Here is a 56,073-nt window from a genome sequence, read left to right as displayed (position 1 = left end):
TTCACCATTGGGGATTGTCGATGTCGCAGGGCACCAAATCGCGCTGAACTTTAGTTCATTGATGTTCGTGCTACCAATGTCGCTGGCCGCAGCAGTAACCATCCGCGTTGGCTATCGCCTTGGACAAGGCTCCACGCCCGATGCGCAGGTTTCCGCACGTACCGGCCTTGGCGTTGGGATTTGCATGGCGATGTGCACCGCCATTTTCACTACCGTGATGCGTACGCACATTGCTCTGCTGTATAACGATAATCCTGAAGTCGTCACGCTGGCCGCTCAGCTAATGTTACTGGCGGCGCTGTACCAGATTTCCGATTCGGTGCAGGTTATCGGCAGCGGTATTCTGCGTGGTTATAAAGATACGCGTTCGATCTTCTTTATTACCTTTATCGCTTACTGGGTGCTGGGGCTGCCGTGCGGTTATGTTCTGGCGCTGACCGATCTGGTCGTGGAGAGAATGGGTCCTGCGGGCTTCTGGTGGGGCTTTATTATTGGCCTGACGTCGGCAGCGATACTGATGATGCTGCGTATGCGCTTCCTGCAGCGCCAACCGGCGGCCGTTATTTTGCAACGCGCTGCGCGTTAATCTCTGCAAAGCCCGGTGTGGCAACGCGTCACCGGGCTTATACCACCACATCTTAGTGATGCAGCATCTCATCAACCACCTGCTGCTTGGTCAACTGGTACGGATAGTAGGTTGGCCAGTTATCCATTTCCGCCAGCAGTGCTTCCTGTGACTCGTTGCCCATAAAAATATGGAAATGCGCAGATTTACGCGGCGCAATAATATGGTCGCTAAATTGCACGTACTTTGGCGCCCCGGTGTTAGCCTGCTGGCACTCAAACAGATAGCGGACGCCTTGCTTTCCCGATACATACGTCAGCACTTTATGCCCACTGTATCGATACTCACAGGTGCTCACCTTGTCACCCACGTGAAACTCCATCACGCCGTTTTCGATGCCAATCATATTGACGTCTGTGGCATAGCCTTTGCGGTAGTACTCCTTGATTTCGGCGAACGTTTTCCCCGGTTGTTTTTCCGCTTTCTGGCGGAATACCGGGTCCAAATCTCCGGACAGCAAATAGCCATTGACCGATTCCCAAACGCCTTCCCAATCGGCGAGTGGGCGATCTTTGACATCCTTGAGAGTGAAAATACCCTCTGCCGCTTTTTGTTCAACCTCCGTCAATGGCGTTCCGTGATCGTGGTGCCCATGCGCTAACGCCTGACCGCAGCCCAGTAATGCCATTATCACAACCGCCATTTTGCTTGAATATTTCACCCGCGTTTTATCCTTATCCGATACATTAGGTGTAAAATGTTATAACATAACATTTCATACTGCAACAATGGACGCCAAAATGTCTTCGGTATGGATTATGGCAAAACGACATGCATAGCGAGGTAGGTAAAAGCGAGAGAGATCAATGAAATCCCCCTCATTGTAGGAAAAGACGGCAGAGATGGGCAAAAGTTCTCCAGTCGCGTGAAATCAAACATTTTCCGCTTGCCACAACCGGTGTCTGCCGCTAATATTCGTCCCCGTTGCCGCAAGCAACAATGCGTTCGTAGCTCAGTTGGTTAGAGCACCACCTTGACATGGTGGGGGTCGTTGGTTCGAGTCCAATCGAACGCACCATTATGCGTTTATAGCTCAGTTGGTTAGAGCACCACCTTGACATGGTGGGGGTCGTTGGTTCGAGTCCAATTAAACGCACCATTATGCGTCCGTAGCTCAGTTGGTTAGAGCACCACCTTGACATGGTGGGGGTCGGTGGTTCGAGTCCACTCGGACGCACCATATCTTTTCAGGTATGGTGCTATCTCTTCCCTTCTCGCTTAAATCCCCTGCATTCTTACAGTTTCGTCAAGCGTTGAACGCTAATACCTTCAAGTTTGCCATCCAGCGTTGCCAGAAAATCGTCGTGATATGACATCGCAACGTGCTTCACCAGATCCTGTTCCGATTTCCAGCGCTCAATAAACACAAATGAGACGGCACCTTCGTTCGCCAGCTCGCGAACATCGGGGATCGCCCGGCTTTCATGCAGATCGTATTGCAGACATCCCGCTTCCTGGTGCGTCAATGGCACCATGGCCTGCGCCGCTTTGCGGATAGTATCGATATGTTCAGGAAATGGCGTTAATGTGGCAACAATCTTCACTTCACTCATTGGAAATCCTTGCGGTATTGATGATGCCCTGAGACAAAAAATCCAGAGCCTGAATGATTCAGGCTAGCAGCGTGCGGGCGTTTGTGCCAACCGCTGCCAACCTGTCTGAGACTCTGGGGTTTAGCGTGAAAAGTGTATTGATACGTGCGGGGGCAAACTAATTAACTAACGTGGTTTTCTTTTCAACGTCTTTTAAGCCGCCTTCGTTGACCGCATTTTTATAGCCCATTTTCTGTAGCAGCGTTTCAGCCTTGCCCGACTGGTTACCGGTATTGCAGTACAGATATAACGTGTCGTTTTTATCCTGGGTGACTTCGCCAATACGCTGTGACAAGTCCTTCAACGGAATATTCACCGCGCCCTGCACGTGTGATTGCTGAAACTGCTCGGGAGTACGCACATCAATCCAGTGCTCAGCGGCCCACACCGCTGTTGATGTCATAAACACTGCGCCAGCAAAGACGGCATTTTTGAGTAATTGAACCGGGGTTAACATCGTTTTCCTCTCCTGTGGATACATTACGCATTATAGGCGTATTTATCGTAGGGTTACGGCGATGCAAAACACAAAAGCATGACTTGGGGCGTAGACGATAGCGAACGTTACGGCAGCTGCTGATACTCTTCGTCGCTCACCGCTTCCAGCCACTCATTTGATGCCCCTGGCGCCGGGACCTCTACCGCAATATGGGCAAACCAGCTATCGTGCGCCGCGCCATGCCAATGCTTGGTTCCAGGCGGGATATTCACCACGTCGCCGGTTTTCAGCTCACGCGCCGGTTCGCCCCAGGCTTGATACCAACCGCGGCCGCCGGTCACCAGCAGAATCTGACCACCTTGATGATGGATATGCCAAAAATTCCGACAGCCCGGCTCAAACGCAACATTACCTATTGTCACGCCTTCGCGCGATAGCATGGTCAGATAGCTCGTGCCGGTGAAATATTTCGCGTAGGCTTCATTTTTCTCCCCACGCGGGAAAATGCTGTTACCGTCAAATGTCTCGTTCATTACTGCTCCGTTGCCGTTGATTGTTGAGGAGTTTCATCGAGGAATAGCGCCAGTACCGCCTGGGCATTGGCCGCAATCTCGCCGGGGCATTTCGCGGCCAGCACCGCGACAAAAGCGTGAAGCTGTTCGGCGGTAAGACCATTATTCATCGCGATTGCATAATGACTTTTAAGCTGGCTCTCCGCCCCGGGTATAGCTGCCAGCGCAGATACCGTGGCCAGCTCGCGTGCCGACCAGTCCAGCACGTCACGCTGGAAAATATCGCCGAACAAGTGTGCTTTGAGATAAACATCAATCGCCGGAGCAAAGTCAAAAAGCGCCCCGCTTACCGGTTTGCCCACCAGCGCGGTCTGGGTTAGCGTTCCAGCAGTCAGGCTGTCCCAACCGACCGGAGGCCTGTTTGCTACCGGGCCCTCATTATCGTCAATGCCGCCAGCTTTACGCGTATTCACCACCGTCATAAAACAGCCCAACGCATTCAGGCTGCGCGGAAAGCCGCAGTAGGCATAAAGCTGGATCAATATTTCTTTAATCTCATTCACGGTGAGCCCCGCATCGAGACCATCATTGAGAGCGAGCGTGAGTTTTTCCATCTCGCCGCGCGCCGACAGGGCGGCAATCGGGATCATTGCCTGCTGACGTTGATGAAGTGCGTGTTGCATCAGATTATCTCCAGGAGTCCGGCGTATCCCACGCCTGGTTGCATGAATGAGAAAATTATAATGAGCGCAGATGAGTTTGATTAGATAGATAAATCAGAACTGACCTATGAAATCATTTCATTAATCAGCGAGAAAGCAGGCCGAAAGCAAACCCACAAGGGTGCGTTAGCTGCGTACCGTAAGCGGTGAAAAGATGATCGGGTAGACATAATAACGGGCACCTATCTGTGCCCGCTGTTGTTGAGAACGAACCGAACGGCCCGTTAATGATTAACACACTTCTAGCGTTTGCTCTTTCGCCCTGGCGGCCTGCTTTCGGTAATGTTCATAGCGTGCCCGAAACCAGGCGCCCTGCTGCTCGCTCATATTTCCCGTTATTGCGCGGATATCGACAGGCTGGCCCAATGCCTGCATATGAGCAAAACTGCGGGCCAGAAAATCAAAATTAGTTAAAGCCTGTGGGTCCTGTATCTGCATTGCATATCCCTCCAAACGGTGTTTTTCAAGGTTATATGCTTTCCTGTTTCCAGTATTCGCCTGTTATCGACTGTTTTTTGTACTCAACGTGCGCTTTTGCAGCGCGCCACATCACACTTCAGAATTTCCACTCGCAATCGACGCGCGCTTTGTGCTGCAATCGCATCTGATGTCATTCGCGGCTACATCAATCAACATTTTTGCAATATACTGTGACGAGTGTAGAACAATCTGAATACAGGTGACGAATGGAAATAGATCTCGATAATCTGGTCTTTGATGGACTGGAAGAAGCACAAGAGCGAAATGCAGAACGTCTGGACGATGCAGACAAGAAAGCACAGGCAATTGTCGCTGACGATGACTGCGGCGACGCCTGCAAAATTTAAGCTAAAAACCGGCGCTCGATGCCGGTTTTTTATTTGTTGAGATGCATTTCCATTTTTTCACGATTACCGCCCAGCCCTGACCCGCCTCATTGCACAATGATATGCCCCATTGCGCACCGATCGCCGCAGCACCGCGGCGATGGCATGTACGCCAGCGTGTACCATTTTTTGCTCAAGTGGACTCAACCGCAAATCCAACATCTCTTGTGCCCAGGGAGGCAGCAGATCGATACCGGCTTTCATTAAAATCGTTCCCGCAGGCTGCGCTAGCCTACCCGGCAGCCGGGTGGTCATCAGTACCCGTGCCACTTCCCGCGTGCGTTCATCGCAGCGAAGCTGCGGGCGCATCAACTCCAGATACTCGGCCACCGCTTGCGGTGTCTTAGGGACATTACGCGCCCCAAGACGCTCAGCAATGCTCGCCGATTCAATGAAATACTGCGCCTGACGTGACGGTGTCACTACGGTACGCCGATAGCGGAGATGGGACGCCATAAACGAACTGCACTCCGCAATATGTACCCACGTCAAGAGATGCGGATCGCTTGCTGCATACGGCGTACCGTCAATATCGGTGCCGTTCACCCGCAGATGAATCGCTTTCACTTTGTCGATTAACCGCTCGGCATCGGCGGCGGTGGCAAAGGTGGTTGCGGAGATAAACTGGCTGGTACGCCGCAGGCGACCAAAGATATCATCGCGAAATGAAGAGTGATCCCAAACCCCCGCCAACGCCAGCGGGTGCAGCATCTGCAACAATAATGCGCTGATGCCGCCACAGAGCATGGAAGTAAAATCGCCGTGCACCGGCCAGATAGCCGACTGCGGGCCAAAAAGCCCTGGGTCGCCGTGTGGATGTTCGAAATCAATCTCGTTGAGCGCCATGCCGGTCAGCCCCAGCACCTGACGCTCAATACGCTGACGTAGCCATTCCATTGCCACCCCCGATGATGATTAAGCCCGCGAAGCGTTATCAAGCCAGGCGTAAACGGCGGCCAAATCCTGCTCTCCCAGGCCACCTGTTGCCGCCTGCGCCCACAAATGGGTGATATTGTCCATCATGGGCATTGTGCCTTCCGCCGCGTTAGCCAACGCCAAACGCGCATCTTTTAAAGCGTGCTGAAGCTGCATCTGCGGCGCATAATCATCCCGGCGGATCATCTCCAGTTTGCCCTTGACGTAAGGCGCCGCCAGCGGGCCGCCTTCCAGGGTTTCCCACAGCTGATCCGGCGTAAAGCCAAACTGTTTTGCAAGCTGCATACTTTCGGCAACGCCCTGCATCATGGCGATAAGCCAGGCGTTAATCACCAGCTTCATCTTCTGGCTGTTCCCCGCCTCACCGTACCACTGCGTGCCGCGCGAGATGGCGTCAAACACCTGCTGCGCGGCGTGGGCACGTTCGCGATCGCCGCTGGCCATCACCAGAATCTGCGCATTTTCCGCCGGTGCTTTGGTGCCGGAAACCGGCGCGTCGAGATACAGCATATCCGGACGCAGGCTTGCCAACAGGGCTATCGCGTCCGCCGTTTCCTGGATACCGATGGTCCCCATCTGACAGAAAGTCGCCCCTTGCGGGCAAGACGGCGCAATCGCACGAATAATGGCTTGCGTGGCTTCGCCATCGGTCAGCATGGCGATAATCACCTGCGCATCTTCCACCGCTAGCGCCGCATCGTTACACAACTGTAAGCCCTGATTCTGAAGGTCTTCGCCGCGCCCCGGCGTGCGATTCCAGCCGTAAACCGTGAAACCTTTCTTCAGCAGATTGGCGGCAAATGCGTGCCCCATTGCGCCTAATCCCAGAACCGCTACCGCGGGTGATGCTTTCATTTTACTTTCCTCATCGAGTCGGTCGTTTTTGCTAGCCTGATGATTATTCGGACAAAATGCAAACGGATAATCGAGTCAGCACATTAGGATTCGACTCAGGAGGTGTGGCGGCGTTTATCCTTTACGCCCACCCGATTTACCAATCGCCTTATGCAGATCGTTAATGCGCTTCATCGAACGAATCGTCCGCTGCGAGGCCGTCGATGCGACCGACAGCACCAGCATCTCCAGACACACCATCACCGTGCCATGCAGCGGTACGCGTCCGTTTTCACCGCGCGGAACATGAATTACCACCTGCGACATTTCGCTAAATCGCGAATCGGTCGCTTGCGTCAGTAAAATGGTAGGGATCCCTAAACGCGCGGCTTCGCGCAGCGTGGTCAACCCTTCACGGTGCGGCGATTTCTGCGCCATCATAATCAGCACATCACCGCGCTGCAGGGAGACAATTTGCTCGGCCAGACTAAACCCCGTGCGGTTTAAAACATACGACGGCAGGCCGATGCGGCTAAACAGCCGCGCCGTGTATTCCGTGAGGATCCCTGAAGCTCCAATCCCAAACAGCGCCACCTGGCGGGCATCAGTCAACAGCGCAACGGCCTGCGCGATGGCCGACCGGTTGGTCGCGTTCGCGAGCATTTCACAGGCGCGAAGATGGCCTTCAAGGACAAAATCGATACTGGAGTTCACGTCGCTGGTCAAGGCACTCACCGTTGACGCCATCTTCTCCGACGAGGTGATCGTCGGGCCAAACCAGTGCTGAAGCGTCTGTTTCAAATCGCGCAGCCCGGCAAAACCCAGCGCCTGGATCGCGCGCACCACCGTGGCATCTGACGTCTGCGTGGCGGCGGCAATCTCCATTGCCGTATGATCGAGCACCGCTTCCCGGTTGTCGTCAATCCAGTTCACCACCGCCAATAAACGGGGCGATAGCTGCGTTGCGCGACTGCGCAGACGCTCACCCAACAGATCCACCCGGCGTTTTTCTTTACGCACTGCTGTGGGAATCATTTGCCCTCCTTAGGAATCGGACGCCCGGCAATTTGCGACTGCACCTCCGCCACCAGCAGGCTAAGCGCCGCGTAGGAGTTAGAAATGACCTCCTCGCGCGGCAGCAAAATGTAGTGCCCGCTGCGGCAGGCCTGCATAAAATCACACCAGCCTGGCATCACTTTTTCCATGTTGTTAAGTTCATCCTGCGGTTTTCCACCGGTATCGGAGCGCCAGGTCGCAAACACAAAATCGGCATCGAGCTCGGGCAATTGCTCGGCACTCACGTCAATTCTCTCGCCGTCCGGTATGCGGTCGATAAGCGGTGGGAAGCGGAATCCGGCATCGCGTAGCACCCGACCAAGCGCATGATAAGAATGATGGACGGTAACTTTGCCATTGTTCGCCTGAATCACCGAAACGCTGATCTTCGCCGTGTCGATGGTCTGTTTGAGCTGCTGGATTTGCGCCTGATAACGATGATTCAGTACCGCCAGACGTGCTTCGGTACCGGTTAACTGCGCCAGTTTGGCGTAAATGCGCGGCGCGCTGCCGAGCAGATGATCGATGCTGACCGTGGGCGCGATTTTTGCCAACTGTTCAATGGGCACATTGCGATTGGGTTCGGTAATGATGAGATCCGGTTTTGCCGCCGCTACCGCCTCGAGGTCGATATCTGCCGTGCCGATAAATTGGATATCGCTGTTAGCAAAATCAATGCCGGTCAACTGGGCGCTGGAACGCAGAAAGTGGCTGCCGTCGGGACGGGTACGCCCGTGGCTAGCCACCGGCGGTACGCCCAGTTCAATCAGTGGAATGGTAATATCGAGATCGTGCAGCGAAACGATACGCTGCGGGTGTACCGGCACCTGGACTACGCGTCCGAGATCATCGGTGAACGCCTGGGTTTGCGCCAGCGCCGACGCGCTAAACAGCCAGAAAACAGCCAAAAGGCCACGCATAGTCATCCCTACTCCTCACAGCGCGTCGCGACGACGCCACAACAGTAAAATAAAGAACGGGCAGCCAATCAGCGAAATGATAATCCCTGCCGGAATTTGCAATGGCGCAAAAGCCAGCCGCCCAATGGTATCGGTCAAGAGCACCAATAGCGCGCCAACCAACGCGCTACCGGTGAGCAACGCCACCTGGCCACCGCGGAGCAGAAATCGCGCCATGTGCGGTGCCATAAGCCCAACAAAACCAAGGCTGCCCACGCAGGAGACGCTCGCTGCGGTTAACAGCACCGGGGCAAAAAACCGCAGCAACGTCAGACGCGACAACCGCACCCCTAGCCCGCTGGCAACCTGATTGCCCATTAGCGCCACGTCTGCAGCGCGCGCCGTCAAATACAGTATCAGCACCGCCGGCAGTGCCCAGACCACGGCCACCGCCAGAAGTGGCCACGTTGCCGCATGCAGACTGCCTGCAAGCCAGGTCATTGCCGTTTGGACATCGCGAATATCCGCGGTAGTAACAAACAGCCCCATCGCCGCCGACAGCGCCCAGGCAACACCGATCCCAATCAAAATAAAGCGCGGTCGGGAGAGATCGCGCGCCAGGACCACCACTAACAGAGCGACTGCAACCCCACCAAGCATGCCAGCCAATGGACGCCAGGTCAGGCTCAGCGACGGGAACAGGAGGATCAACGTCAACACCACTACGCTGGTGCCCTCCTTTACGCCAATGAGTCCCGGATCGGCGAGACCATTGCGGGTAATCGACTGCATCGCCGCGCCGGCAAGTCCCAGCATGGCCCCACAGAAAATGGCCATCAGCAGGCGCGGCAGGCGAATATCACGCACGATGAAAACCTGCTGAGCGCTGAGCGCATCCGGATAAAAAAGCGCCCGTCCTATCGCACTGGACGGGATCGGCAGCGTACCGTGCGTCATGCCGTAAACCAGCAGCAGCGCAATAAACACCGCCAGGACGCCTGCGATTTTGATGAAACGTGGGCGCAGCAGTACGCGCAGCGGCCCGATAGTGAACGGTAGAAATCCCGCTTTAACCACTGCGCGCGTCATTTAAAGTACCTCACGGCAATGGCGATAAACACCGGAGCCCCCACCAGCGCGGTCATCACGCCGGTCGCCAGCTCTTGCGGAGCCAGCAGCCAACGGGCAAGAATATCGGCCAGCAACAACAGTAGTGCGCCGCTGGGGAGCGCTAACAGCAAGCCGCTACGGATATCCTGGCCGGCCCAGCGCCGCGTTGCATGCGGCACCACCAGCCCAATAAAACCGACTGGGCCGGCGACCGATACCGCCGCGCCACAGAGTAGTGCAATCGCGATAACACCAAGCACGCGAGTTCGCGTCACTGCCACGCCCAGCCCGCTGGCCACGCGATCGCCAAGCGCGAGAATATTCAGGCGCGGTGAAATTAACGCCGCCAACAGCACTCCAGCGAGCGCCGGAATGCTGGCAATTTGCAGCGTCGACAGCGAAACGCCGGCCAGATCCCCGGCAAGCCAGGTGCGCATGGCCTGTAGCGTCTGCTCATCAAGAATCAATATGGCGGCAGTGACCGCCGAGGCAAACGCCGACAGCGAGACACCGCATAGGGTAATTTTCATCGCCGTCGCCCCCGCGCGTCCGGCGCTTGCCAGCAGCATCACCAACCCAAACAGGAGAGCGGCGCCACAGGCCGCCGTCAGCGGGCGAGTTATCCCCCAGTCACCCAATGAGACACCCGCTGCCGAACAGGCGACCACCGCCAGCGTTGCCCCGGCGTTAAGACCGAGAATATGCGGCTCACCCAGCGGATTACGGACCACGGTTTGTAGCAATAACCCTGCCGCCCCCAGCGCCGCGCCGGTCAACAACGCGGCCAGCAGGCGAGTGAGACGCAGGCTCACCACGATGCGATGCTCAAAATTACGTGGGTCGTTGTGCAGCAATGCCTCAATCACCACCCGCGGTGCAATGGCACGAGCCCCAAGGCCAAGATGAATCACCGCGGCTGCGCACAGCAAAACGGTCACCGCCAGCAGCGCCCACAGCGGGCGCATCGCGCGGCGACGCGGCAATAGAATGTGTGCGACCATCAGCCCGGCTCCTGGCGCGCGCGCAATGGCATGAACAACGGTTTGCCCGTTTGTGGGTTGTGCAGCATCTGCACATCAACATCAAACACCTGTTTGATGATTTCCGGGGTGCACGGCACCGATTCATCAACAATGCTGGCCACCTGTCCCTGCTTCATAAATACCAGCGTATCGGCGTAGTTCACCGCAAAGTTAAGATCGTGCAGTACGGTAATCACGGTGCGCCCGTGTTCGCGGGTTAGCTGCTGCAGGAGTTCGAGAATTTCCACCTGATAGCGCAGATCAAGCCAGGTGGTGGGCTCATCCAGCAAAATGGTGGCGGTCTGCTGGGCCAGCGCCATCGCTATCCAACAGCGCTGACGCTGGCCGCCGGACAGACTGTCGACCGGGAGATGCGCGTATTCTAACGTGCCGGTCAAACGTAATGCCTCTTCTACCGCCTGTTCATCTTCCGACGACCACTGCCGGATAAGTCCCTGCCACGGATAGCGACCGCGGGAAACCAGCTCAAAGGCGGTAAGCCCCTCTGGTGTCAACGGCGACTGAGGCAGCAAGCCAAGCTGGCGCGCCACCTGTTTAGTGGGCTGCTGATGAATATCGCGCCCGTCCAGACGCACGCAGCCGCCCAGCGGTTTAAGCATCCGCGCGATAGTGTTAAGTAAGGTTGATTTGCCCGATCCGTTAGCCCCTGCCAGAACGGTCATTTTGCCCACGGGAAGGGTTAGGCTGATATTGTCGACAATGCGCAGATTGCCGTATCCCGCGCTGAGGGACTCCAGCACAATTCCGCGTTCTAACGGGGCATCTTGCCGCTGTGGCATGTTTCTCTCTCTCCGGCCGCAACGACGTGGTATCGTTCTGCACTTTAAATAAATCTCATTCTCTTTTGATCATGCAGCGTAGGAATGTAGTAGTCAATAGCGCTACATTACCGTTTCATTTCATAGGGTTTTTGCTCTTTTTGCGCCATCAACACGCTAACGAAAATAAATTAAACCAATTAAAATCAAATGCTAAATAACACTGTCTTGGTTCTTTTTCCTCAAAATAACCTACGCTTTCGCTGTGAAATAAATTTATTGCCCGCTGCATTTACTACTACATTTTGGCATGTTTGAATGATTCTCAATTACACATCCTGAACGCCAGAGAGTGGCGTGAACGGATTTTTTTCGCGATTCAGGGCAATGACTTTTATCACTTTTTACTGCCGCAATAAGGCAGTTTTTTCATGGGAAACAGACAGATGACACAGCTCTCCCCGACGTTCACGGGAAAAACCGGGCGCGCACTTTTTTCACTGTTATTTGTGGGGGCGGTCAGTTCCCCTTCGCTGATGGCGGCGGAAACGGCCTCAAACGGTGACGAGACCAAAAAAGAAGAAGCGATGACGGTCGTCGGTACTTCTCAGGCCGACCAGACCGTAACCGACGGCTATCAGCCGCTCAGCAGCGCAACGGCTACGCTCACCAATATGCCGCTGTTGGATATTCCGCAGGTGGTGAATACCGTCAGCGATAAAGTGCTGGAAGATCAGCACGCCACCTCGCTCGATGAAGCGCTCTATAACGTGGCCAACGTAGTACAAACCAATACCCTCGGCGGCACCCAGGATGCCTTTACCCGTCGTGGTTTTGGTGCGAACCGCGATGGTTCTATCATGACCAACGGCCTGCGTACCGTGTTACCGCGCAGCTTTAATGCCGCAACATCACGCGTTGAAGTCCTCAAGGGACCGGCGTCAACGCTGTACGGGATTCTCGATCCGGGCGGCCTTATCAACGTGGTGACCAAACGCCCTGAGCGCGCGTTCTCCGGCGACATCTCCGCAACCTCCAGCAGCTTTGGCGGCGGCACCGGCCAGTTGGATGTGACCGGTCCGATTGAAGGCACCCAATTGGCCTACCGCCTGGTGGGGGAATATCAGAACGAAGATTACTGGCGTAATTTTGGTAAGGAACGCAGCACCTTTATTGCCCCCTCCTTAACCTGGTTTGGCGATGATGCCACGGTGAACGTCTCCTGGTCACATCGCAGCTACCATACGCCGTTCGACCGCGGCACAATTTTTGATTTGAATACCGGGCATGCGGTTGACGTGCCGCGCAACGAGCGCTTTGACGAACCTTTTAACGTCACTAATGGTGATTCCGACCTGGCGCAGGTGAACGCGGAATACCGCCTGAACAGCGAATGGACCGCGCGTTTTGACTACGGTTTTAGTCAGGATAAATACAGCGATAACCAGGCGCGCGTGATGGCCTATGATGCGAAGACCGGCAATCTGACCCGTCGCGTAGATGCGACTCAGGGCTCCACGCAGCGGATGCACTCAACCCGCGCCGATTTACAGGGCAACGTGGTGATTGGCGGCTTCTACAACGAAATCCTCGGGGGTATCGCTTACGAAAATTACGATCTGCTGCGTACCGATATGATCCGCTGTAAGAACGTGAAAGGTTTTAATATCTATAACCCGGTGTACGGTACGTTAGACAAGTGCACCAGTGTTTCCGCTTCTGACAGCGACCAGCGTATTCAACAGGAAACCTACGCCACCTATCTGCAGGACGCGCTCTATTTGACCGACAAATGGATTGCCGTCGCCGGCGTACGCTACCAGTACTACACCCAATACGCGGGGAAAGGCCGTCCGTTTAACGTCAATACCGACAGCCAGGATGAAAAGCTGACGCCGAAATTCGGCATGGTCTATAAGCTGACGCCAAGCGTCTCGTTGTTCGGCAACGTCGCGCAGTCGTTTATGCCACAATCGTCAATTGCCAGCTACATTGGCGATCTGCCGCCGGAAGAATCGACCGCCTATGAAGTTGGCGCCAAGTTCGATCTGTTTAACGGCGTGACTTCGAACATTACTTTCTTCGACATTCATAAGCGTAATGTTCTGTACACCGAAACCATCGGCGATGAAACCTATGCTAAAACGGCGGGTAAAGTACGATCACAGGGCGTAGAAGTGGATGTCGCGGGGTCGCTGACCGATAATCTGAACATCATTGCCAGCTATGGCTACACCAACGCGAAGGTCATTGACGATCCTGACTATGCGGGCAAGCCACTGCCCAACGTACCGCGTCATACCGGTTCGCTGTTCCTGACCTATGACTTTAATAACGTCTACGACAGCAACACCCTGACCATCGGTGGCGGTGGCCACGCGCTGAGCCGTCGTTCCGGCACCAATGGCGCGGACTACTATCTGCCGGGCTATGCGGTTGCTGACGTCTTTGCCGCGTATAAAATGAAGCTTCAGTATCCGGTCACCCTGCAGGTTAACGTCAAAAACCTGTTTGATAAGACCTATTACACCTCATCTATTGCCAGCAACAATCTGGGCAACCAAATTGGCGATCCGCGCGAAGTACAGTTCACGGTAAAAATGGCCTTCTGACGGGCCTGCGGCCCCGCTTTGGGGCCGCCTTTACATACTCTTTCAATCGCCCTTCACTTCCCTACAGTTCCCTTCCGCATAATAGTCGCTTTAACTTTTAAGCAACATTTTTTCGACCTTGAGGGATACGAGTGAAACGACAGACTCTGCAATTTTCTCGCTGGCTGATGGGGTTTATCCTTGTCGCCAGCGTCGCGCTGCCCGCCAGCGCTAACACCTGGCCGTTACCGCCCGCCGGCAGTCGTCTGGTCGGCGAGAACCGTTTTCACGTGGTGGAGAACAACGGCGGTTCGCTGGAAGCGATCGCCAAAAAATACAATGTCGGTTTTCTGGCATTATTACAGGCTAATCCCGGCGTTGACCCTTACGTTCCCCGCCCGGGCAGCGTGTTGACTATCCCGCTGCAAACCCTGCTGCCGGACGTGCCGCGCGAAGGTATTGTGTTAAATCTGGCAGAATTGCGTCTGTACTATTATCCGCCGGGGACCCATACCGTCACGGTCTATCCGATAGGCATTGGCCAGCTTGGTGGAACAACCGTTACGCCAACGATGGTAACCACGGTCTCTGATAAACGCGCTAATCCAACCTGGACGCCGACGGCCAACATCCGCGCACGCTATAAAGCCCAGGGGATCGACCTGCCGGCGGTAATGCCAGCCGGTCCGGATAACCCGATGGGTCACCATGCCATCCGCCTCGCGGCACACGGCGGCGTTTATTTGCTGCACGGCACTAACGCCGATTTCGGCATCGGCATGCGCGTCAGCTCAGGCTGTATCCGTCTGCGCGATGGCGACATCAAAGCGCTGTTTGATAAAGTGACGCCGGGAACCAAGGTCAATATCATTAATACCCCGATCAAAGCCTCAGTGGAACCGAACGGTGTGCATCTGGTGGAAGTTCACCAGCCGCTGTCTGAACATATTGATGACGATCCACAGACCCTGCCTATCGTACTGAATGCCAGCATGCAGGCGTTTAGTCAGAAAGCGAATACCGACGCTGACGTGATGAATAAAGTGATGGATATCCGCTCCGGGATGCCGGTGGATGTCACCCGTCATCACGACGTTGCGCAGCAGAATATGTAACGAAAACCCGAAAAGAAAAGGCCCTGAGAGGGTTAAGCTCAGGGCCTTTTTTATTGCAGTGACATAAGCATTATGAGGGTTTAACGCTTATTTATTTGTAGATTACCGCGGTACCGTGGAGGGCGTTAGGACCGCTTACCGACGTGATGCGGTAGGATTTCGCACCCATTTCATCGGCTTTCTGCGACAGCTGCTGCTCCAGGGATTCCAGGTTCGGGCCAGCAGAAGCAGCGATGTTACCCACTTTATGCTGATCGGCTGGAGTAGATTGCACCTGTACTGCAGCGAAGCTGGCAAATGACAGAGAACTCAGTACGGCTGCGATGGCCAGAGTTTTTACGTTTTTCATGATTTTTACCTTTGCAGATGAATTTTGTAGGTCAGACGTTATTAACTTAACGATCGATAAGATAATGATAATGAGATCTGCGTCACACGTCAATGCTATTTTTATAACGACCGTTTAATTAAATAGAATTCATATATTTTTCATATGAATATGCATAATTTATTTTTATCGCAGAAGCGCTAGCCCCTGCCGACGATTATTTTTATAATGAGTGTTCACTAAAACCGACTAAGGTAGGCGGCACGATGACAACTGACACGCAAAGTTGCGCGAAAAAAGGCCGTGGTCGACCTAAAGTATTCGACCGGGAAGCGGCGCTTGATAAAGCGATGACGCTATTCTGGCAGTATGGCTATGAAGCAACATCACTCTCCGATCTGGTTGAAGCTACGGGGGCTAAGGCACCGACGCTGTACGCTGAGTTCGCCAATAAAGAGGGGTTGTTCCGCGCCGTCCTCGATCACTACATCACCCATTTCGCCTCCAAAAACGAGGCGTGCCTGTTTTGCGAAGAGCAAACGGTCGTCGAGGCATTAAGGAATTACTTCACCGCCGTTGCCACCTGTTTCACCAGCAAAGACACGCCCGCAGGTTGTTTTATGATCAACACCTCCGCGGCGCTGGCGGCATCGTCAAAAGAGATAGCGAAAACCATTAAGTCCCGCCATGCGGTACAGGAACAGACGCTGAGCCAGTTCTTGCAGTTGCGTCAGGCGCGCGGAGAGATTCCAGCGGAGAAAAACGTCAAAGAGCTGTCGTTATTCCTCGGCTGTATTTTGCAGGGCATGTCGATTAGCGCCCGCGAAGGGGCAAGTTTTGAAACGCTGATGCAGATAACCGAAACCACCCTGCGCCTTTGGCCGCAGATGATTGCGGTGAAATGAAAAAACGCCCCTCAATCTGAGTGATTGAGGGGCGAATAGCACACTAACGCTTTTTTAGGCTTTATTCAGTACAAGCTGGCCATTGTTATCCAATGGGATCTGGCTTCCCGGGTTTTTATCCATACGGATTTTCCCCTGCTGGTCGCCGATTTTATAGGTGACATCATAACCGAGCGTTTTTTCAGACTTGTCATACACCGTCTTACAGCGCTGCTCGGTCGTCGTGTACGTATCGTTATTCTGCAGTGCGCCCTGCGCCTGGTTACCGGCGTAGCCGCCACCTAGCGCACCGACGACAGTGGCAACGTCTTTACCTCGCCCACCGCCAAACTGATGACCAATTACGCCGCCTGCCACAGCGCCTAATACAGAACCGGCAATGCGGTTTTCATCCTGTATTGGACGGCGATGTGTGACCGTCACGTTTCGGCACTCCTGACGCGGGTTTTTTACGGTTTCCTTGATTGGCGTTGCGGAGACAACCTGCGCATACTGCGGGCTACGTTCGAACACGTTCATGCTCGCCACGGCGGCAACCCCCAGTGCGGCTGCAACGCCAATACCAATACCCGCCAACATCGATTTATTCACGGGACTTCCTCCTTTGTTGCTATTGCTAACAATTGTGCAACCGATCATTAGCAGAGCCAATCAGACAGAAGCCTAAAAGCAGAGTTTTGTTTTGGAAAACAGCGGTTTCAGAGAATTCTGAAGGGGGGGGTAAAGCCGGCAGCGCAGACGCGCCGCCGGGAATCGCGGGGATTAGTGCAGTTTCAGGCGCGGACGAATCACGCGGTTAATGCTGCCCACCAGCATCATCAGCCCGGTTTTGCAGTAGCCGTGCAGCGCAATCTGGTGCATGCGGTACAGCGAGATGTAGACCATACGTGCAATACGCCCTTCGATCATCATCGAACCGCGCATCAGGTTACCCATCAGGTTACCAACGGTAGAATAGTTGGACAACGACACCAGAGAACCGTGATCTTTATAGCTGTATGACTTCAGCTCTTTACCCTTCATCTGCGCCAGAATATTGTTCAGCGCGCAGGTCGCCATCTGGTGCGCAGCCTGGGCGCGAGGTGGCACGAAGCCCCCTTCCGGACGGGCGCAGGAAGCGCAGTCACCGATCGCATAAATGTCAGGATCGCGGGTCGTTTGCAGCGTCGGCTCAACCACCAGCTGGTTGATGCGGTTGGTTTCCAGGCCGCCGATATCCTTCATAAAGTCAGGTGCTTTGATGCCTGCAGCCCAGACCATCAGGTCCGCCGCAATATATTCGCCGTCTTTGGTATGCAGGCCGCCTTCATCAGCGCTGGTGACCATGGTTTGCGTCAGCACGCGCACGCCCATTTTGGTCAGTTCGCTATGAGCGGCACCAGAGATACGCGGCGGCAGCGCCGGCAGAATACGCTCGCCAGCTTCTACCAGCGTCACGTTCAGCGCTTCGTTGCTTAAACCTTTATAGCCGTAGCTGTGCAGCTGTTTCACCGCGTTATGCAGTTCCGCAGACAGCTCAACGCCGGTTGCCCCACCGCCAACAATGGCGATATTCACTTTGCCGTTCGCGCCCAGGTTCGCCGAATACTTCAGGAATAGATTCAGCATTTCCTGGTGGAAACGACGTGCCTGATGCGGGTTATCGAGGAAGATACAGTGTTCTTTCACGCCCGGCGTGTTGAAATCGTTGGAAGTACTGCCCAGCGCCATCACCAGCGTGTCATAGGCCAGCTTGCGTTCAGGGACCAGCAGTTCGCCCTTCTCATCGCGCAGTTCAGCAATCGTCAGCGTTTTCGCTTCACGGTTGATATCCATCACCGAGCCCAGTTGGAACTGGAAGTGATGATTGCGCGCGTGCGCCAGGTAGCTCAGCGCATCGACACCTTCGTCCAGAGAACCGGTTGCCACTTCATGCAGCAGCGGTTTCCACAGATGGCTATGGTTACGATCCACCAGCGTGATTTTCGCTTTTTTACCCCGGCCAAGCTTTCTACCCAGTTGAGTAGCCAGTTCCAGGCCGCCCGCACCACCACCGACAATGACAATTTTCTTGATTGGCGTAGTCATGAGACCCCCTTCAAATTTATTAACCAATTGTTAAGTAAAAGTTATAAATATAGCCTTTAATTAACAACAAGTTACTTACAAGAAACCATTCAGCTGCAATGAGAATAACATGAATGGTGCATTGGTCATACCAAAATTGATGTGCATCAAGTTTTATCGCGCAGAAGTTGAGCGGATGATTTTTTTAGCGCAAAACTGTGAGGCTCAGAGGTTAAAAATTAACAAAAAAAAACCCGGCTGCGTTTCCGGAGCCGGGGCTTTATTGATGGGATCAGCCGAGGGTTTTAAAGGCCTTTATCCGCTGCAGGTGCGGCGAAATATTTTTAAACTTGTGGCCCTGTTCTTCATCCCAGATGATCTCGTAATAGTGATGCAGCACGCTCGCTGAACGCTGGCTGTCCAACGCATCATCATGGCGAGAGAGGATAGCCAGACAGCGATCGCGATTCTTCTCACGGAAGTTATTCACGCACTTGGTGGCGATATCCATGTACTCTTCCGGACGGTCAATCTTACCTTCCATGTTCTCATCCGGGAACAGATTCGGGTTAAAGACCACCTGACGAATATCGCACAGGAAACCGATGCGTTCGGCCCAGAATCCCCCCAGGCCCACGCCGCAAATCAGCGGACGCTCATCGGCATTCAGCTGCAGCATTTTGTCGACTTCTTTCAGCAGATGCTGCATATCGTGTTTCGGATGCAGAGTACTGTAGCTTATCAACCGCACATCCGGGTCGATAAACTGCAGCTGGAGCACCTTTTCATGGTTCCCTGGGCTATTCGAATCAAAACCGTGTAAATAGATAATCATCGTATCCTCACCACACCATTACTCCCACTCCGGGAGGGTTAATGACCAGCCTTCACTTCCTGCCAGCGTTCATGGAGTTGCTCCAGCTGAGCGCTAACCGTTTTCCAGCGGGCGGAGTCCATCAGTTCCTGACGGCTAAATGAACCTTTATGATACAACTTCGTAACACGTTCTGCGTTGATCGGCGACAGGTTATCCAACACGCTAACCGCACCTTTACGATTATTGCAGACGAGGATCATATCGCAACCTGCGTCGAGAGACGCCTGGCCGCGTTCCGCGTAGCTGCCCATAATGGCGGCACCTTCCATCGACAGATCGTCAGAGAAGATAACCCCATCAAAGCCGAGTTCGCCGCGAAGCACGGTTTTCAGCCAATACGGTGAACCGCTCGCCGGACGCGGGTCAACGGCATCATAAATAACGTGCGCAGGCATAATGGCATCCAGCGCGTTTTCAGTAATCAGCGTCTGGAACACTGCCATATCTTTGGCGCGAATCTCCGCGTCAGACCGCGGGTCATGCGGCGTTTCTTTATGCGAATCCGCGGTGACCGCGCCGTGGCCCGGGAAATGTTTGCCGGTGGTTTTCATGCCCGCGTCGTGCATGCCGTTAATAAAGTGGCGTGCCATCGCCAGCGCTTTATGCGGATCCGCATGATAAGAACGTTCACCAATAGCCGTGCAGATATGGCCGACATCGAGCACCGGCGCAAAGCTAATATCGATATCCATGGCGATCATCTCGCTGGCCATCAGCCAACCGGCATCTGCCGCCATACGACCGCCCGCCTCTTCACCCAGCACGGCGGCAAACGACTGTGCCGCCGGCAAACGGGTAAAGCCTTCGCGAAAACGCTGGACGCGCCCGCCTTCCTGATCGACCGCCACCACCAGATGGTTGCGTGAGGCCGCGCGAATCTGACGCACCAGTTCACAAAGCTGCTCAGGGTCATGATAGTTACGGGTGAACAGAATTAAACCGCCCACCAGCGGATGCGCGAGGATCTCACGTTCCTCGGCGTCCAGTTCGTAACCTTCTACATCCAACATTACTGGCCCCACACGGCCTCCTTTTTATGCTTCAACGGTTGCCAAGCATCGTTGGCCAACCTGAAAAATTGTTCGTCGCCGGTCTGCTGCCCGCGACACTCAAACCAACCGGCCATGAGCATCAGCACCCACGGTCGCCAGCGTAATACCTGCTGCCAGAGCCGTTCTGGCGCCATGTTCGCTTGCTCTGCATAGGCCAGAGTAAGCTGATAGCGTTGCCAATTATCCGTCGTCCATACCGCCGCCAGCTCCAGCGCGACGTCGCCGTCGCCGGCATACTCCCAGTCAATCAGACGCAGCCCCTGCGCGCCGTGCACAATGTTGCCCGCATGGACATCCATGTGCAGTGGCGCCAGACGCAGCGCACGCGGCTCACCCTGCCGACGCAGGCGCTGCAAAGCGCGCAGCCAGAACGGCGTGCGGCGTGTCGGAGAGCACTGCTGCCAGTACTGTTCAAGCAGCGGTAGCAAGGAAAGCTGCCAGCCAAAACGAGGCTGCTGGTGCAAATCATACAGGAGAGCGGCGAGCGGACGCGTTGCCGGCAGCACGCTTTTGATCTCACCGATTAAATATTCAACCGCCATCCAACCGGATGTATAAAAAACCGGCTTGGGTGCCAGCCTGGCGGGGAGACGATGCAGCGCGTGATATTGACGAAGAAAATCGCTTTCCGGCGCGCCGGCCGCGTGATGCTCACGCAACACCAACCGCTGTTCACCGTGTTGGAGAATACAGCTGCTGCCGCTCAGCCCCGATGTTTCGGGGCCGGCGACGATGCGATAGTGCGGAAAATAGCGTGACAGGATGTCGTCACGCGTAGGCTTATTGCTGCGCAACCGCACCCTTTCCTGACCAAATGATTTCACCGGTCTGCACCTGCATCAGCTGCATTTGCAAGGTTGGCGAGTTGACGTTACCGGTCGCGTTAGAATAGAGAACATACTGCGCGCCGACGTTACGGGCGATACCCATCGCTTTGCTGCGTGAGCCAAGGCTATCCTGCGGAGACAGACCTAACTGCTGCTTGGCTACAGCCAATTGCTGCGGGGAAACCAGCGTAAATTTCGAGTTGCCCGACAGCGCGTTGCGCAGTGCGGTTGTCGCTTCGCCAGCATTCAAAGAGCCGTTGGTACGGTTATTCACGCTATCCACCAGCAGAATACTGCCCGCGTTCACGCCGCCCGCCTGCAGCATTTTGCCAACCAGCGGTTGGGCTGCGCCGTTCCAGTCATAGTGACGTACGCGCGGCGTCGGCTGAGCAGGCGTTTCGCCACCGTGCTCAATCGGCCCCGGCTGCGATGGCACTGTAGGCACCGTCGGTACCGTCGGAACTGGCTGCTGCGGCTCTGTCGGCTGCTGCGGCTGCTGCGGATTCACCGTTTCAACAGGCGCCGGTTCTTCGCGCACCACGCACCCGGCAAGCAACATTGCCAGGGAAGCAATTAATGCATAGCGACCCAATTTACTCATTCCAGATTACCCCTCACAGATAAAGATAAAGCCGGGCCTTATGCGCCCCTAAACCATTGGCAGTCCCGTACAGCGTGACTGACCCCATCGGAGGTACAGTGATACTGCGCGGCGCTTCTAGCGGGTGCATTTCCAGCCCTCTGGCGTCATACCAATAAAAACGATAGTGAACGGTGACCGGCTCTCGCCTTTCATTAAACAGCTTAGCGCTGGCGGTAGCCTGAATATCCGACGACGTGATTTCAGGCGTTTGCGCGCTGATCCCTGCTGCCAGAACGTTCGACTCCATCACCAATGGCTGCTGTTCGCTGACGGCAATCTCCGGGCGCGAATGGCACCCGGCAAGCAACGTCGCGCAAAGCACAAGACCCAGACATCCCGATTTCATAGGTTAGCCTTTATGCGCCAGCATTGGCCCCAGCGGGCGTCCACCCACCAGGTGCATGTGAATATGGTAAACTTCCTGCCCACCGTGGCGATTACAGTTCATGATCAGGCGATAGCCGTCATCGGCGATACCTTCGTCGCGCGCAATTTTTGCCGCCACGGTCACCATGCGGCCCAGCGCCTGTTCATGCTCGGCGGTGACGTCGTTGGTTGTGGCAATAAGCGTATTCGGGATAATCAGAATATGAGTCGGCGCCTGCGGAGAAATATCGCGAAACGCGGTGACCAAATCATCCTGATAGACGATATCTGACGGGATCTCACGACGAATAATTTTGCTGAAAATCGTTTCTTCTGCCATTAGAACTTCCTTTATTATTCTCTTATGTTGCCGGCAAAACCGTTACCGACGAACAGGTTACATGCGGAGAGTATGAGCGAGTTACATCCCCTGTTTCAACCGGAATACATTTTTTCTTACATCAGCTTAGCCGTTACTTGCGTACCCACTGGCCGTTGATGCCCTGAACGTATTCACCCTGCTGTGCTTTCTCGATTAATTTTTTTCCCGCTAACTGGGCAACTTCCTGCTGCGACAGGCTATTACTTTGAGCAAGCTGCTGGTAGCTTTCACTACGCGCCTGGTTGATTTTTTTCACCAGTGCCAGCGTTTCATTATCCTGTTTGATCGCCGCCAGATAGCCGCTCTGAGTTTCGCCGACGCGCCCCTGCTGACGCGCATCCGTCAGCGTGAGTGCCAACGCTTGCGTGCTCAACAGGCTTAGCGCCAGTAGCGCAATAATCCCTCGTTTTCGCATCATAACCTCAGAACAAATCGCTACGTGATTTCAGCAAATCCTCAACGTCCTTATCGGCCTTGATGCGGATTTCATGCTCAATCTTCACGTTCATGTTGATGGTAATCGGCTCTTTCGGCGCCGCCACTTCGATGCGCGGTACGCATCCCGATAGCAGCCCGCAGGCCATCACTCCCAGTATGGCGATGGGTAATTTCATTAGTGCTCCTTACATTCCGTGCCGCTGCGACACGGAGCGCCGGGTAGGGTCGCGTGTTGCTCAAGCCATGACTGAAGTTTGTCGCCAAAGCGCAGGCTTCGCCACAAATCAAAAACATTCTCCTGGTGCGTATAGTTAAGCTGCACCGTACTGCGTTTCTTATCCATCACCCCGGTACCGGTCACCTCGGCCTGCAGGGTCAACAGCCCCAGGCTATTGAGGTTGATACGTGTCCATGAGCGGCTGATCTCCAGATAGCGCAGCCAGTTAATGGCGGCACCGGCTGCAATATTATCATCCGCCACCGCGTCGGCCGTGTCTTTATCAAGACGCAGCGTCATCGGCCCTGGGTTATGCAACCAATCGTCTTTGATTATCCACTGACTGTCGTTCAACCACAGCGGTAACGCACCATCGACCGGGCCAGACATGGCAAACTGTTTCGGGTTCACCGCGCTAACCAGTTCGCTCATCGAAATATGATGAAGACGCAGCAACGCCGCATCGCGCTGAGGCAGGCGCAGTTGCTGCATCGTCATTTTGCCGCCAAGGACATCAACGCTGACGTCGCTAAGCTGCAACGGCTCGGCTTCGCTCCACGGCCAGGTTCCCTGTAAATCGGCAGTTACGTTACGGGCCGTGACCTGGTTGACGATTTCCGCGATGCGCAGCGAAACCGGACGACGCGTGCCCAGTTGCCAGACGCCCGCTTTAAGTCGGAACGGCAGCACAAAATCAACGCCGTTGACTTCGTTATCCGGCATCCACGCGCTGCCGTTTCGGAGCACGCCGTGGCCACCGGCTTCGAATCCTTGTCCCGCGGCAGCAGAAAAGGCCACCTGAGCGTAAAGAGAACCGTCACGCAGCTTCATTTTCCAGTCCGGTGGCACCAGCGGTTGGAACACCGTTAGCGACTGTTTCGGCCACCATGCCTTGCCGCGCAGGCGTTCGCCGTCCCAACGGCCATTGACCTGAATCGGGCCAATGGCTTGCGCTTTCAGATCCCCTTTAAACTGGAAATAGGTTGGGTCGCGGCCGTCCACGCTAAAACTCAGCGCCGAAGCTGGCAGTACGCTGCCGCCGGTAAAGCGGGTTTCCTTTGCGTCCAGCGCCAGCGTACCGGTGAAAGATGGATGCTGTTCGTTGCGGATCCAGTGGATAGGTTTTTCCAGCGTCAGGCGCGGCTTGTCGACAGTCATGGTGCCGTACTGCAGCTTGTCAAAGCCGGTTGACAGCGTATTTAGCACAATCGCGCTATCCCGCCATTCACCGGTTCCCGTAACGTCCCAGCGAGCTTGCATCGGCGTGAAGTGTCCGTCGCCCCAGTATCGCCACTGCCAGGTACCTTTGTCCGGCATAAAGTTATCGGCTTGACCATCAAGGTGCAGGACGAAATCACCGGTTTGCTGTTCATGGGCGCGCAGAATCGCCTGTAATCGCCCATCGATTCCTTGGGTCGAGATCTTCACCCCGGCCAGCGGCCAGCGTACATCATCGATATTCAGGGCATCGATAACGCGTCCGCGAGATCGCAGCAGCGCCCCCGGCTGGAAGGCCAGCATCGGCGTCATCAGCGGGCCACTCAGATGCGCTGGCAGCTTCGCATAAAGGATCAAATCGCCCTGCTTTGCCTCCCCAGTCAACTGCAACGGCATTTCGCTGTTGTCCATGCTAAGCGTGCCCGGACCGACGGTTAATACCGCATTCCCCTTCCCGGCATCGCCCGAGGTTAATACGTTAAGGCGTCCGGTAATCAGCGTTTTATCAATCCCCTGTTGCCAGTTCTCCAGCTTCACGCCGAGCCGACCGCTAAGCGGGATCCCCTGTTGATACGGCCAGCTCCAGCGGCCATCACTGATGGTGAGCTGTTGTTCGGTCAGTTGCCACGGGAAATCCACCAGCGGGTCGTCTTCACCGCGGGCCATCATCACGAGCTGTCCCTGGTTTCCATCCCAGTTCAGTTCAGCATCCACCAACGAAGGCACCTGCGGTACCTGAAGGGTCGATTCGAGATGACCTTTCACCGGCAGCCCATCGGGTACCAGCGGCATCGTGAATTCGCCCAACAGTTTCACCGGCTGTTCGCCGTCAATCAGAGAGGCGTGGAACTCGCTGACGGTCAGCGACTGTCCGTGCAAACGCGCATGCAGCGTGACGTGTTCACCCTCATATTGCAGATCCTGACGCTGAGCAGTCAGGGAGACGTTCAGCTTGCCCTGCCACTTCTCCCACGGCGAAACGCTCAGTGAATCAATGGAGAGCCAGGTGTTAGGCAGCATCGACTGCCACTCAGCCAGCGTGCGCGGCGCGCCGGGAACAGAATCGTTTTGCGGAAGTTTGGCAAAACAAACGGAATTCAGATTGACCGAGGCGGCGTGCAGACGCCAGCGGCTGGGGTGCGACAGCGTAACGTCTTTAAGCGTCGCCAGTTCGCAATCCCCGGCAAGATAGCGTAGGTCGGGAATACGCAGCGCCGAACGGGTCAACCGCGGGCTCTCGTTTAATGCAATACGAGTGCCCGCCGGTAGCCAGATGCCCACCAGCGTAGGAACCCAGTACCCCAGCGTCATCATCAACGTTAACGGCAGGAGTAGTAAAAGCAGGAATAGCGCAATAACGGCTTTATATTTACCCTTCATGGGTGCAGTGATATCCAGTTTAAGCAGGCAGTTATGCCGGACCGCACAGCGAGCGGCCCAAAGGCGCATATTGTGTCATGTCAGACCAGAGAGTGAAAGCCGCTGTCATGGTATTAAGCGTAGCTGCTGTAAAATAAAATGTGAGTAATTTCAGTTGATTCTGATTGAGCGTATCGGTTTCGCTCCCGCTTCTAAAGCGCGTATACTGGTGATAGTTTCCTTACGTAACTTTAGCATTCAAAACATTTTTACATTTTGTATGATTATTTGAAATATGCTAACTTGACTCTAAAATCACTGGAGTAAAGCTTATGAAAATCGCCGTTTATAGCACAAAGCAGTATGACAAAAAGTATCTGCAGAATGTGAATGAGGCTTATGGCTTTGAACTTGAGTTTTTCGATTTTTTGCTAACGGAAAAAACCGCCAAAACCGCGCACGGCTGCGAAGCGGTCTGCATTTTCGTTAACGATGACGGCAGTCGTCCGGTACTCGAAGAGTTGAAGAAAAATGGTGTGAAATACATCGCGCTGCGCTGCGCGGGCTTCAACAACGTCGACCTCGACGCCGCGAAAGAGCTCGGTCTGCGCGTGGTACGCGTTCCCGCGTATTCTCCAGAAGCGGTGGCGGAACACGCCATTGGTATGATGATGACGTTAAACCGTCGTATCCACCGCGCTTACCAGCGTACCCGCGACGCCAACTTCTCGCTGGAAGGCCTCACCGGTTTTACCATGTTTGGTAAAACGGCTGGGGTTATCGGTACCGGTAAAATCGGCATTGCCGCGCTGCGTATTCTGAAAGGTTTCGGGATGCGTCTGCTGGCGTTTGATCCGTACCCAAGCGCGGCGGCACTGGAGCTGGGCGTTGAGTATGTCGATCTGCCGACGCTGTTTGCCGAATCAGACGTTATTACTCTGCACTGCCCGCTGACGCCGGAAAACTACCATCTGCTGAACGCGAGCGCCTTTGAGAAGATGAAAGATGGCGTAATGATCATCAACACCAGCCGCGGTGCGCTGATTGATTCACAGGCTGCCATCGAAGCGCTGAAAACGCAGAAAATCGGTGCGCTGGGGATGGACGTTTACGAGAACGAACGCGATCTGTTCTTTGAAGATAAGTCTAATGACGTGATTCAGGATGATGTGTTCCGTCGCCTGTCGGCCTGCCATAACGTACTGTTCACTGGCCACCAGGCGTTCCTGACCGCCGAAGCGTTGACCAGCATCTCGGAAACCACGCTGGAAAATCTGAGCCAAATCGATTCCGGCACTGACTGTCCTAACGCCCTCGCGTGATCGTTACCGCTCCCCGACGCCCGTTGGGGAGCATTTTCAGATAAGCCCCGCAGACATTATTCGCAGTACAGTTACACTTCCAACACATTCATCAAACGAATACATAAGAAGTCTTTTGCAATGAAGAAAATCGTTTTTCTGCTGGCGGCAGCGACGCTACTCGCCGGCTGCGTCTACAACAGTAAAGTCTTTACCGGCGGCGACCAGCTACAGCACCACCGTTTTGTGCTGGAAAGCGTGAACGGCAAGCCGGTTCAAGGGGAACACGCGCCAATGGACCTGAGCTTTGGTGAGAAACAGCCATTATTGAATAAGATTTACCTGTCCGGCACGCTGTGCAACACGTTTTCCGGGATGGCCACGGTGACCAATGGCGAACTGACGGCAACCGATTTGGCGATGACGCGCAAACTGTGCCGCGACGCACAGCTCAATCAGCTCGACGCCACGCTCGCGACCATGCTTCGCCAGGGCGCCCAGGTGGATTTGACCGAATCACAGCTCACGCTGGCCACGGCTGACCAGACGTTTATCTATAAGCTTGCCGATTTGATTCACTAACGATCAATAGCTTCCGCAGCTGCCAACCGCAAGAGATTGTTCGCTACAGCGCTTGCCGTTGGGCAGCGCACACATGCCAATGCTGGAGCCATCAAGCTGTCGTGCGGCAGAGAGTGTGCCACCGATCATTGCGCAGTTTGCATCACCTGAGCTCGACATTGCCGCTCTCATTCCCGGCGTCACGTGCGCCGCGGTGGCCTGCTGAACAGGTTCACTACTGCACGCGGATAACAAAAGCGCCGCACACCCGACTAAAAACGCAGCTCGCATCACTTCTCTCCCAATCGCAAAAATAAGAACAAACCTAAGCATCATAGGCATCAGCGCCCGGAACGTCGAGAGACGAAGCGCGCATTTATGCACTGTAGAAACATTTTCTACCAATTTTGTTGGCTGGAAACATTCATATCGTTGATATAGACCCGGCCCAAGGACACAAAAGCAAAAATGATTCAGCCCGGGTTTTGCTAAACTTCAATGAATACCATCGGCAAAATCGATGAGTTTATAACGGATGAATTCCCGGTTTTCGGCCCTGCCGTGAACCTCTTTTTGCGCAATGTAAGGTGTCATAATCAATGATCACAATTGACGGTAACGGTGCGGTCGCCTCTGTTGCGTTCCGGACCAGCGAAGTCATTGCCATTTACCCGATAACGCCGAGTTCTACCATGGCCGAGCAGGCCGATGCGTGGGCGGGAAATGGTCTTAAAAACGTGTGGGGCGACGTCCCGCGGGTCGTCGAAATGCAGTCAGAGGCTGGCGCCATTGCCGCTGTGCACGGCGCATTGCAGACCGGTGCACTGTCGACCTCGTTTACCTCATCGCAGGGACTCCTGCTGATGATCCCGACGCTGTACAAACTGGCCGGTCAGCTAACGCCGTTTGTTCTGCACGTCGCCGCGCGAACCGTCGCCACCCACGCGCTGTCAATTTTTGGCGATCACTCGGACGTCATGGCCATTCGCCAGACCGGCTGCGCTATGCTGTGCGCCGCGAGCGTGCAGGAAGCACAGGACTTCGCGCTGATTTCGCATATCGCCACGCTCAAAAGCCGCGTGCCGTTTATTCACTTCTTTGATGGTTTCCGCACCTCGCACGAAATTAATAAAATCGTGCCGCTGGCCGATGACACCATCCGCGGCTTGCTGCCTCACGACGAAATTGCTGCACATCGCGCCCGCGCGCTGAATCCTGAGCATCCGGTGATCCGCGGCACCTCCGCTAACCCGGATACCTACTTCCAGTCACGCGAAGCAACCAACCCGTGGTATGACGCAGTCTATTCTCACGTCGAGCAGGCGATGAATGACTTCGCCGACGCCACCGGCCGCCGCTACCAGCCGTTTGAGTATTATGGCCATCCGCAGGCCGAGCGCGTGATTGTGATTATGGGTTCCGCCATCGGCACCTGCGAAGAAGTGGTGGATGAACTGCTGACCCGCGACGAAAAAGTCGGGGTACTGAAAGTGCGCTTGTATCGTCCTTTCTCCGCCAAACATCTGCTCCAGGCGCTGCCGGAAAGCACGCGTAGCGTGGCGGTCCTCGACCGTACCAAAGAGCCGGGCGCTCACGCCGAACCGCTGTATCTCGACGTGATGACGGCGCTGGCGGAAGCCTTTAACCACGGCGAGCGCGAAACGCTTCCGCGGGTGATCGGTGGCCGTTATGGCCTCTCATCAAAAGAGTTCGGTCCGGATTGCGTGCTGGCAATATTCAACGAGCTGGCGCAGGCCAAACCCAAACCTCGCTTCACCGTTGGCATCTACGATGATGTCACCAACCTTTCCTTACCGCTACCGGAAAACACGCTGCCGGCAACCGCGCGTCTGGAAGCGTTGTTCTACGGCCTGGGGAGCGATGGCAGCGTCTCAGCGACCAAGAATAATATCAAGATTATCGGCAATTCCACGCCGTGGTTTGCCCAAGGCTATTTCGTTTACGACTCCAAAAAGGCCGGCGGCCTGACGGTGTCGCATCTGCGCGTTAGCGATACCCCTATCCGCTCCGCCTATCTGGTGGCGCAGGCCGATTTTGTCGGCTGCCACCAGCTGCAATTTATTGATAAGTACCAGATGGCCGAGCGCCTCAAGCCCGGCGGCATCTTCCTGCTCAATACGCCCTACAGCGCTGATGAGGTGTGGGCGCGTCTGCCGCAGGAAGTCCAGGCGGTGCTAAATCAGAAAAAAGCGCGTTTCTACGTCATCAACGCGGCGAAAATCGCCCGTGAATGCGGTCTGGCCGCACGAATTAACACCGTCATGCAGATGGCATTTTTCCATCTGACGCAGATCCTGCCGGGCGATAGCGCCCTGATGGAACTGCAAAATGCCATTGCCAAAAGCTACAGCAGCAAAGGCCAGGATCTGGTTGAACGTAACTGGCAGGCGCTGGCGCTGGCGCGCGAGTCGCTGGCGGAAGTTCCGTTACAGCCGGTTAATGCCAGCAGTCCAAACCGCCCTCCGGTGGTATCCGATGAAGCGCCTGACTTTGTTAAAACCGTCACAGCCGCGATGCTGGCCGGATTAGGCGATGCGCTGCCGGTTTCAGCTCTGCCACCGGACGGCACCTGGCCGGTCGGTACGACCCGCTGGGAGAAACGCAACATCGCCGAAGAGATCCCTATCTGGAAAGAAGATCTCTGTACCCAGTGTAACCACTGCGTAGCGGCCTGCCCGCACTCGGCTATCCGCGCGAAAGTAGTCTCTCCGGACGCAATGGAGCATGCACCTGCCTCGCTGCATTCGCTGGACGTTAAATCCCGCGATATGCGTGGCCAGAAATACGTGCTGCAGGTGGCGCCGGAGGACTGCACCGGCTGTAACCTGTGCGTTGAAGTGTGCCCGGCCAAAGACCGCCAGAACCCGGAAATCAAGGCGATCAATATGATGTCGCGCCTTGACCACGTTGAAGAAGAAAAAGCGAACTATGACTTCTTCCTCGACCTACCGGAAATTGACCGCAGCAAGCTTGAGCGTATCGATATTCGTACTTCACAGCTTATTACCCCGCTGTTTGAATACTCCGGCGCCTGTTCCGGCTGTGGCGAAACGCCGTATATCAAACTGCTCACTCAGCTGTACGGCGACCGTATGCTGATTGCCAATGCGACGGGTTGCTCGTCGATCTATGGCGGTAACCTGCCTTCGACGCCGTACACCACCGACGCCAACGGCCGTGGCCCGGCATGGGCTAACTCGCTGTTTGAAGATAACGCCGAATTTGGCCTCGGCTTCCGCTTAACGGTTGACCAACACCGCCAGCGCGTGATGCGTTTGCTGGACGGTTTTGCCGCTCAGATCCCCGCAGAGCTCAATGAAGCCCTGCACGCCGACGCGACGCCGGAACAACGCCGCGAACAGGTGAGCGCACTGCGCCAGGCGCTGGCCGGCGTTGAGGGTGCTAAAGAGCTATTAACCGATGCCGACGCGCTGGTAGAAAAATCCATCTGGCTGATTGGCGGTGACGGCTGGGCCTACGATATTGGCTTTGGTGGGCTGGATCACGTGATGAGCCTGACCGAGAACGTCAATATTCTGGTGCTGGATACCCAATGCTATTCCAATACCGGCGGCCAGGCTTCAAAAGCCACTCCACTTGGCGCGGTGACCAAGTTTGGTGAGCACGGCAAACGTAAAGCGCGTAAAGATCTGGGCGTCAGCATGATGATGTACGGACACGTCTACGTGGCGCAAATCTCGCTGGGAGCACAGCTTAACCAGACGGTGAAAGCGATTCAGGAAGCGGAGTCATATCCAGGCCCGTCGCTGATCATCGCCTACAGCCCTTGCGAAGAGCATGGCTACGACCTGGCATTAAGTCACGATCAGATGCGTCAGCTAACTGCCACTGGCTTCTGGCCGCTGTTCCGTTTCGACCCGCGTCGCGCGGATGAAGGTAAAATTCCACTGGCTCTGGACTCTCGCCCGCCGTCAGATGCGCTAGCCGAAACGCTGATGAACGAGCAGCGCTTCCGTCGCCTGAACAGCCAGCAGCCAGAGGTGGCCGAGCAGCTATGGAAAGACGCCGCAGCGGACCTGCAAAAACGCTACGATTTCCTCGCGCAGTTGGCCGGGAAAGCGGAGAAAGTGACGCCGCAAGAATAAGCGACAAACCATAATTCTCAACCATAAAAAAGCCCGAATAATTATTCGGGCTTATCATTTTTTCAATGAATAATAAAATCAAACGACACACGGCAACAGTTATTCGTTGTGTGGCAAAAGGCATATAAGCACTTTACGTTACGCCTGCATATTCTCTTTGTATAATTTTTATTTTATATAAATCCCAGCAATCCATTCATGGGAATTATCACCATTTCATCTGAATTATCTTCTTGAGATCTTTCTTATATCGCAACAAATATCTTTTATTACTTCGCATAACTCTCCATTAGGATGAGCTCACTTCCCATTCGCGGAAGTGCGCGACTATAAAAAAGACTAAAGGAATAATTTCAATGAACAGAAAAGTACTGGCCCTTGTTATCCCTGCTCTGCTGGCCGCAGGCGCAGCTCATTCTGCAGAAGTTTATAATAAAGACGGCAATAAATTAGATCTTTATGGCAAGATCGATGGCCTGCATTATTTCTCTAATGATGCCAAAAAAGACGGCGACCAATCTTATGTCCGCTTGGGTTTTAAAGGCGAAACGCAAATTAACAATATGCTGACCGGTTACGGTCAATGGGAATATAACGTCCAGGCGAATAATCCGGAGTCAACCGACAGCGGCAATAGCCAGTCCTGGACTCGTCTGGGCTTTGCCGGCCTGAAATTCGGCGACTACGGTTCATTCGATTATGGACGTAACTACGGCGTTCTGTACGACGTCGAAGGCTGGACCGATATGCTGCCAGAATTTGGTGGTGACAGCTATTCCACTGCCGATAACTTCATGACCAGCCGTGCTAACGGTGTCGCCACCTATCGTAACAACGATTTCTTCGGTTTAGTGGATGGCCTTAACTTTGCGCTGCAGTATCAGGGTAAAAATGAAAACCCAGGCAGCGGTGAAGGCACCAACAACGGCGACCGCAACACCCGTAATGCCAACGGCGACGGCTTTGGTATGTCCACCTCCTACGACCTGGGAATGGGCGTCAGTGCATCTGCAGCCTATGCGACCTCAGACCGTACCAGCGCTCAGCGCACCGACACCACGGCAGGCGGTGATAAAGCCGATGCGTGGACCGTGGGTCTAAAATACGACGCCAACAATATTTATCTGGCATCAATGTATTCCGAAACCCGTAATATGACGCCATACGGCGACAGCAATGGCGTCGCGAATAAAACGCAAAACTTTGAAGTCACCGCCCAATACCAGTTTGATTTCGGTTTGCGTCCAGCGATTTCTTACCTGCAATCTAAAGGTAAGAATTTGAATAGCACCACGAATGATATTAAAAATGCCCAGGCGGTCAGCGGTGATAAAGACCTGGTGAAATATCTGGATGTCGGCGCGACTTACTACTTCAATAAAAACATGTCCACATATGTAGATTATAAAATCAACTTGTTGGACGACGATGATAGCTTCTACGCCAATAACGGTATCAGCACCGATAACATCGTGGGGATGGGGCTGGTTTATCAGTTCTAATTTCATAAAAAACCCGCTGGCGACGGCGGGTTTCTTTTTCCCAGCGCGGCGAATTACTGCACCGCGCTTTCTCCGTGGATCTCGCCCTTAAATCCGGTCTTTGCTATCGCCGCCAGCAGACGTTGATTATCGAAATTCTCCGGGACTACCACCTGCGCCTGACGCGTTTTCAGCGAGGCTTTGGCCTTAATCACGCCATCGGTCGAACGCAGCGCCTGATTAATTGAAATCACGCACAGCGGGCAATTCATCTCACCGACATCAATGGTCACCAGCTTATCGGCAGCCCACCCAAAAGGCGTCACCCACAGTAGCGCCAGAATGGCCATTTTTTTCATTCCATCCACTCCCAAATCCACGGTAGAACGTACGGGTAGGTGATCAGCGCCAGCACCAGCGGCACGGCCAGCCAATACAGCCACTCCAGCGCCCGACGGCTAACCACATTGACGCACACCGGTTTTGGCGACAAATATAAGCGCCAGAACCCGCGCGCCATTAGCCCTAGCGCAACAATCACCATCGGGATTTGCAGCCAAGACGCGCCGGGGATCCCAACCAGTCCCGCCGCCGAAATACCAAACACCAGGTACAGCAGCGGCCCAATACAGCACAATGTTGATGCGCCAGCGGCGATAACCGCCGCCAGCAGCGTCAGAAGCCCACCCTTAATGCTGTTCGATGCTGACATAATCGTAGCTAAACAGTGCCGGATCGTAGAAATTCAGCGGGTCGCCGTCCACTTCGGCGTACGGGTAGCCGAGATTATTTACATCCCCCTGCTCAGCGGCAGGCGATAGAGCGAAGTCACGCGCGTGGTTAAAACCAACCCAGTTCATTTCCCAGTTGCCAAACAGATAGTCATTCACCGCGGTCACTGCGGGGTCGCCGTTTTCTTTTTTCTCGGTCAGGCGCATTTTGGTGACGTCCGCCGGGTCGGCCGGCATCCAGCCGAAACCGGCAAGCCAGAACATCGCGCGGCAGTGCTGGCCGCCGCTAATTTTCGCCACGCCCTGCGCATCAGCGCTGCCAAAGGCTTTTTTGGAATATTTATCCAGCTTACGGCTGGCGCCTAAGCGAATGCCAAACATCTCGCGCGCCGGGATCCCAACCGCACGGCACAGCGCCACAAACACCGAATTGATATCGGTGCATTTGCCGCCCAGTTTGCCGGTTTTGAGGATCTCGCCCACATCGCCGGTGCCGCAGCCAATCACCGCATCGTCACGGTGCATATGGGTGCTCACCCAGTTATGAATCAAACGCGCCTGTTTTAACGGCGCTTTCTCGCTGCCAATAATTTTCAGCGCGGTCTCTTTGACCAGGCCATCCACGGGGATGTGCGGCGTCGCGTGCAGGAACGGCTTTATCTCATCAGGGATCACGCCCCCTTCAACCGGCAGTTGCCAGTCGGCAAGGTGATTGTCTTTCAGCACTTCCCAATCGCGGGTCTCGATTTCCATCTCGACCTTGATCTCCAGCGGTCCACTGGACGCAGGCCAGGTGACAAACAGCACTTTCGCACCGTAGCGGTTATTGGCATTGAGCGCAGCGCTTTGATAGTTACCGTTAAAGGAGAGATTCAACAACTGCTGAAAGGCGGTATCTTCTGGGATAGGGATCCACAAATTCACCTTGCCGGACGAACCCTCTGGCGCTTTCAGGCTGTAGGTTTGGGTCATCACGAATCGGCGATATTTGCCGGAAGAGGTGGCGGCGGGCTGCGCTACGGCTTCTGTTTTAGCAAAAGTGGGGCTAACCAGACCCAGCGTAGAAAGTGCAGCTGCACTTTTCAGAAAGTGACGCCTTTCCATTGTGTATCCTTCATCACCAGAAAAAGCTGGCGCTTCACCCCGCACCTGCGGAGGCTGGCCGCCATTATGCGACCATCGTTTCATCACGACAATGAATAAGAAGGGGTAAAATTAGCAATTTGCGGGTTTACCGGCGTCCAGCGAGGCGTCTGGTAGGAAGAACTGGTTGGTCCGCCGCCGAGGACTCGAACCTCGTACCGTCAGCGCAGAGAGAAAGCTGATGCTTATCCCGGTAAGCTAGCGGCGGTAGCTGGCTGTCGCCGTTTGAGCGACCAGTTCCGGTCTTATCGATACACTTCAGCGTTGCCGGTCCATAAGCTGGAATCCGCCGGCGTACTGAGCGCGATAACCCGTAACTTCCCGCCGCCAATCGCGCCGGCCTTTTTGCGCAGCGCTTCAATGGCATCATCAGGGCTCCCGTTGATGCCGCTAACGGACACCCTTCCGAGGCTATTCAGCCCCGACGTGGTGTCACTGCCAATCACCTCCGGAAGCTCGGCTGCCATCACTGACGACGAGATGACAAAAGCAAAAATTGCCGGGATAACCTTCGAGATAATTTTCATAAACGCACTCCCTAATGTGATGATTTCATAAATGATTATCCATGCACTCATGATAGTTAACGTCATTCACACTAAAGTTTGCTTAAAGATTGCGTATCAAAGAAGGACGAAAGATGTCGAAATAATTCAGCGAGCGAATATTTCACATCCGTAGGACTTTGGCGTTCGCCCAGGCCACCGAAAAACAGGCGCTCCGGTGCGCTATTGTAAAACATGCTGGCATTCGTCGCCGTAATCCGTACCATACGCGCATACTTTTGCCTGCTGGCTGCTATCGGCTAGAGCGATCCCATCATTAATGGCGTACCGGATGGGGCATAAAAACGCGCAACGGGTAGACTTAGTCTATCGTGCAGGGCGAGAAGCTACGCGCGGGAAGTCAGTCGCAGCGTTAACGGTAGATGCACCTCGTGATAAACCGGCTACCTGTATGCCCCTTTTGGTTTTAGAGAACAGTAATAATGCAAGAAAATCAGTCAATTACTAAAAAAGAACAATACAACCTGAATAAATTACAGAAACGTCTGCGTCGTAACGTGGGCGAAGCCATTGCTGACTTCAATATGATTGAAGATGGCGACCGCATTATGGTTTGTCTCTCCGGTGGCAAAGACAGCTACACCATGCTGGAAATTCTAAGCAACCTGCAAAAGAGCGCGCCAATCAGTTTTAGCCTCGTCGCAGTGAACCTCGACCAGAAGCAACCGGGTTTCCCGGAGCATATTCTGCCGGAATATCTGGACGCATTGGGCGTTGAATACAAGATTGTCGAAGAAAATACCTACGGCATCGTGAAAGAGAAAATCCCGGAAGGCAAAACCACCTGCTCTCTGTGCTCACGTCTGCGTCGCGGTATTCTGTACCGTACCGCCACCGAACTCGGTGCGACTAAAATTGCGCTCGGCCATCACCGTGATGACATCCTGCAAACGCTGTTCCTTAACATGTTCTACGGCGGCAAAATGAAAGGGATGCCGCCGAAGCTGATGAGCGATGACGGCAAGCATATCGTTATCCGCCCGCTGGCCTACTGCCGCGAAAAAGATATTGAGCGTTTTGCCGAAGCCAAAGCGTTCCCAATCATTCCATGCAACCTGTGCGGCTCGCAGCCAAACCTGCAGCGTCAGGTGATTGCTGAAATGCTGCGCGATTGGGACAAACGCTATCCAGGTCGTATTGAGACCATGTTCAGCGCCATGCAGAACGTGGTTCCGTCACACCTGAGCGATATTAACCTGTTTGATTTTAAAGGGCTGAATCACGACTCTGAAGTGGTTGATGGTGGCGATCTGGCATTTGACCGCGAAGAATTGCCGCTACAACCGGTAGGCTGGCAGCCAGAAGAGGAAGAAGGTCAGTTGAATGATCTGCGTCTGGATATCGTCGAAGTGAAGTAACCCGATTGGCGTCTCAGGCAGTAGCCTGAGACGCACTCAACGTATTATTTCAGTAAACGTGCGCGACACGCCTTACCTTTGATTTTGCCCTTCTGTAACAGCTTAAACGCCTGATGGGCTACGGATGCGCGCACCGCGACATACACATGCGCCGGATGCACATCAATCTTACCGATATCCGCCCCCACCAGGCCCACATCGCCGGTTAACGCCCCAAGAACGTCACCTGCACGCATTTTGGCTTTCTTACCACCGTCAATGCACAGCGTTGCCATCTCCGGCGCCAGCGGCACAATGCGTGATTTCGCAGGCGCAGGAAGCCAGTTCAGCTTGATGTTGAGCATTTCAGCAAGGATATTGGCGCGCTGCGCTTCTTCCGGTGCACAGAAGCTAACCGCCAGACCGCTGTTGCCGGCACGTGCCGTTCGGCCAATTCGGTGGACGTGCACTTCCGGATCCCACGCCAGTTCATAGTTCACAACCATAGACAGCGATTTGATGTCCAGACCGCGAGCCGCGACGTCGGTAGCCACCAGAATACGGGCGCTACCGTTAGCAAAACGTACCAGCGTCTGATCGCGATCGCGCTGCTCGAGATCACCGTGCAGCGCAATGGTGCTCTGCCCCGCCGCGTTCAACTCTTCGTAGACGTCCTGGCAATCTTTTTTGGTGTTGCAGAACACGACGCAAGATGCCGGCTGATGCTGACTCAGCAGCTGCTGTAGCAGCGCAATTTTACCGTGGCGCGGCACGTCAAAAAACTGCTGCTCAACCGCAGGCAGTTCATCAACGGAGTCAATCTCAATGGTTTCCGGGTCGCGCTGTACGCGCCCACTGATTGCCGCAATCGCCGCAGGCCATGTCGCGGAAAACAGCAGCGTCTGGCGTGAGGCCGGCGCAAAACGGATAACTTCATCAATCGCATCGCTAAAGCCCATATCCAGCATGCGATCGGCTTCATCCATCACCAGCGTTTGCAGCGCGTCGAGTGAGACGGTGCCTTTTTGCAGATGGTCGAGCAAACGGCCAGGCGTCGCCACAATGATGTGCGGTGCGTGCTGCAAGGAGTCACGCTGTGCACCAAACGGTTGGCCGCCACAGAGTGTCAGTACTTTAATGTTCGGCAGGAATCGGGCCAGTCGACGAATTTCGCCGGCAACCTGGTCTGCCAGTTCACGGGTTGGGCACAGCACCAGTGATTGCGTCTGGAACATGCTGGCATCCACGTGTTGCAGCAGGCCGAGACCAAACGCTGCCGTTTTGCCGCTGCCGGTTCTTGCCTGCACGCGCACGTCCTTTCCAGCAAGGATCGCCGGCAGCGACGCTGCCTGAACCGGGGTCATGGAGAGGTATCCCAGGTCGTTCAGGTTGTCGATCTGGGAGGCGGGCAATGCATTCAGGGTGGCAAAAGCGGTCACAATATTTTCTCGCGAATTAGGGGCTGACGTTCAGCAGGCGCGTATCCTCGCAGATCTCGCGGGCCGATGCGACATATTAATCGATGGGTAGGGTTTGAAGGTAGCGGAAAACGGGCAAAAAAAAGCCGACTCTATAAAGCCGGCGTCGTACGAATCAATTGTGCTATGCAGTAATTCAAAAAAAAGGAAGTAAGACAATATGGAGCGCAACGCCCATCGCTTGACGTTGCATTCACCTGCAGGAACGATATTGCCTCGATTGTGCTGCTGGTTTATTGACCTCGCTCAATTTTATTCGCGTTATCACCGGTAAAGTGCACAAGAAAGGTGATTTTTTACAACCAGTTACTGCGATGTAACCACCACGTAACACCACCAATGAGTAATACCAGCATAATACAGAAGAGGGAGAAGCCCAGATGCGACCCGCCGCCGGGAATACCGCCAAGGTTGACGCCAAACAGACCGGTCAGGAAGGTGCTCGGTAAAAATACCATCGCCATCAGCGACATATTGTAGGTGCGTCGGGAAAGCGACTCCTGCATCATCTGGGCGATTTCGTCCGACATCACCGCCGTACGGGCAATACAGCCATCAATCTCGTCCAACCCACGCCCCAAACGGTCAGCAATATCCTGCATTCTACGGCGGTGATCATCCGTCATCCACGACAGGCGTTCGCTGGACAGGCGGGCATACACATCGCGCTGCGGCGCCATATAGCGGCGCATCACGATCAGTTGTTTTCGCAAGAGCGCGAGGAAGCCGCGCGGCGGGACTTCCTGCTCCATCAAATTATCTTCCAGATCGATAATTTTATCGTGTAACTGTTCAATGAATTCACTGGCGTGATCGGTCAATGCATCGCAGACGTCCACCAGCCAGGAGCCGCAGTCGGTTGGGCCGCTGCCTTCCTGCAGATCGCTAACCACATCATCAAGCGCCAGCACTTTACGCTGACGGGTCGAAATAATAAGGCGCTCATCGATATACAGACGCATCGCCACCAGTTGGTCCGGGCGTTCATCGGTGCTGCCATTAATGCAGCGCAGGGTGATTAGCGTCCCCTCACCTAAGCGACTCACGCGCGGGCGAACGCTTTCCCCCGCCAGCGCATCGCGCACCGTTACGGGCAACAGCGGCGTATTCGCCAGCCACTGGGCGCTATCAGGATAAGTGTAATTCAGATGCAGCCAGCAAGGATTATCTTTGCTGACGCTTTCCGCATCGGTTAACGGTTTCACGCCGCCCTGCCCATCCAGCAGCCACGCAAATACGGCATCAGGCACGTTAAGTTCAGATCCCTTTATGGCTTCCACATCGCCTCCGGTCGCAACTATTTATCCTGATAGTCTAGCCATCTGCTTTTGTTAAGCAATAAGAGGACGTGCCATCGCGCTGAAATTGTTGGTAAAACCCTTATAAGCTTTAGGGCGAACATAAAAAAGCCCGGCATAAATGCCGGGCTTAACTGTGAAACGACTCAAAAAGATTGCCAGAAATTTCTGTCATGGTTACCGGCCACCGCCGGCTGAAGCGCTGGCGCGGCGGCCGTCGCCGCAGGCATAGGCGCTTCATTCCCGATACGGAAGCTCTGCGTACGTGACTGCAGTTCAATCACCTGGCGTTTCAGAACGTCGGATGAACCGGCCAGCTCTTCCACCACCCCGATGTTACTTTGGGTCACCGTTTCCAGCTCCGTTAAGGCCATCGTAATTTGATCGATACCTTTTTCCTGTTCAGAGGTTGAAACCGCGATTTGCTCCATCAGGTTACTTAATTCCCCCGACCCGTAAACAATCTCCTGCATATTTTTTTCCGCCTCGGCGACAATATTGGCTCCTTGGGTAACGTTCTCGCTGGTGACGTTAATTAAGGTCTTAATATTTTTTGCCGCTTCAGCGCTGCGATGAGCCAGATTACGGACTTCACCGGCGACCACCGAAAAACCTTTGCCATGGTCGCCCGCTCTTGCCGCTTCAACCGCTGCGTTCAGCGCCAGAATATTGGTCTGAAATGCAATACCGTCAATCATGGCGATAATTTCGGTCATTTGTCGGGCGCAGTCGGTAATAGATTGCATATTGGTTGCCACATCGCCCATTAATGCCCCGCCTTTACGCGCACATTGTGTGGCCTCACCGGCACGCTCGCTGGCGAGTCGAGTGTGTTCGGCATTATTTTTAGTACTGGCGGCAATCTCTTCCATACTGGCCGCCGTCTGCATTAGCGTGGCTGACTGCTGTTCGGTTTTCACCGACAGCTCTGCGCTGCGGTTGGCCAACTGATCCGACATGGTCATCGCATTATCTGATGACGCGCGAATTTCCGCGACGAGCGTCGAAATATTATTGGATAAATTATTGATTCCTGGAATTAACCGACCGGCACAGTTATTGCCAAATATGGGTATTCGTACCGCCAGGTTGCCATCATTAACTTCGTCGATACTGCGTTTGACGGCATTAATTGGTGTGACAAGGTATTTTGTCATATAAATCCACAACAGAGCCAATGCCGCTACCCATACAATATTAATCAGCGAAAGCAAGAATATATTTTTTGATAATATCAAGCAGATCACATCTGTTATAAGGAAAACAGCCAGAATAAACACCATGATAAACGTTCGGACGCTAATGTTTTTAAACATAACCTTTCCCCAACACTTGCTGTGTAATTTGGTTATATCACCAGAAGTTGTATTTGCCAGACCATTTTAGCTTTTTGTGCCACTTTAACCGTTAGCAGTGTAAGTTTTGCTTTTATCAGAGGGGAATCCTGACCAAAGCGAAACTACAGAGGGAATGATGCAGCATGGTTGTTAACATCATGGATTCAAAGAATAATATAAATTTATACGCGTAATAACTTGTAGAAATCTCACGATAATTTAGCCATGCTTAATATTTAAATCGATGCGCTTAATCATGTAAAAAGAACGTATCTATATTGTTATTTTTCTGGCTTAAATTAAGAATTTGCTGATAGATTAATTACAACCCCCTTATGAAAAGGTATGGATTGCATGATGCTGCACGCTTCGTGGGACCCGATACTAGTCGGTATTTCATTCCTGGTGGCATTCATTGCTTCTTTTGTCGCACTCGACAGCGCGGCAAAAATTGCTGCCTCAAATAAAAAAGCAGCGCTGTTCTGGCGAATAACCGGCGGCGCAACGTTAGGCATTGGTATCTGGTCAATGCATTTTATTGGCATGCTGGCGATGAAAATGCCGATGCCGATGAGCTATCACCTTGAGCTGACGATTGTTTCGCTACTGGCCGCTATTATCGCCTCTTCGCTGGCGATTAATATTGCCGTCGCGGGAAATACGCTATCGCTTAAACGCCTGTGCATTGCCACCGCGCTGTTGAGCAGCGGCGTGGTCACCATGCACTACGTGGGCATGGCGGCACTGATGGCGCACGATGATATTGTCTGGAGCGTTCCGCTGATTATTGCCTCGGTGATTATCGCCATTGTGGCCTCCTGCGTAGGGCTGTGGCTGGCGTTTAGCTTACGCCTGAACAGTAAAGGCGTACTACTGACGCGCATCGGCGCTGCGCTGGCGATGGGGATCGCCATCGCCGCCATGCACTACACCGGGATGAGTGCCGCCACTTTCACCGGCCATGGTCATATGATGGCGGGCCATGATGCCATGGTGAGTGAAGAAGGATTGTCCATTTGGGTCACCGTCACCACCCTGCTGCTGCTTGGGCTGATGTTGATGATTTCGATGGTCGACTCGCAGGTGCGCACCACGCGGCTCACCGAAAATCTGCAACGTCTGAATCAGCAGCTTGAGCAACAGGCCCGCTACGACGGTTTAACCGGATTGGCTAACCGCAGCCAAATTGATATGCGGCTACTGGCATGCCTTCACCAGTCGCGACTGGCGGGCAGCACCTTTGCGCTGGTGCTGATGGATCTCGACCGCTTCAAGTTGATTAACGACGCCTGGGGGCATCACGTCGGGGACAATCTACTGGTTTCCGTCGCTAACCGGATGAGCGCCTGTCTGAGCCCTAAAATGACCCTGGCACGGATCGGCGGCGATGAATTTATTCTGTTGGCCCCCAACTGCAATGAGGCGGAAATTGCCGATATTTGCACCCGGATGGTCGAAAGTATCCGCCGGCCGTTCTATCACTCCGGGCAGATTTTGCAAATCTCCCTGAGCGTGGGAATAAGCCTCTACCCCGGCCACGGTGAGACGCCTCAGGATCTCAAACTTTCCGCCGATACCGCGATGTACCACGTGAAGCATAACGGCCGCAACGGCTGGGTTATGTACCATGAGTCGATGCTCGACAGCACCTGGCAAGGCGCGCATTTCCTCCAGGATCTCACGCAGGCGCTGGAACGCGGGCAGTTCGAATTGTGGTATCAGCCGAAATATCACGTGAAAGAAAAACGTATTTATGGTTTTGAGGCGCTGCTGCGCTGGCGACACCCGAAAAAAGGTATTCTGCTGCCGGAGGTGTTCCTGCCCACGCTGCAAAATACCGGGCTAATCGTTCCCGTTGGTAACTGGGTTCTGGAAAAAGGCTGCGAACAGCTCCGCAAGTGGACCCGCGCTGGCCACGATGACTGGACGCTATCGTTGAACATTTCACCGGTTCAGTTTGAACAGCAGAATTTTTATGAGCAGGTATGCGATGCGCTGCTGCGTCACCACATTTCGCCTACGCGATTAACCATTGAGCTGGCTGAAACCGCGGCACTGCACGGTTTCGACCGCAGTGTGCAGATTTTTAACGATTTTTGCCGGATCGGAATAACCATCTCCATCGACAATTTCGGCGTCGGCTATTCCAATATGCTGGCCTTGCAGGACCTGCCCGCCGGCGAGCTGAAAATCGATAAAAGTTTTACCAAGGATATGCGCGAGAACAGCAAAAATATCAAAATTGTCTCCACCATCATTAATATCGCTCACTCGATGAATATGGACGTGGTGGCTGAAGGCGTGGAAACGCAGGAACAGCAGCGGCTCCTTTCTGGATTAGGTTGTGATGCGTTGCAGGGCTTCTGGTTCTCGGATCCGGTGCCGGCTGAGGACATTGATATCATGCTCAGTAACCTGCCGCTCAGCGGCGATCCGAATGCCCCTGCCGCCATTCGCCGGGATATCTCGTCATCATCGGGCAAAAAAAAGCAGGCCTGAGATCATCGCAAGCCAGATGAGTATTCAGCGCTCATCTGGCTGACTCACCGAACAAAAAACGCTACCGACGTGGCCATCACGGATATCCGGCGACATTATCCATATCCATGGATAGTGTTATCACTTTTTCGTCATTGTTAAGGTTTTACTGTTCAATTATCCTGGCACTATCACCCACGCACCGATCATGACGAAGAGAAAAATGAACGATACCCTTGAACTGTTGTTATCCCACCAGAGCGACCGTAGTTTCCTTGATAAAGCGATTCCTGACGACGTACTGGACAACGTGATTCGCGCCGCCTGGCGCGCCCCCACCTCAGTACACTCCCAGCAGGTGTCCATTATCGTGACCCGTGATAAAGAGACGAAGCAGCAGCTTGCTGCGCTTACCGGCGGGCAGCCATGGGTGGCTCAGGCACCGGTATTTTTGACCTTTGTCCTGGATATGCATAAGTCGCGTATCGGTATTGAAGCTGTTGGTAAACAACAGTTGGCCCATACCAGCATTGAAAGCATCGTTTCCGGTAGTCAGGACGTGGGGATCGCACTGGCATCCTCGATGTTGGCCGCCCGTTCACAGGGGCTGGGCGTCGTGCCCATCGGCGGGATCCGTAATAACCCGCAGCAAGTGATTGAACTGCTGAATCTGCCTGATTTGACCTTCCCGATAAACGGCCTGACCCTCGGCTATGTTGATAAACCGGCACACCTGAAACCACGCATGCCAATTAACGCTTTCCGCCATGAGGAACGCTATCAGGACGGCGAACTGGATGCTCTGATTGCAACGCACAACCGCGAGCTGTCCGAGCACTGGCAGCGTATTGATCGCGGTGAAGGGGAAAACTGGAGCCAAACGGTCGCCGGGTATTATGACCATGTTTATTATCCTGATGTCCTGCCAGGACTCTTGCATCAGGGATTTAATGTCGATAAGTAGCGGCGATTTTCCCGCGAACCGTTAGCCGTCGCGCCGCTTACGACGGCTGGCCAAAGGTGGTGATGATCCAGTCAATAAACACTTTTAATCGTGCGCTTTGATGGCGATTGGACGAATACACTGCATGCAGTGGAATCGTCGGCCGCGACCATTGTGGCAGGATTTCGACCAGTTCCCCCGAGTCCAGCCATGGCTGGACTACGCGGCGTAGGTGTTGGCCAATACCTAATCCCGCCAGCATCAGGCTGGTCAGCCCGGTGCCTTCATTGGTGCAAAAATGGCTATTATCAAACTCGAAGCGCTGCCCATCTTTCTCCAGCACCAGCATTTCCGGCTTTCCCGATGACGCGTAAAAATAGCCTACGCAGGTATGGTGCCGCGCGATATCCGTCGGGGATTGCGGCATGCCGTGGCGCGCCAGATAATCCCGCGAGGCGCACAGCACAAAATCCAGATCGGCGATCTTGCGCGCTATCATCGTCATATCCTGCAAGGCACCGGCGCGGATCGCACAGTCGACGCCTTCGCCAACAATATTAATTGTCCGGTCACTGATCCCCAGCGCAATCGTAATCTCGGGATACTCCCGGTGAAAATCCGGCAGCGCCGGGATCAGCATTCCGTTGGCAAACGACACCGGCACATCAATACGCAGATGTCCGCTGGGCCGTAGCTTACGCCCACTGAGCGCGCTATCGATTTCATCGAGTTCACTAATCAGACGTTGCGCGTGGTGATAGTACTCCAGCCCCTCGGAGGTAATGCTCACCGTTCTCGTCGTGCGCTGTATCAGGCTAATGCGCAGATGTTTTTCCAGATCGGTCACCAATTTGCTGACCGTTGAACGCGGCAGCATCAGTTGACCTGCGGCCTGGCTAAAAGAACCGGTCTCCACCACGCGGACAAATACCCGCATCGCCAGCAGTTGATTCATGGTGCTGTTTTTCCGCTATCGCTAATGAGAGTCTGATTATTCATGGAGATGGACCGTGATAGCAACCATTCGCGCGTTTATGCCATTCGCGAGGCGTCATCCTCCATCATTGCTGCCACGTCGTACTCTTATCACCGCAACTATACTCCTTGCAGGCGGACGCATCGCCGAAGCATCGGGTCGCTTCACCACAACGCATCAGGAGTTCTTTCATGGCCGTATTTCAGAACAAATCTGTACTGGTTTTAGGTGGTAGCCGCGGTATTGGCGCAGCAATCGTCCAACGTTTTGCCGCGGACGGCGCTTCGGTGGTATTCACCTACGCCGGCTCGCGTGACGCGGCGCAGGCGTTGGCACAGGAAACCGGCAGCACCGCCGTGTTGGCCGACAGCGCCGATCGCGACGCGATAATCAAACTGGTAGCCGATAGCGGGCCGCTGGATATTTTGGTGATTAACGCCGGCATTATTTTGTTCGGCGATGCGCGGGAATTGGACAGCGACGCCGTCGATCGCCTGTTCCGGATTAATATTCACGCGCCCTACCACGCAGCCGTTGAAGCAGCACGCAAAATGCCGCCCGGCGGACGCATTATTGTCATCGGTTCAGTCAACGGCGACCGCATGCCGCTTCCCGGCCTTGCGGCCTATTCCGTCAGTAAATCGGCATTACAGGGATTGGGACGCGGTCTGGCGCGTGACTTTGGCCCACTGGGGATCACGGTGAATATCGTCCAGCCCGGCCCTATCGACACCGACGCCAACCCAGAATCGGGCCCGTTGAAGGAACTGATGCACAGCTTTATGGCGATAAAGCGTCACGGCAGGCCGGAAGAAGTGGCGGGAATGGTGGCGTGGCTCGCCGGGCCGGAAGCCTCTTTCGTGACTGGCGCCATGCACACCATCGACGGCGCATTTGGTGCCTAGCTAAATTGCGTCAGGCGCGCGACCACGCGCCTGACGCATTCTCCAGCCTCCAGCGAAAGGGGCTTCAGAGCACCTCTTCCATCACCCATACGCTGACGCTGCCGCCATTACAGGTAAAGAGCGCGCAGCCTTCGGCGTCGGTCTCAAGCGTTTCTCCCCGATTGTTGAGAAAATCTCGCCAGCGCTTATTGCCGTAATTCGCACCCAAGGTCAGCGTCTTTTGCCCTTCGTCGCCATTAGACAACAGCACGACGCAACCGGGCATATCTTCGGTACCACTGCGACTAAAAGCAATGCAGTTGGGGTGATCAAACCACAGCGTCTGTACACCGTGCGCGAACCGCTGGCGGGCATCGATCAGTTCATGCAACTGTTCGATAACCGGCATATCGATAGTGTAGTTTTGCCCATCGCGGCCGCTATCTTCATAGTGCGCCCCAAACAGATCGGGATAAAACACCGACGGCACGCCGTTTTCGCGCAGCAAAATCAGGGCGTATGCCAACGGTTTGAACCAGGCTTCCACCGGTGCCTCCAGCGCCTGAAGCGGCTGAGTATCGTGGTTAGCCACCAGCGTCACCGCGTGGAACGGATCGGCCTCAACCAACGTGCCGGTGAAAATCTGGCTCATACCATAATCGCGCCCCATTCGTGACGCTTCGTGGAATTTAAGCTGTAAAGGGGCATCGAACAGCATCGTCTTCCCTTCCACCTGAGCGATGTATTGCTGGAGTTTATCCACTTCATGCGACCAGTATTCGGCCACAATAAACAGCGGCTGCGGCGCGACTTCCTGGACGTGTTCAATCCACTCTTTATAGAACCAGGCCGGGATATGTTTCACCGCATCGAGCCGAAAACCGTTGCAGTGGGTTTGCTCAAGCATCCAGCGCGCCCAGTATTTCAGCTCTTCGGTCACCGCATGGTTGCGAAAATCAATATTCTCGCCCATCAGGTAGTCAAAATTGCCCATTTCATCATCGACCTGATCGTTCCAGCCTTCGCCGGTATAGTCATTAACGATTTTGAAAATGCCGTCTTCATCAGGATTTTCGATATGATCGATGCCGCTAAAGCACTTATAGTCCCAGACAAACTGTGAATACTTCCCCTCGCGGACGGGAAAATAGTATCGTGTCCACGCTTCACACTCGATGATCTCCTCATCGATCTGCGTCCGGTCCTCCGCGTTGACCCGCTGCACGCGGATCCGCTCTTTTTCATCCGCCCCCATCTTATGGTTGAGCACCACATCCATCAGCACCGCAATCTCATGCTGCTGCAGCGCGCTAATCGCCTCCAGAAGTTGGGCTTTATCGCCATACTTGGTGGCCACCGAGCCTTTCTGGTCAAACTCGCCGAGGTCAAATAGATCGTAGCTGTCATAGCCGACGGAATAGCCGCCGGACGCCCCTTTGCTGGCCGGCGGCAGCCAAATCATATTAATCCCGATTTCATTCAGATTCGGGGCGAGCGCTGCCACCTCCGGCCACAATTCACCGCCGGCGGGATAATACCAATGGAAACACTGTAATAAGGTGGGATTGCGCATACCGGTTCTCCGTGTGGGGCGACAGAAAAACTATAAGTGCGAAACGTGCCGCATGCGAGATTATGATGGGATAAACACGCGGCGATGGCGCACCGTACCCTCATCCATCCTTTTTATCGCGCTGTCAGTGCCAGAAAAAAATCTTATTTATTCACGAATTTGTGCAGATGATGCGTCAGTAAGCGTTAAGATGATGACTCAGCCGGGTGAGACCGGCAGCGACTCAAAGCTGAAGGGAGTAACTAGAACATAATGCAGCGTCAGGATGTTTCATCATCACGAATAAAATCAATTGGTTATGACGTAAAACAAAAAACTCTCGAAATAGAATTCTTTGGTTTGGGTATTTACCAATATGTCGGTGTACCGCCCAAAACTTACGAAACCTTTTTAACCGTCAAATCCAAAGGCCGTTTCTTTGATGGCGTCATTAAAGATAAATTTCTCTGTCGGAAAATCGCTTAACCTTCGGGTTTCTTTGCCTAAGAGACGTGGCTTATAAGCGCTCAACGAAGTTTTCTTCACCGCCGTGTGAAAGGATGAAAAAACCATGGCGCTGTGAGTCGCGCCATGGCCAGTTTTAAGTCATGTTTAACGTTTCATTAGTGCTTAATAAGATACATCGTGTGCGTATACGCCACGTCTTCCGGGTTGGTAATCGGATAGCCTTTCAGCCACGGCTTAATTAAGCGCCCGTTGGTGTACTGATAAATCGGCGCGATGGGCGCCTTCTCTGCCAGAATCTTTTCCGCTTCGTTATAGTCAGCGTTACGCGCGGTGGCGGTATTCTCCATCGCCGCCTGGCGGATCACCTTATCGTAGGCCGGTTCGTTGAAGCGGGCGATGTTACCGGTATTGGTTGAGGTCAGCAGCGACAGGAAGGTCGACGGCTCGTTGTAATCGCCAACCCATGACGCGCGAATCACATCAAAATTGCCGGTATTACGGCTATCGATATAAGTTTTCCACTCCTGGTTTTGCAGCTTGACGTCAACACCGAGGTTTTTCTTCCACATCGACGCCACGGCAATCGCAATCTTCTGGTGGTTTTCCGAGGTGTTATACAGCAGCGTCAGCTTCAGTGGGCGATTTGGGCCGTAGCCTGCCGCCTGCAGCAGCGTTTTGGCCTGAGCATTCAGCTCCGCCTGGCTGCTCTGCTCCATCGCCGAAGGCTGCGGCGTAAAGCCCGCGGTCACGTCAGGGGTCAAGCGCCATGCCGGTTTTTCACCGGTTCCCAGCACCTTCTCAGCGATAATCCGTCGGTCGATAGTCATGCTCAGCGCCAGGCGCACGCGCGCATCGGCGGTTGGCCCTTTCTGGGTATTAAAGGCGTAGTAATACGTGCCCAACTGTGCCGGGGTATAGACCTGGCCCGGCAGCTCTTTGAGCAGCTTCTGATACTGGTTTTTCGGGAACGATTCGGTGATATCGATATCGCCGGCCAGATAGCGTTTGGTTGCCGCTGACTCCTGGTTAATTGGCACAAAGGTGACTTTCTGGATCACCGTTTTGGCATTATCCCAGTAGTGCTTGTTGGGCGTCGCCACCAGCTTTTCGTTAACCACGCGATCTGCCAGTACATAGGCACCGTTGCCCACCAGCTTGCCCGGGCGCGTCCAGTTCTTATCGCTCTCGACGTTCGTTTTATTCACCGGATAAAGGGAGAAGTTGGCGGTCAAATTGACGAACCACGGCAGCGGCTTATCAAGCTGAACCCGCAATGTATGCGCGTCAACAGCGGTCACGCCCAGTGAATCTGGCTTGGCTTTACCGTCGATAATATTCTGGGCGTTAGCGATCCCAGCCAGCGCGGCAAACCAGGCGAACGGTGACGTGGTGGCCGGATCGACCAAACGCTGCCAACTGTAGACGAAATCTTGCGCCGTGACCGGGGTGCCGTCAGACCATTTTGCGTCGTTACGCAGGGTAAAGGTCCAGATTTTCTGATCGTTAGTCTGCCAGCGGGTAGCAACACCGGGAATAATATTACCGTTAGCGTCCTGGTTAACCAGCCCTTCAAACAGATCGCGGATCACCTGGATTTCAGGTAGTCCGACCGCTTTTGCCGGATCCAATGATGCGGGTTCATCTTTGATGTGGCGAACCAGATCCTGCTGCTTAGCCAGCACGGTTCCGGCGGGAACATCAGCCGCGATGGCGGCGGAACTCAGGCCTGAAAGCAGTGCAGCAATGCAGGTCAAGGTGAAAGGATACTTCATGACATCCCCTATAAAGTAGATAAACCCAAGTAACATAATGGAAATATTATTTGTTTCACTTTCTATAAATGCAAATGTCATATCATAGAAAGTTGATTTACGCCGCCTATTACTGCTCAGGAAACTATTTGATTCGTGGCGAGTTTTGCACAACACTGCTGTGTATCTCACCGGGAATCAGGAATTCCACTATGTCAGCTCTCCGCCCTCGCGCCCAGCGCGGCGCGTTCCCGCAAGGGACACAACACTACGGCCGTTCACTGCTCGGCGCACCGCTTATTTGGTTCCCCGCAGCCACGGCAGGCCCGCAAAGTGGTTTGATTATCGCCGGCACCCACGGGGATGAGAACTCCTCGGTCGTCACCCTCTCCTGTGCGCTGCGCGCGCTGTCACCGGAACTTCGCCGCCATCACGTGATCCTGGCGGTCAACCCGGATGGCTGCCAGCTTGGGCTACGTGCCAACGCGAACGGTGTCGATTTGAATCGCAACTTCCCGGCTGCTAACTGGAAAGCGGGTGAGACCGTCTACCGCTGGAACAGCGCCGCCGAGCAACGCGATGTGGTGCTGCTGACCGGCAGCCGCCCTGGCTCAGAGCCGGAAAGCCGGGGGCTTTGCCAGCTGATTCACCAAATTAGCCCGGCCTGGGTGGTGTCATTCCATGATCCGCTGGCCTGTATTGAAGACAGTCGAAACAGCGAGCTGGGACAGTGGTTGTCAACGGCATTCAGCCTGCCGCTGGTCAGCAGCGTTGGCTATGAAACGCCGGGCTCCTTTGGCAGTTGGTGTGACGATATTGGTCTGCACTGCATCACCGCAGAATTCCCGCCCATCTCTTCTGATGAAGCCAGCGAGAATTACCTCGATGCGATGACGCAGCTATTGCACTGGCAGCCAACCCATCACAAATGAAGCTCACCGCAGGTAAAGCGTAGCGCCGGCTGCGCGTCAACGGCGAGCCAGGTTGGGCCATCAAGGTCGGCAAACCGAACCTGCGTGGCCAACGGCAACGCAGCGTTAATCGCCCGCGAGGTGCAGAGCATACAGCCCAGCATTAGCGCGAAACCCTGCGCTTTGGCTTCGGCTGCCAGCGCCAGCGCTTCGGTGAGGCCGCCGGTTTTATCGAGTTTAATGTTCACCATCTCATAGCGTCCCCGCAGCACCGGCAGATCATCGCGGGTATGACAGCTTTCATCAGCGCAAATCGGCAGCGGGTGAATGAAATTCTCCAGCGCCTCGTCTTCACCAACCGGTAACGGCTGTTCCAGCATCGCCACATTGAGATCCGCTAACAGTTGGCAGCGCGCCGCCAGGCCATCACCACGCCAGGATTCATTGGCGTCGACAATCAGCGTGGCCTGCGGCGCCGCTTCGCGGATCGCCACCATCCGTTCGCAGATAAAATGGTTATCCAGCTTGACCTTAAGCAGCGTCGCCCCGCTGGCGCACAGCGCTTTTGCACTTGCGGCCATCTGTTCTGGGGTACCGATGACCACCGTTTGTGCAGTCACCACCGTGTCGGGAAGCGCAACGCCGAGCTGAGTGACAACGTCACTTTTAAGTTGATTCGCCTCCAGACTCCACAGCGCGCAGTCGACCGCATTGCGCGCGGCGCCGGCGGGCAGCATGGCTGCTAGCTGTGCGCGGGTAATCCCCTGCTCAAGCTGTTCTCCAATGGCCATTATCTGCGCCATCACCGAAGCCAGACTTTCCCCATAGCGCGGATACGGCGTGCATTCACCGACCCCTTTGACGCCATCCTGTTCAAGCTCTACCACCACCACCTTCGCTTCGCTGCGGCTACCGCGAGCGATAACAAACGGCGAGTGCAGCGGCCAGGCTTCTTCAAAAACGCGCAGCTTTCTCATTTTCACTCCTTTTTATTAGGCGCAAATAGGGTTTGCCGTGTTAACACCTGATGTCATACACTAGGGCAGACGTTAACTATATGTAAACAGGAAGATAATCATGTCGCAAACCGTACATTTCCAGGGCAATCCCGTTGCTGTTCAAGGTTCTATCCCACAGGCTGGCGATAAAGCTCAACCGTTTACGCTGGTGGCAAAAGATCTGTCTGACGTCACCCTCGGCCAGTTCGCTGGCAAACGTAAAGTTCTGAACATTTTCCCAAGCATCGATACCGGCGTTTGTGCGGCATCCGTGCGTAAATTCAACCAACTGGCGGGCGAGCTGGATAACACCGTTGTTCTGTGCATCTCCGCTGACCTGCCGTTCGCGCAGTCTCGCTTCTGCGGTGCAGAAGGTCTGAGCAACGTTGTGACGCTGTCCACCCTGCGTGCGCCAGAATTCCTGCAGACCTACGGCGTAGGCATTGCAGATGGCGGCCTGAAAGGCCTGGCGGCACGTGCCGTTGTGGTCATCGATGAAAACGACAACGTTGTCTACAGCGAGCTGGTGAACGAAATCACCAACGAACCAGACTACGATGCGGCACTGGCTGCGCTGAAAGCGTAAGCACCGACCGCAAAAGCAAAACAGCCTCTTCTTAAGAGGCTGTTTTTTTTATCACTCTTCGCCCTTCTTACTGCTCAGGCCGTATTCACGCAGCTTATTCGCAATCGCGGTATGCGAAACGCCAAGGCGTTTTGCCAGCTTACGCGTACTTGGATAGCTGTGATAAAGCTGAGCCAGCACCGAGCGTTCGAAGCGACGCGTAATATCATCCAATGACCCTTCCATCGCTTCCTCACCCACCGCCACGCTGGAGACATCATTATCCGGCAGCAGCACGTCCTGCGGACGCAGTTCATAACCTTCAAGCTGCGTGAGCGCGCGGTACACCGCATTTTTCAGCTGACGAACGTTGCCCGGCCAGCCGTAGCGGGTCAGCACGGTATTGAGATCGGCAGACAGCTTCGGCCGGGAAATCCCCTGCTCATCCGCAAAGCGCGCCACAAACAGCTCGGTCAGCGGCATGATGTCCTGCGGACGATCGCGCAGCGGAGGCAGATTCAAGGTCAGTACGTTAAGACGATAGTAGAGATCCTCGCGGAACAGCCCTTTTTGCACCAGCTCGACCAGGTTTTTCTGGGTGGCACAAATCACGCGCACATCAACGTGGACTTCATGATCCTCACCGACGCGACGGAACGTCCCGTCATTAAGGAAACGCAGCAGTTTGGTCTGCATACGCGGCGACATTTCACCGATTTCATCCAGCAGCACCGAGCCGCCGTTGGCCTGCTCGAAGAAGCCCTTTTTACCTTCTGCTGCATCACCAAACAGTTCGCTCTCTACCGCATCTTCCGGGATAGAACCGCAGTTCAGCGCCAAATACGGCTTTGCTGCTCTTGGGCTGGCTAAATGGCAGGCATGCGCCAGCAAATCTTTCCCTGTGCCGGTTTCCCCGACAATCAGCAGCGGCGCGGTCAGCAGCGCCAGCTTGCGCGCTTGATCCACCACCTGACGCATACGCGGGCTAACCCCCACGATCTGGCTAAATGCGCTCACATCCTGGGTGGTCATGGTCTGCAACTGGCGTCCCATTCTCAGCGTCGAGCGAAGCATCACCACCGCGCCGCCGAGAATACGGGTATCGTCTTCACCGTTGAGATACACCGGCGTCGCTTCCAGCAGGAAGTTTTGCCCTTGAATCACCACATGCTCAGCCAACGACTCAACGGAATCACTCTCCAGCCAGCGCTGGAAATTAAAACCGCTAATCAACTGCGTGACGTTATGACTGCGCATACGCTCCTGGCTCATGCCAAACAGCTGACAGCTTGCCGGGTTTGCGCGTTCGATTTTACTGCGGGTGTCCAGCGACAGCACCGGTTCCGGCATCGCTTCCAGCAATGCGCTCAGCGCCAGATGCTCGCGCTCTGATGGCATCCACGGTACGGTGCGTACGTCCGTGACCCCGGCGATACGGCGGATTTCCGCCATCAGGCTGCTGAAGCTGGTGAATTCCAGCTCCGCGAAATTAAGATAGATTCGGCCAACAGGGTCGATATCGATGCCGCGCAGGTCAATGCCGCGCAGGACCAGAAGATCGAGCAGTTCACGAGTCAGACCGAGACGGTCTTCACAAAAGACTTCAAGACGCATGGGAGTTTTCACCCTTAAAAGCCAAAGACGTATGAATAATAAGACAGTTTTTCACTGGCGGGAAGATGACTGTCAACAATTATTGACAGTATGGCGGAAAAATCGACTTTGTGCCGTAAAGTTATGCGTTCATGAAGTGAAAACTGCACCGCGCGGTAACCGGCCCCCCAGCCCTCTCCCTTAAAACTGGAGAGCGGGCCCAGAGCACCAGTACTGCGAACACGCGGGCAGCGGCGGATAAAGCGACAACGCGTACAACACGGCCCCTTGCCCCTCAGGGCTGAAGGGCAAGGGGCCGGTACTCCCCAACGTGAGCGTTCACCCCATTCGGTGTTCGCCGCGCCCTATCGCATCGCGATCGAAAAAGCGCTGGATCACACCACCGGCCATAAATGCCGCGCGATCCGACATATGCGCAATCACATCAGCATCGTGGCTCACCAGCAGATAGGTCATCCCGTGATCCTGCTTCAACCGGTTAAGCAAATTGAGTATTTCCGCCTGCACCGACATATCCAACGCCGACGTCGGTTCGTCGAGCAGCAGAATTTTAGGCCGCAGCAGCAGCGCACGGGCAATGGCCACGCGCTGACGCTGTCCGCCGGAAAGCTGATGCGGATACCGTCGCGCGGCATCGGCGGGCAGCCCCACCTGCTCAAGCGCGGTATTCACTCGTGCTTCAATATCACTCTCACCGTGGATTTGCAGTGGCTCGGATAGCGTGCGCCACAGCGTGTGGTTTGGGTGCAGCGAGGCATAGGGGTCCTGAAAAACCATCTGCACGTTACGCCGCAGCGCCCCCTGAAAACGTGTCCCCGGCGTGATGTTCTGGCCAAACAGTGTCACCTGGCCACGCCACTCGCGCTGGAGCCCGGCAATCACCCGCAGAATCGTGGACTTCCCGCATCCCGACTCGCCAATCAGGCTAAACGTTTCTCCCGCCTCTACCTGGAATTGGGCACCGGATACAGCATTTTTATCACCAAAGGTGACCTGAAGCGCATTGAGATCAAAGATCGTCATATCCCACCTCCTCAAAGCTCTGGCGACGGTCAAGCGTCGGTAGCGGCTGCCCATAGGTGTGCGCATTCGGGCGGCAAGTCCACAGCGTCCGCGTGTAGGGATGCGTCGCCTGCGGCAACGCGCTGGCGGTCATCTCATCGACGCGGTTCCCCTGATACATCACCAGCACCCGATGACAATGCTCGGCCACCAGCGGCAGGTCGTGGCTGATTAACAGCATCGCCATTTTCCGCTGTTCGCATTGCGCCACTAACAGCTCCAGGATTTGGTTACGCAATCTGGCATCCAGCGCCGAGGTTGGTTCATCGGCAATCAGCACCTGAGGGTCGTTGATAAGTGCAATAGCAATCATCACCCGTTGCCCCATACCACCGGACAGTTCGCCCGGATAGCGATTGAGCACCTGAACATCCAACCCCATCGCCAGAACCGCCGCTTCCATCTTTTCCTGACGTTCGCGGCGATTAAGCCGCTGATGCAGCGTCAACACTTCTTCCAACTGCGCACGCACCGTTTTCACCGGATTAAGCGCATAGCGCGGATCCTGCAATACCATCGCGATATCGCTTCCCCGCAGCGCACGCCAGCCTCGCGCATTTAAGGTCAACACATCACGGCCCAGCACATTCAACTGGTCAGCCGTGACAATCCCCGGTCGACGTACCAGTCCCATCAACGCACGCGCGGTCATGGATTTGCCGGAGCCCGATTCCCCCACCAACGCTAAGCGCTCATTGCCGAGGGTAAAACTCATATTATTGACCACCCGCGACCCGGGATAATCAATATTCAGT

Annotated in this window: 56 protein-coding genes and 4 tRNA genes (2 of these 60 running past the window's edge); 19 read left to right on the top strand and 41 right to left on the bottom strand. The window is 54.6% G+C overall.

Annotated features, from left to right (window positions below):
- On the top strand, nucleotides 1-586 hold the end of the coding sequence (gene mdtK, locus KCR01S_RS02440) for an MdtK family multidrug efflux MATE transporter (protein ID WP_061279559.1). It extends 788 nt beyond the left edge of the window; the window shows 586 of its 1,374 coding nt (coding positions 789-1,374); the start codon falls outside the window, past its left edge; it ends in the stop codon at nucleotides 584-586.
- A 52-nt stretch (nucleotides 587-638) separates the two neighbouring features.
- Here mdtK and zinT read toward each other — a convergent pair whose 3' ends face one another.
- Complete coding sequence (zinT, locus tag KCR01S_RS02435; RefSeq protein ID WP_061279558.1) at nucleotides 639-1,268, bottom strand: metal-binding protein ZinT; 630 nt, start codon at nucleotides 1,266-1,268, stop codon at nucleotides 639-641.
- 298 nt (nucleotides 1,269-1,566) lie between these two features.
- On the opposite strand from zinT, the gene KCR01S_RS02430 reads away from it, so the two are divergent.
- The 3 genes from KCR01S_RS02430 (at nucleotide 1,567) to KCR01S_RS02420 (ending at nucleotide 1,805) form a co-directional block, all read left to right on the top strand.
- Nucleotides 1,567-1,643: transfer RNA gene (locus KCR01S_RS02430), tRNA-Val, on the top strand.
- 4 nt (nucleotides 1,644-1,647) lie between these two features.
- Nucleotides 1,648-1,724, top strand: a tRNA-Val gene (locus KCR01S_RS02425).
- A gap of 4 nt (nucleotides 1,725-1,728) precedes the next feature.
- Nucleotides 1,729-1,805 (top strand) — tRNA-Val (locus KCR01S_RS02420).
- A gap of 55 nt (nucleotides 1,806-1,860) precedes the next feature.
- Here the strand turns inward: KCR01S_RS02420 and KCR01S_RS02415 are convergent.
- The 5 genes from KCR01S_RS02415 to KCR01S_RS02395 form a co-directional block, all read right to left on the bottom strand.
- The gene (locus KCR01S_RS02415; protein WP_061279557.1) at nucleotides 1,861-2,178 is read right to left on the bottom strand and encodes a putative quinol monooxygenase; all 318 of its coding nucleotides are present in this window, start codon (nucleotides 2,176-2,178) and stop codon (nucleotides 1,861-1,863) included.
- A 157-nt stretch (nucleotides 2,179-2,335) separates the two neighbouring features.
- Nucleotides 2,336-2,674 carry a thiosulfate sulfurtransferase PspE gene (gene pspE / locus KCR01S_RS02410; RefSeq protein WP_061279556.1) on the bottom strand — a complete coding sequence of 113 codons (339 nt, stop codon included), beginning with the start codon at nucleotides 2,672-2,674 and terminating at the stop codon, nucleotides 2,336-2,338.
- Nucleotides 2,675-2,781: 107 nt separating this feature from the next.
- Nucleotides 2,782-3,189 (bottom strand): cupin domain-containing protein, encoded by a 408-nt coding sequence (locus KCR01S_RS02405; protein WP_061279555.1) that lies wholly within the window; start codon nucleotides 3,187-3,189, stop codon nucleotides 2,782-2,784.
- Nucleotides 3,189-3,851, bottom strand: a complete 663-nt coding sequence (locus tag KCR01S_RS02400; protein WP_061279554.1) for a carboxymuconolactone decarboxylase family protein — start codon at nucleotides 3,849-3,851, stop codon at nucleotides 3,189-3,191. Before KCR01S_RS02400 ends, KCR01S_RS02405 begins: the two co-directional genes overlap by 1 nt.
- Nucleotides 3,852-4,121: 270 nt before the next feature.
- The gene (locus KCR01S_RS02395) at nucleotides 4,122-4,328 is read right to left on the bottom strand and encodes a glycogen synthesis protein GlgS (RefSeq protein WP_061279553.1); all 207 of its coding nucleotides are present in this window, start codon (nucleotides 4,326-4,328) and stop codon (nucleotides 4,122-4,124) included.
- A gap of 248 nt (nucleotides 4,329-4,576) precedes the next feature.
- On the opposite strand from KCR01S_RS02395, the gene KCR01S_RS25035 reads away from it, so the two are divergent.
- Nucleotides 4,577-4,717 (top strand): hypothetical protein, encoded by a 141-nt coding sequence (locus KCR01S_RS25035; protein WP_112205122.1) that lies wholly within the window; start codon nucleotides 4,577-4,579, stop codon nucleotides 4,715-4,717.
- Between the two features lie 63 nt (nucleotides 4,718-4,780).
- Here KCR01S_RS25035 and KCR01S_RS02390 read toward each other — a convergent pair whose 3' ends face one another.
- The 7 genes from KCR01S_RS02390 to KCR01S_RS02360 all read right to left on the bottom strand — a co-directional run bounded on the left by KCR01S_RS02390 (nucleotide 4,781) and on the right by KCR01S_RS02360 (nucleotide 11,413).
- A complete protein-coding gene (locus KCR01S_RS02390) occupies nucleotides 4,781-5,653 on the bottom strand; it encodes an oxygenase MpaB family protein (protein ID WP_061279552.1) in 873 nt (290 codons plus the stop codon).
- 18 nt (nucleotides 5,654-5,671) lie between these two features.
- The gene (locus tag KCR01S_RS02385) at nucleotides 5,672-6,547 is read right to left on the bottom strand and encodes an NAD(P)-dependent oxidoreductase (protein ID WP_061279551.1); all 876 of its coding nucleotides are present in this window, start codon (nucleotides 6,545-6,547) and stop codon (nucleotides 5,672-5,674) included.
- Between the two features lie 114 nt (nucleotides 6,548-6,661).
- Nucleotides 6,662-7,561: a MurR/RpiR family transcriptional regulator gene (locus KCR01S_RS02380; RefSeq protein WP_167348800.1), complete on the bottom strand. Its 900-nt coding sequence runs from the start codon at nucleotides 7,559-7,561 to the stop codon at nucleotides 6,662-6,664.
- Nucleotides 7,558-8,508, bottom strand: a complete 951-nt coding sequence (locus tag KCR01S_RS02375) for an ABC transporter substrate-binding protein (protein WP_420883584.1) — start codon at nucleotides 8,506-8,508, stop codon at nucleotides 7,558-7,560. The genes KCR01S_RS02380 and KCR01S_RS02375 overlap by 4 nt, the downstream gene beginning before the upstream one ends.
- A gap of 9 nt (nucleotides 8,509-8,517) precedes the next feature.
- The gene (locus KCR01S_RS02370) at nucleotides 8,518-9,570 is read right to left on the bottom strand and encodes a FecCD family ABC transporter permease (protein ID WP_061279550.1); all 1,053 of its coding nucleotides are present in this window, start codon (nucleotides 9,568-9,570) and stop codon (nucleotides 8,518-8,520) included.
- Nucleotides 9,567-10,592, bottom strand: coding sequence for a FecCD family ABC transporter permease (locus tag KCR01S_RS02365; protein WP_061279549.1), 1,026 nt, complete (start codon nucleotides 10,590-10,592; stop codon nucleotides 9,567-9,569). Before KCR01S_RS02365 ends, KCR01S_RS02370 begins: the two co-directional genes overlap by 4 nt.
- Nucleotides 10,592-11,413 (bottom strand): ABC transporter ATP-binding protein, encoded by an 822-nt coding sequence (locus KCR01S_RS02360; RefSeq protein ID WP_061279548.1) that lies wholly within the window; start codon nucleotides 11,411-11,413, stop codon nucleotides 10,592-10,594. Before KCR01S_RS02360 ends, KCR01S_RS02365 begins: the two co-directional genes overlap by 1 nt.
- Before the next feature lie 425 nt (nucleotides 11,414-11,838).
- On the opposite strand from KCR01S_RS02360, the gene KCR01S_RS02355 reads away from it, so the two are divergent.
- Nucleotides 11,839-14,004, top strand: coding sequence for a TonB-dependent siderophore receptor (locus KCR01S_RS02355; protein WP_061279598.1), 2,166 nt, complete (start codon nucleotides 11,839-11,841; stop codon nucleotides 14,002-14,004).
- 167 nt (nucleotides 14,005-14,171) lie between these two features.
- The gene (gene ldtC / locus KCR01S_RS02350; RefSeq protein WP_061279597.1) at nucleotides 14,172-15,098 is read left to right on the top strand and encodes a L,D-transpeptidase LdtC; all 927 of its coding nucleotides are present in this window, start codon (nucleotides 14,172-14,174) and stop codon (nucleotides 15,096-15,098) included.
- Between the two features lie 91 nt (nucleotides 15,099-15,189).
- On the opposite strand, the gene bhsA is transcribed toward ldtC, so the two are convergent.
- Entirely contained in the window at nucleotides 15,190-15,447 is a 258-nt protein-coding gene (gene bhsA / locus KCR01S_RS02345; protein ID WP_061279547.1) for a multiple stress resistance protein BhsA, read from the bottom strand.
- A 245-nt stretch (nucleotides 15,448-15,692) separates the two neighbouring features.
- Between bhsA and KCR01S_RS02340 the strand changes: the two genes are divergently transcribed.
- Nucleotides 15,693-16,331 (top strand): TetR/AcrR family transcriptional regulator, encoded by a 639-nt coding sequence (locus tag KCR01S_RS02340; protein WP_061279546.1) that lies wholly within the window; start codon nucleotides 15,693-15,695, stop codon nucleotides 16,329-16,331.
- Between the two features lie 54 nt (nucleotides 16,332-16,385).
- Here the strand turns inward: KCR01S_RS02340 and KCR01S_RS02335 are convergent, their stop codons facing one another.
- From KCR01S_RS02335 to KCR01S_RS02285, 11 genes are all read right to left on the bottom strand, one after another.
- Entirely contained in the window at nucleotides 16,386-16,922 is a 537-nt protein-coding gene (locus tag KCR01S_RS02335) for a glycine zipper 2TM domain-containing protein (protein ID WP_061279545.1), read from the bottom strand.
- A gap of 171 nt (nucleotides 16,923-17,093) precedes the next feature.
- Nucleotides 17,094-18,398 carry an NAD(P)/FAD-dependent oxidoreductase gene (locus KCR01S_RS02330; protein ID WP_061279544.1) on the bottom strand — a complete coding sequence of 435 codons (1,305 nt, stop codon included), beginning with the start codon at nucleotides 18,396-18,398 and terminating at the stop codon, nucleotides 17,094-17,096.
- Between the two features lie 271 nt (nucleotides 18,399-18,669).
- On the bottom strand, nucleotides 18,670-19,212 hold the full coding sequence (gene ycfP, locus KCR01S_RS02325; protein ID WP_061279543.1) for an alpha/beta hydrolase YcfP: 543 nt from the start codon (nucleotides 19,210-19,212) through the stop codon (nucleotides 18,670-18,672).
- Between the two features lie 38 nt (nucleotides 19,213-19,250).
- Nucleotides 19,251-20,276: a beta-N-acetylhexosaminidase gene (nagZ, locus tag KCR01S_RS02320; RefSeq protein ID WP_061279542.1), complete on the bottom strand. Its 1,026-nt coding sequence runs from the start codon at nucleotides 20,274-20,276 to the stop codon at nucleotides 19,251-19,253.
- Entirely contained in the window at nucleotides 20,264-21,106 is an 843-nt protein-coding gene (gene thiK, locus KCR01S_RS02315; RefSeq protein ID WP_061279541.1) for a thiamine kinase, read from the bottom strand. Before thiK ends, nagZ begins: the two co-directional genes overlap by 13 nt.
- The gene (lpoB, locus tag KCR01S_RS02310) at nucleotides 21,087-21,725 is read right to left on the bottom strand and encodes a penicillin-binding protein activator LpoB (protein WP_167348801.1); all 639 of its coding nucleotides are present in this window, start codon (nucleotides 21,723-21,725) and stop codon (nucleotides 21,087-21,089) included. The genes thiK and lpoB overlap by 20 nt, the downstream gene beginning before the upstream one ends.
- Before the next feature lie 22 nt (nucleotides 21,726-21,747).
- Nucleotides 21,748-22,122: a YcfL family putative periplasmic lipoprotein gene (locus KCR01S_RS02305; RefSeq protein WP_061279539.1), complete on the bottom strand. Its 375-nt coding sequence runs from the start codon at nucleotides 22,120-22,122 to the stop codon at nucleotides 21,748-21,750.
- A gap of 3 nt (nucleotides 22,123-22,125) precedes the next feature.
- Nucleotides 22,126-22,482, bottom strand: a complete 357-nt coding sequence (hinT, locus tag KCR01S_RS02300; RefSeq protein ID WP_061279538.1) for a purine nucleoside phosphoramidase — start codon at nucleotides 22,480-22,482, stop codon at nucleotides 22,126-22,128.
- Nucleotides 22,483-22,615: 133 nt separating this feature from the next.
- Nucleotides 22,616-22,939, bottom strand: coding sequence for a YdbL family probable chaperone protein (locus tag KCR01S_RS02295; protein WP_061279596.1), 324 nt, complete (start codon nucleotides 22,937-22,939; stop codon nucleotides 22,616-22,618).
- Between the two features lie 7 nt (nucleotides 22,940-22,946).
- Nucleotides 22,947-23,138, bottom strand: a complete 192-nt coding sequence (locus tag KCR01S_RS02290; protein ID WP_061279537.1) for a YnbE family lipoprotein — start codon at nucleotides 23,136-23,138, stop codon at nucleotides 22,947-22,949.
- Nucleotides 23,138-25,777 (bottom strand): YdbH family protein, encoded by a 2,640-nt coding sequence (locus tag KCR01S_RS02285; protein WP_061279595.1) that lies wholly within the window; start codon nucleotides 25,775-25,777, stop codon nucleotides 23,138-23,140. The genes KCR01S_RS02290 and KCR01S_RS02285 overlap by 1 nt, the downstream gene beginning before the upstream one ends.
- Nucleotides 25,778-26,088: 311 nt before the next feature.
- Here KCR01S_RS02285 and KCR01S_RS02280 point away from each other — a divergent pair, with 311 nt between their 5' ends.
- Both KCR01S_RS02280 and hslJ read left to right on the top strand, forming a co-directional pair.
- A complete protein-coding gene (locus tag KCR01S_RS02280) occupies nucleotides 26,089-27,078 on the top strand; it encodes a 2-hydroxyacid dehydrogenase (protein WP_052281576.1) in 990 nt (329 codons plus the stop codon).
- 120 nt (nucleotides 27,079-27,198) lie between these two features.
- Nucleotides 27,199-27,639, top strand: coding sequence for a heat shock protein HslJ (gene hslJ / locus KCR01S_RS02275; protein WP_061279536.1), 441 nt, complete (start codon nucleotides 27,199-27,201; stop codon nucleotides 27,637-27,639).
- Between the two features lie 3 nt (nucleotides 27,640-27,642).
- Here hslJ and KCR01S_RS02270 read toward each other — a convergent pair whose 3' ends face one another.
- Entirely contained in the window at nucleotides 27,643-27,909 is a 267-nt protein-coding gene (locus tag KCR01S_RS02270) for a putative hemolysin (RefSeq protein WP_061279594.1), read from the bottom strand.
- 308 nt (nucleotides 27,910-28,217) lie between these two features.
- On the opposite strand from KCR01S_RS02270, the gene nifJ reads away from it, so the two are divergent.
- Together nifJ and ompC are read left to right on the top strand one after the other, a co-directional pair.
- Nucleotides 28,218-31,745, top strand: a complete 3,528-nt coding sequence (nifJ, locus tag KCR01S_RS02265; RefSeq protein ID WP_061279535.1) for a pyruvate:ferredoxin (flavodoxin) oxidoreductase — start codon at nucleotides 28,218-28,220, stop codon at nucleotides 31,743-31,745.
- A 356-nt stretch (nucleotides 31,746-32,101) separates the two neighbouring features.
- Nucleotides 32,102-33,247: a porin OmpC gene (ompC, locus tag KCR01S_RS02260; RefSeq protein ID WP_061279534.1), complete on the top strand. Its 1,146-nt coding sequence runs from the start codon at nucleotides 32,102-32,104 to the stop codon at nucleotides 33,245-33,247.
- Between the two features lie 53 nt (nucleotides 33,248-33,300).
- Here ompC and KCR01S_RS02255 read toward each other — a convergent pair whose 3' ends face one another.
- From KCR01S_RS02255 to KCR01S_RS02235, 5 genes are all read right to left on the bottom strand, one after another.
- Entirely contained in the window at nucleotides 33,301-33,585 is a 285-nt protein-coding gene (locus KCR01S_RS02255) for a heavy-metal-associated domain-containing protein (protein WP_061279533.1), read from the bottom strand.
- Nucleotides 33,582-33,938, bottom strand: coding sequence for a mercuric transporter MerT family protein (locus KCR01S_RS02250; RefSeq protein ID WP_112205102.1), 357 nt, complete (start codon nucleotides 33,936-33,938; stop codon nucleotides 33,582-33,584). Before KCR01S_RS02250 ends, KCR01S_RS02255 begins: the two co-directional genes overlap by 4 nt.
- Nucleotides 33,916-35,061, bottom strand: coding sequence for a transglutaminase-like domain-containing protein (locus tag KCR01S_RS02245; RefSeq protein ID WP_061279532.1), 1,146 nt, complete (start codon nucleotides 35,059-35,061; stop codon nucleotides 33,916-33,918). Before KCR01S_RS02245 ends, KCR01S_RS02250 begins: the two co-directional genes overlap by 23 nt.
- 167 nt (nucleotides 35,062-35,228) lie before the next feature.
- Nucleotides 35,229-35,308, bottom strand: a tRNA-OTHER gene (locus KCR01S_RS02240).
- Between the two features lie 37 nt (nucleotides 35,309-35,345).
- Nucleotides 35,346-35,627, bottom strand: a complete 282-nt coding sequence (locus KCR01S_RS02235; RefSeq protein WP_061279531.1) for a YdgH/BhsA/McbA-like domain containing protein — start codon at nucleotides 35,625-35,627, stop codon at nucleotides 35,346-35,348.
- 461 nt (nucleotides 35,628-36,088) lie between these two features.
- Here KCR01S_RS02235 and ttcA point away from each other — a divergent pair, with 461 nt between their 5' ends.
- Nucleotides 36,089-37,024 (top strand): tRNA 2-thiocytidine(32) synthetase TtcA, encoded by a 936-nt coding sequence (gene ttcA / locus KCR01S_RS02230; RefSeq protein ID WP_061279530.1) that lies wholly within the window; start codon nucleotides 36,089-36,091, stop codon nucleotides 37,022-37,024.
- A 44-nt stretch (nucleotides 37,025-37,068) separates the two neighbouring features.
- Here ttcA and dbpA read toward each other — a convergent pair whose 3' ends face one another.
- The 3 genes from dbpA to KCR01S_RS02215 form a co-directional block, all read right to left on the bottom strand.
- Nucleotides 37,069-38,442, bottom strand: a complete 1,374-nt coding sequence (dbpA, locus tag KCR01S_RS02225; RefSeq protein ID WP_061279529.1) for an ATP-dependent RNA helicase DbpA — start codon at nucleotides 38,440-38,442, stop codon at nucleotides 37,069-37,071.
- Between the two features lie 335 nt (nucleotides 38,443-38,777).
- Nucleotides 38,778-39,761, bottom strand: a complete 984-nt coding sequence (zntB, locus tag KCR01S_RS02220; RefSeq protein ID WP_061279528.1) for a zinc transporter ZntB — start codon at nucleotides 39,759-39,761, stop codon at nucleotides 38,778-38,780.
- Between the two features lie 164 nt (nucleotides 39,762-39,925).
- Entirely contained in the window at nucleotides 39,926-41,095 is a 1,170-nt protein-coding gene (locus KCR01S_RS02215; protein ID WP_061279527.1) for a methyl-accepting chemotaxis protein, read from the bottom strand.
- A 375-nt stretch (nucleotides 41,096-41,470) separates the two neighbouring features.
- Here KCR01S_RS02215 and KCR01S_RS02210 point away from each other — a divergent pair, with 375 nt between their 5' ends.
- Together KCR01S_RS02210 and KCR01S_RS02205 are read left to right on the top strand one after the other, a co-directional pair.
- Nucleotides 41,471-43,615 carry a putative bifunctional diguanylate cyclase/phosphodiesterase gene (locus KCR01S_RS02210; protein ID WP_112205094.1) on the top strand — a complete coding sequence of 715 codons (2,145 nt, stop codon included), beginning with the start codon at nucleotides 41,471-41,473 and terminating at the stop codon, nucleotides 43,613-43,615.
- Between the two features lie 202 nt (nucleotides 43,616-43,817).
- Complete coding sequence (locus KCR01S_RS02205; protein ID WP_061279526.1) at nucleotides 43,818-44,558, top strand: NADPH-dependent oxidoreductase; 741 nt, start codon at nucleotides 43,818-43,820, stop codon at nucleotides 44,556-44,558.
- 37 nt (nucleotides 44,559-44,595) lie between these two features.
- On the opposite strand, the gene KCR01S_RS02200 is transcribed toward KCR01S_RS02205, so the two are convergent.
- Nucleotides 44,596-45,492, bottom strand: a complete 897-nt coding sequence (locus KCR01S_RS02200; RefSeq protein WP_061279525.1) for a LysR family transcriptional regulator — start codon at nucleotides 45,490-45,492, stop codon at nucleotides 44,596-44,598.
- A gap of 212 nt (nucleotides 45,493-45,704) precedes the next feature.
- Here KCR01S_RS02200 and bdcA point away from each other — a divergent pair, with 212 nt between their 5' ends.
- Nucleotides 45,705-46,418 carry an SDR family oxidoreductase gene (gene bdcA / locus KCR01S_RS02195; RefSeq protein ID WP_061279524.1) on the top strand — a complete coding sequence of 238 codons (714 nt, stop codon included), beginning with the start codon at nucleotides 45,705-45,707 and terminating at the stop codon, nucleotides 46,416-46,418.
- A gap of 64 nt (nucleotides 46,419-46,482) precedes the next feature.
- Here bdcA and amyA read toward each other — a convergent pair whose 3' ends face one another.
- Complete coding sequence (amyA, locus tag KCR01S_RS02190) at nucleotides 46,483-47,970, bottom strand: alpha-amylase (protein ID WP_061279523.1); 1,488 nt, start codon at nucleotides 47,968-47,970, stop codon at nucleotides 46,483-46,485.
- A gap of 252 nt (nucleotides 47,971-48,222) precedes the next feature.
- Here amyA and KCR01S_RS02185 point away from each other — a divergent pair, with 252 nt between their 5' ends.
- A complete protein-coding gene (locus tag KCR01S_RS02185; RefSeq protein ID WP_061279522.1) occupies nucleotides 48,223-48,435 on the top strand; it encodes a KTSC domain-containing protein in 213 nt (70 codons plus the stop codon).
- 137 nt (nucleotides 48,436-48,572) lie between these two features.
- Here the strand turns inward: KCR01S_RS02185 and KCR01S_RS02180 are convergent, their stop codons facing one another.
- The gene (locus KCR01S_RS02180; protein ID WP_061279521.1) at nucleotides 48,573-50,189 is read right to left on the bottom strand and encodes a peptide ABC transporter substrate-binding protein; all 1,617 of its coding nucleotides are present in this window, start codon (nucleotides 50,187-50,189) and stop codon (nucleotides 48,573-48,575) included.
- Between the two features lie 191 nt (nucleotides 50,190-50,380).
- On the opposite strand from KCR01S_RS02180, the gene mpaA reads away from it, so the two are divergent.
- Complete coding sequence (gene mpaA, locus KCR01S_RS02175; protein ID WP_061279520.1) at nucleotides 50,381-51,100, top strand: murein tripeptide amidase MpaA; 720 nt, start codon at nucleotides 50,381-50,383, stop codon at nucleotides 51,098-51,100.
- On the opposite strand, the gene ycjG is transcribed toward mpaA, so the two are convergent.
- Nucleotides 51,091-52,056, bottom strand: a complete 966-nt coding sequence (gene ycjG, locus KCR01S_RS02170; protein ID WP_061279519.1) for an L-Ala-D/L-Glu epimerase — start codon at nucleotides 52,054-52,056, stop codon at nucleotides 51,091-51,093. The two genes, mpaA and ycjG, sit on opposite strands and share 10 nt — an antisense overlap.
- 100 nt (nucleotides 52,057-52,156) lie before the next feature.
- Between ycjG and tpx the strand changes: the two genes are divergently transcribed.
- On the top strand, nucleotides 52,157-52,663 hold the full coding sequence (gene tpx, locus KCR01S_RS02165; protein WP_061279518.1) for a thiol peroxidase: 507 nt from the start codon (nucleotides 52,157-52,159) through the stop codon (nucleotides 52,661-52,663).
- Nucleotides 52,664-52,714: 51 nt separating this feature from the next.
- Here the strand turns inward: tpx and tyrR are convergent, their stop codons facing one another.
- From tyrR to KCR01S_RS02150, 3 genes are all read right to left on the bottom strand, one after another.
- Nucleotides 52,715-54,256 (bottom strand): transcriptional regulator TyrR, encoded by a 1,542-nt coding sequence (gene tyrR, locus KCR01S_RS02160; RefSeq protein ID WP_061279517.1) that lies wholly within the window; start codon nucleotides 54,254-54,256, stop codon nucleotides 52,715-52,717.
- 318 nt (nucleotides 54,257-54,574) lie between these two features.
- On the bottom strand, nucleotides 54,575-55,279 hold the full coding sequence (locus tag KCR01S_RS02155; protein WP_061279516.1) for an ABC transporter ATP-binding protein: 705 nt from the start codon (nucleotides 55,277-55,279) through the stop codon (nucleotides 54,575-54,577).
- Nucleotides 55,266-56,073, bottom strand: partial view of an ABC transporter ATP-binding protein gene (locus KCR01S_RS02150; protein ID WP_061279515.1) — the 3' portion only. Its footprint extends 29 nt past the window's final position; 808 of the gene's 837 nt are visible here — the last part of the coding sequence; its start codon lies beyond the right edge, outside the window; its stop codon occupies nucleotides 55,266-55,268. The genes KCR01S_RS02155 and KCR01S_RS02150 overlap by 14 nt, the downstream gene beginning before the upstream one ends.

Source organism: Kluyvera cryocrescens NBRC 102467 (genome assembly GCF_001571285.1).
Lineage (GTDB): Bacteria > Pseudomonadota > Gammaproteobacteria > Enterobacterales > Enterobacteriaceae > Kluyvera > Kluyvera cryocrescens.
Note: the sequence above shows the minus strand (reverse complement) of the source record. Positions and strands in the feature narration are given on the sequence as shown.

Excerpts from the sequence above, each read along its gene's own strand:
- zinT (WP_061279558.1), bottom strand. The coding sequence starts at position 1,268 with ATGGCGGTTGTGATAATGGCATTACTGGGCTGCGGTCAGGCGTTAGCG.
- KCR01S_RS02415 (WP_061279557.1), bottom strand. The coding sequence starts at position 2,178 with ATGAGTGAAGTGAAGATTGTTGCCACATTAACGCCATTTCCTGAACAT.
- pspE (WP_061279556.1), bottom strand. The coding sequence starts at position 2,674 with ATGTTAACCCCGGTTCAATTACTCAAAAATGCCGTCTTTGCTGGCGCA.
- KCR01S_RS02405 (WP_061279555.1), bottom strand. The coding sequence starts at position 3,189 with ATGAACGAGACATTTGACGGTAACAGCATTTTCCCGCGTGGGGAGAAA.
- KCR01S_RS02400 (WP_061279554.1), bottom strand. The coding sequence starts at position 3,851 with ATGCAACACGCACTTCATCAACGTCAGCAGGCAATGATCCCGATTGCC.
- KCR01S_RS02395 (WP_061279553.1), bottom strand. The coding sequence starts at position 4,328 with ATGCAGATACAGGACCCACAGGCTTTAACTAATTTTGATTTTCTGGCC.
- KCR01S_RS25035 (WP_112205122.1), top strand. The coding sequence starts at position 4,577 with ATGGAAATAGATCTCGATAATCTGGTCTTTGATGGACTGGAAGAAGCA.
- KCR01S_RS02390 (WP_061279552.1), bottom strand. The coding sequence starts at position 5,653 with ATGGAATGGCTACGTCAGCGTATTGAGCGTCAGGTGCTGGGGCTGACC.
- KCR01S_RS02385 (WP_061279551.1), bottom strand. The coding sequence starts at position 6,547 with ATGAAAGCATCACCCGCGGTAGCGGTTCTGGGATTAGGCGCAATGGGG.
- KCR01S_RS02380 (WP_167348800.1), bottom strand. The coding sequence starts at position 7,561 with ATGATTCCCACAGCAGTGCGTAAAGAAAAACGCCGGGTGGATCTGTTG.
- KCR01S_RS02375 (WP_420883584.1), bottom strand. The coding sequence starts at position 8,508 with ATGACTATGCGTGGCCTTTTGGCTGTTTTCTGGCTGTTTAGCGCGTCG.
- KCR01S_RS02370 (WP_061279550.1), bottom strand. The coding sequence starts at position 9,570 with ATGACGCGCGCAGTGGTTAAAGCGGGATTTCTACCGTTCACTATCGGG.
- KCR01S_RS02365 (WP_061279549.1), bottom strand. The coding sequence starts at position 10,592 with ATGGTCGCACACATTCTATTGCCGCGTCGCCGCGCGATGCGCCCGCTG.
- KCR01S_RS02360 (WP_061279548.1), bottom strand. The coding sequence starts at position 11,413 with ATGCCACAGCGGCAAGATGCCCCGTTAGAACGCGGAATTGTGCTGGAG.
- KCR01S_RS02355 (WP_061279598.1), top strand. The coding sequence starts at position 11,839 with ATGACACAGCTCTCCCCGACGTTCACGGGAAAAACCGGGCGCGCACTT.
- ldtC (WP_061279597.1), top strand. The coding sequence starts at position 14,172 with ATGGGGTTTATCCTTGTCGCCAGCGTCGCGCTGCCCGCCAGCGCTAAC.
- bhsA (WP_061279547.1), bottom strand. The coding sequence starts at position 15,447 with ATGAAAAACGTAAAAACTCTGGCCATCGCAGCCGTACTGAGTTCTCTG.
- KCR01S_RS02340 (WP_061279546.1), top strand. The coding sequence starts at position 15,693 with ATGACAACTGACACGCAAAGTTGCGCGAAAAAAGGCCGTGGTCGACCT.
- KCR01S_RS02330 (WP_061279544.1), bottom strand. The coding sequence starts at position 18,398 with ATGACTACGCCAATCAAGAAAATTGTCATTGTCGGTGGTGGTGCGGGC.
- ycfP (WP_061279543.1), bottom strand. The coding sequence starts at position 19,212 with ATGATTATCTATTTACACGGTTTTGATTCGAATAGCCCAGGGAACCAT.
- KCR01S_RS02305 (WP_061279539.1), bottom strand. The coding sequence starts at position 22,122 with ATGAAATCGGGATGTCTGGGTCTTGTGCTTTGCGCGACGTTGCTTGCC.
- hinT (WP_061279538.1), bottom strand. The coding sequence starts at position 22,482 with ATGGCAGAAGAAACGATTTTCAGCAAAATTATTCGTCGTGAGATCCCG.
- KCR01S_RS02295 (WP_061279596.1), bottom strand. The coding sequence starts at position 22,939 with ATGCGAAAACGAGGGATTATTGCGCTACTGGCGCTAAGCCTGTTGAGC.
- KCR01S_RS02290 (WP_061279537.1), bottom strand. The coding sequence starts at position 23,138 with ATGAAATTACCCATCGCCATACTGGGAGTGATGGCCTGCGGGCTGCTA.
- KCR01S_RS02285 (WP_061279595.1), bottom strand. The coding sequence starts at position 25,777 with ATGAAGGGTAAATATAAAGCCGTTATTGCGCTATTCCTGCTTTTACTA.
- KCR01S_RS02280 (WP_052281576.1), top strand. The coding sequence starts at position 26,089 with ATGAAAATCGCCGTTTATAGCACAAAGCAGTATGACAAAAAGTATCTG.
- hslJ (WP_061279536.1), top strand. The coding sequence starts at position 27,199 with ATGAAGAAAATCGTTTTTCTGCTGGCGGCAGCGACGCTACTCGCCGGC.
- KCR01S_RS02270 (WP_061279594.1), bottom strand. The coding sequence starts at position 27,909 with ATGCGAGCTGCGTTTTTAGTCGGGTGTGCGGCGCTTTTGTTATCCGCG.
- nifJ (WP_061279535.1), top strand. The coding sequence starts at position 28,218 with ATGATCACAATTGACGGTAACGGTGCGGTCGCCTCTGTTGCGTTCCGG.
- ompC (WP_061279534.1), top strand. The coding sequence starts at position 32,102 with ATGAACAGAAAAGTACTGGCCCTTGTTATCCCTGCTCTGCTGGCCGCA.
- KCR01S_RS02255 (WP_061279533.1), bottom strand. The coding sequence starts at position 33,585 with ATGAAAAAAATGGCCATTCTGGCGCTACTGTGGGTGACGCCTTTTGGG.
- KCR01S_RS02250 (WP_112205102.1), bottom strand. The coding sequence starts at position 33,938 with ATGTCAGCATCGAACAGCATTAAGGGTGGGCTTCTGACGCTGCTGGCG.
- KCR01S_RS02245 (WP_061279532.1), bottom strand. The coding sequence starts at position 35,061 with ATGGAAAGGCGTCACTTTCTGAAAAGTGCAGCTGCACTTTCTACGCTG.
- KCR01S_RS02235 (WP_061279531.1), bottom strand. The coding sequence starts at position 35,627 with ATGAAAATTATCTCGAAGGTTATCCCGGCAATTTTTGCTTTTGTCATC.
- ttcA (WP_061279530.1), top strand. The coding sequence starts at position 36,089 with ATGCAAGAAAATCAGTCAATTACTAAAAAAGAACAATACAACCTGAAT.
- KCR01S_RS02215 (WP_061279527.1), bottom strand. The coding sequence starts at position 41,095 with ATGTTTAAAAACATTAGCGTCCGAACGTTTATCATGGTGTTTATTCTG.
- KCR01S_RS02210 (WP_112205094.1), top strand. The coding sequence starts at position 41,471 with ATGATGCTGCACGCTTCGTGGGACCCGATACTAGTCGGTATTTCATTC.
- KCR01S_RS02205 (WP_061279526.1), top strand. The coding sequence starts at position 43,818 with ATGAACGATACCCTTGAACTGTTGTTATCCCACCAGAGCGACCGTAGT.
- KCR01S_RS02200 (WP_061279525.1), bottom strand. The coding sequence starts at position 45,492 with ATGAATCAACTGCTGGCGATGCGGGTATTTGTCCGCGTGGTGGAGACC.
- bdcA (WP_061279524.1), top strand. The coding sequence starts at position 45,705 with ATGGCCGTATTTCAGAACAAATCTGTACTGGTTTTAGGTGGTAGCCGC.
- amyA (WP_061279523.1), bottom strand. The coding sequence starts at position 47,970 with ATGCGCAATCCCACCTTATTACAGTGTTTCCATTGGTATTATCCCGCC.
- KCR01S_RS02185 (WP_061279522.1), top strand. The coding sequence starts at position 48,223 with ATGCAGCGTCAGGATGTTTCATCATCACGAATAAAATCAATTGGTTAT.
- KCR01S_RS02180 (WP_061279521.1), bottom strand. The coding sequence starts at position 50,189 with ATGAAGTATCCTTTCACCTTGACCTGCATTGCTGCACTGCTTTCAGGC.
- mpaA (WP_061279520.1), top strand. The coding sequence starts at position 50,381 with ATGTCAGCTCTCCGCCCTCGCGCCCAGCGCGGCGCGTTCCCGCAAGGG.
- ycjG (WP_061279519.1), bottom strand. The coding sequence starts at position 52,056 with ATGAGAAAGCTGCGCGTTTTTGAAGAAGCCTGGCCGCTGCACTCGCCG.
- tpx (WP_061279518.1), top strand. The coding sequence starts at position 52,157 with ATGTCGCAAACCGTACATTTCCAGGGCAATCCCGTTGCTGTTCAAGGT.
- tyrR (WP_061279517.1), bottom strand. The coding sequence starts at position 54,256 with ATGCGTCTTGAAGTCTTTTGTGAAGACCGTCTCGGTCTGACTCGTGAA.
- KCR01S_RS02155 (WP_061279516.1), bottom strand. The coding sequence starts at position 55,279 with ATGACGATCTTTGATCTCAATGCGCTTCAGGTCACCTTTGGTGATAAA.